54 protein-coding genes are annotated in these 56,808 nt (G+C 61.7%); 22 read left to right on the top strand and 32 right to left on the bottom strand.

Going from position 1 to position 56,808, the window contains the following annotated elements; genetic code table 11:
• On the bottom strand, positions 1–152 hold a 152-nt coding region (locus tag R1W01_RS17400; RefSeq protein ID WP_317275384.1), incomplete at its 3' end, for a GTP-binding protein.
• Positions 153–255: 103 nt separating this feature from the next.
• Positions 256–855 carry a hypothetical protein gene (locus R1W01_RS17395; RefSeq protein WP_243611571.1) on the bottom strand — a complete coding sequence of 200 codons (600 nt, stop codon included), beginning with the start codon at positions 853–855 and terminating at the stop codon, positions 256–258.
• Between the two features lie 147 nt (positions 856–1,002).
• Between R1W01_RS17395 and R1W01_RS17390 the strand changes: the two genes are divergently transcribed.
• Entirely contained in the window at positions 1,003–2,373 is a 1,371-nt protein-coding gene (locus R1W01_RS17390) for a cytochrome P450 (RefSeq protein ID WP_297755665.1), read from the top strand.
• Here the strand turns inward: R1W01_RS17390 and R1W01_RS17385 are convergent.
• The 3 genes from R1W01_RS17385 to R1W01_RS17375 form a co-directional block, all read right to left on the bottom strand.
• Positions 2,370–3,485 (bottom strand): M48 family metallopeptidase, encoded by a 1,116-nt coding sequence (locus tag R1W01_RS17385; protein WP_297755662.1) that lies wholly within the window; start codon positions 3,483–3,485, stop codon positions 2,370–2,372. The two genes, R1W01_RS17390 and R1W01_RS17385, sit on opposite strands and share 4 nt — an antisense overlap.
• A complete protein-coding gene (locus R1W01_RS17380) occupies positions 3,482–4,732 on the bottom strand; it encodes a DUF898 family protein (RefSeq protein ID WP_297755659.1) in 1,251 nt (416 codons plus the stop codon). Before R1W01_RS17380 ends, R1W01_RS17385 begins: the two co-directional genes overlap by 4 nt.
• A gap of 131 nt (positions 4,733–4,863) precedes the next feature.
• The gene (locus tag R1W01_RS17375) at positions 4,864–7,320 is read right to left on the bottom strand and encodes a DNA topoisomerase IV subunit A (protein WP_297755657.1); all 2,457 of its coding nucleotides are present in this window, start codon (positions 7,318–7,320) and stop codon (positions 4,864–4,866) included.
• A gap of 146 nt (positions 7,321–7,466) precedes the next feature.
• Here R1W01_RS17375 and R1W01_RS17370 point away from each other — a divergent pair, with 146 nt between their 5' ends.
• The 6 genes from R1W01_RS17370 (at position 7,467) to R1W01_RS17345 (ending at position 10,506) form a co-directional block, all read left to right on the top strand.
• Entirely contained in the window at positions 7,467–7,997 is a 531-nt protein-coding gene (locus tag R1W01_RS17370) for an SH3 domain-containing protein (RefSeq protein ID WP_317275382.1), read from the top strand.
• Positions 7,998–8,072: 75 nt separating this feature from the next.
• Entirely contained in the window at positions 8,073–8,342 is a 270-nt protein-coding gene (locus tag R1W01_RS17365; RefSeq protein WP_243611577.1) for a bacterioferritin-associated ferredoxin, read from the top strand.
• Entirely contained in the window at positions 8,317–8,802 is a 486-nt protein-coding gene (bfr, locus tag R1W01_RS17360) for a bacterioferritin (RefSeq protein ID WP_243611578.1), read from the top strand. The genes R1W01_RS17365 and bfr overlap by 26 nt, the downstream gene beginning before the upstream one ends.
• A gap of 11 nt (positions 8,803–8,813) precedes the next feature.
• Positions 8,814–9,647: an SDR family NAD(P)-dependent oxidoreductase gene (locus R1W01_RS17355; RefSeq protein WP_297755652.1), complete on the top strand. Its 834-nt coding sequence runs from the start codon at positions 8,814–8,816 to the stop codon at positions 9,645–9,647.
• Between the two features lie 65 nt (positions 9,648–9,712).
• A complete protein-coding gene (locus tag R1W01_RS17350) occupies positions 9,713–9,931 on the top strand; it encodes a twin transmembrane helix small protein (RefSeq protein WP_243611580.1) in 219 nt (72 codons plus the stop codon).
• Between the two features lie 2 nt (positions 9,932–9,933).
• Positions 9,934–10,506, top strand: a complete 573-nt coding sequence (locus R1W01_RS17345) for a cob(I)yrinic acid a,c-diamide adenosyltransferase (RefSeq protein WP_297755650.1) — start codon at positions 9,934–9,936, stop codon at positions 10,504–10,506.
• A gap of 19 nt (positions 10,507–10,525) precedes the next feature.
• Here R1W01_RS17345 and R1W01_RS17340 read toward each other — a convergent pair whose 3' ends face one another.
• Complete coding sequence (locus tag R1W01_RS17340) at positions 10,526–11,314, bottom strand: enoyl-CoA hydratase/isomerase family protein (protein ID WP_297755648.1); 789 nt, start codon at positions 11,312–11,314, stop codon at positions 10,526–10,528.
• Between the two features lie 284 nt (positions 11,315–11,598).
• Between R1W01_RS17340 and R1W01_RS17335 the strand changes: the two genes are divergently transcribed.
• Positions 11,599–12,357 carry an electron transfer flavoprotein subunit beta/FixA family protein gene (locus tag R1W01_RS17335; protein ID WP_243611583.1) on the top strand — a complete coding sequence of 253 codons (759 nt, stop codon included), beginning with the start codon at positions 11,599–11,601 and terminating at the stop codon, positions 12,355–12,357.
• A complete protein-coding gene (locus R1W01_RS17330) occupies positions 12,357–13,286 on the top strand; it encodes an electron transfer flavoprotein subunit alpha/FixB family protein (RefSeq protein ID WP_243611584.1) in 930 nt (309 codons plus the stop codon). Before R1W01_RS17335 ends, R1W01_RS17330 begins: the two co-directional genes overlap by 1 nt.
• 84 nt (positions 13,287–13,370) lie before the next feature.
• On the opposite strand, the gene R1W01_RS17325 is transcribed toward R1W01_RS17330, so the two are convergent.
• Positions 13,371–14,204, bottom strand: coding sequence for a DUF6473 family protein (locus R1W01_RS17325; protein WP_243611585.1), 834 nt, complete (start codon positions 14,202–14,204; stop codon positions 13,371–13,373).
• Between the two features lie 157 nt (positions 14,205–14,361).
• Here R1W01_RS17325 and R1W01_RS17320 point away from each other — a divergent pair, with 157 nt between their 5' ends.
• Positions 14,362–15,237 (top strand): 3-hydroxybutyryl-CoA dehydrogenase, encoded by an 876-nt coding sequence (locus R1W01_RS17320; RefSeq protein WP_297755645.1) that lies wholly within the window; start codon positions 14,362–14,364, stop codon positions 15,235–15,237.
• Between the two features lie 95 nt (positions 15,238–15,332).
• On the opposite strand, the gene R1W01_RS17315 is transcribed toward R1W01_RS17320, so the two are convergent.
• From R1W01_RS17315 to R1W01_RS17285, 7 genes are read right to left on the bottom strand one after another with little or no spacing between them, the layout of a single operon-like run.
• Positions 15,333–16,214: a lysophospholipid acyltransferase family protein gene (locus R1W01_RS17315; protein ID WP_243611587.1), complete on the bottom strand. Its 882-nt coding sequence runs from the start codon at positions 16,212–16,214 to the stop codon at positions 15,333–15,335.
• Between the two features lie 47 nt (positions 16,215–16,261).
• Entirely contained in the window at positions 16,262–16,540 is a 279-nt protein-coding gene (locus R1W01_RS17310; protein WP_243611588.1) for an HPr family phosphocarrier protein, read from the bottom strand.
• The gene (locus R1W01_RS17305) at positions 16,537–16,938 is read right to left on the bottom strand and encodes a PTS sugar transporter subunit IIA (protein ID WP_243611589.1); all 402 of its coding nucleotides are present in this window, start codon (positions 16,936–16,938) and stop codon (positions 16,537–16,539) included. Before R1W01_RS17305 ends, R1W01_RS17310 begins: the two co-directional genes overlap by 4 nt.
• Positions 16,935–17,864, bottom strand: coding sequence for an RNase adapter RapZ (rapZ, locus tag R1W01_RS17300; protein WP_243611590.1), 930 nt, complete (start codon positions 17,862–17,864; stop codon positions 16,935–16,937). Before rapZ ends, R1W01_RS17305 begins: the two co-directional genes overlap by 4 nt.
• A gap of 3 nt (positions 17,865–17,867) precedes the next feature.
• Positions 17,868–18,308 carry an HPr kinase/phosphorylase gene (locus R1W01_RS17295; protein ID WP_243611591.1) on the bottom strand — a complete coding sequence of 147 codons (441 nt, stop codon included), beginning with the start codon at positions 18,306–18,308 and terminating at the stop codon, positions 17,868–17,870.
• Positions 18,309–18,310: 2 nt separating this feature from the next.
• The gene (locus tag R1W01_RS17290; RefSeq protein ID WP_243611592.1) at positions 18,311–20,035 is read right to left on the bottom strand and encodes a sensor histidine kinase; all 1,725 of its coding nucleotides are present in this window, start codon (positions 20,033–20,035) and stop codon (positions 18,311–18,313) included.
• Positions 20,036–20,043: 8 nt separating this feature from the next.
• The gene (locus R1W01_RS17285; protein ID WP_243611593.1) at positions 20,044–20,745 is read right to left on the bottom strand and encodes a response regulator transcription factor; all 702 of its coding nucleotides are present in this window, start codon (positions 20,743–20,745) and stop codon (positions 20,044–20,046) included.
• Between the two features lie 365 nt (positions 20,746–21,110).
• On the opposite strand from R1W01_RS17285, the gene R1W01_RS17280 reads away from it, so the two are divergent.
• A complete protein-coding gene (locus R1W01_RS17280; RefSeq protein WP_243611594.1) occupies positions 21,111–22,709 on the top strand; it encodes a phosphoenolpyruvate carboxykinase in 1,599 nt (532 codons plus the stop codon).
• Positions 22,710–22,780: 71 nt separating this feature from the next.
• On the opposite strand, the gene R1W01_RS17275 is transcribed toward R1W01_RS17280, so the two are convergent.
• From R1W01_RS17275 to R1W01_RS17260, 4 genes are all read right to left on the bottom strand, one after another.
• The gene (locus tag R1W01_RS17275) at positions 22,781–24,166 is read right to left on the bottom strand and encodes a bifunctional enoyl-CoA hydratase/phosphate acetyltransferase (RefSeq protein WP_297755634.1); all 1,386 of its coding nucleotides are present in this window, start codon (positions 24,164–24,166) and stop codon (positions 22,781–22,783) included.
• Positions 24,167–24,176: 10 nt separating this feature from the next.
• A complete protein-coding gene (fabI, locus tag R1W01_RS17270; RefSeq protein WP_297755631.1) occupies positions 24,177–24,953 on the bottom strand; it encodes an enoyl-ACP reductase FabI in 777 nt (258 codons plus the stop codon).
• A gap of 3 nt (positions 24,954–24,956) precedes the next feature.
• Positions 24,957–26,723: a PHA/PHB synthase family protein gene (locus R1W01_RS17265; RefSeq protein ID WP_297755628.1), complete on the bottom strand. Its 1,767-nt coding sequence runs from the start codon at positions 26,721–26,723 to the stop codon at positions 24,957–24,959.
• Positions 26,724–26,959: 236 nt separating this feature from the next.
• Positions 26,960–27,346 (bottom strand): RidA family protein, encoded by a 387-nt coding sequence (locus R1W01_RS17260; protein ID WP_297755625.1) that lies wholly within the window; start codon positions 27,344–27,346, stop codon positions 26,960–26,962.
• A 206-nt stretch (positions 27,347–27,552) separates the two neighbouring features.
• On the opposite strand from R1W01_RS17260, the gene R1W01_RS17255 reads away from it, so the two are divergent.
• Together R1W01_RS17255 and R1W01_RS17250 are read left to right on the top strand one after the other, a co-directional pair.
• Positions 27,553–28,542, top strand: coding sequence for an efflux RND transporter periplasmic adaptor subunit (locus R1W01_RS17255; protein WP_297755622.1), 990 nt, complete (start codon positions 27,553–27,555; stop codon positions 28,540–28,542).
• Positions 28,535–31,750, top strand: coding sequence for an efflux RND transporter permease subunit (locus tag R1W01_RS17250; protein WP_317275381.1), 3,216 nt, complete (start codon positions 28,535–28,537; stop codon positions 31,748–31,750). The genes R1W01_RS17255 and R1W01_RS17250 overlap by 8 nt, the downstream gene beginning before the upstream one ends.
• A gap of 54 nt (positions 31,751–31,804) precedes the next feature.
• Here R1W01_RS17250 and R1W01_RS17245 read toward each other — a convergent pair whose 3' ends face one another.
• The 13 genes from R1W01_RS17245 to R1W01_RS17185 all read right to left on the bottom strand — a co-directional run bounded on the left by R1W01_RS17245 (position 31,805) and on the right by R1W01_RS17185 (position 45,742).
• Complete coding sequence (locus tag R1W01_RS17245; RefSeq protein WP_297755617.1) at positions 31,805–33,889, bottom strand: molybdopterin-dependent oxidoreductase; 2,085 nt, start codon at positions 33,887–33,889, stop codon at positions 31,805–31,807.
• 13 nt (positions 33,890–33,902) lie between these two features.
• Positions 33,903–35,009 (bottom strand): acyl-CoA dehydrogenase family protein, encoded by a 1,107-nt coding sequence (locus tag R1W01_RS17240; protein ID WP_297755614.1) that lies wholly within the window; start codon positions 35,007–35,009, stop codon positions 33,903–33,905.
• A 5-nt stretch (positions 35,010–35,014) separates the two neighbouring features.
• A complete protein-coding gene (locus R1W01_RS17235; RefSeq protein WP_317275383.1) occupies positions 35,015–35,764 on the bottom strand; it encodes an acyl-CoA dehydrogenase family protein in 750 nt (249 codons plus the stop codon).
• Positions 35,722–36,243, bottom strand: coding sequence for an acyl-CoA dehydrogenase family protein (locus tag R1W01_RS17230; RefSeq protein WP_317275380.1), 522 nt, complete (start codon positions 36,241–36,243; stop codon positions 35,722–35,724). Before R1W01_RS17230 ends, R1W01_RS17235 begins: the two co-directional genes overlap by 43 nt.
• Positions 36,244–36,303: 60 nt before the next feature.
• Entirely contained in the window at positions 36,304–37,467 is a 1,164-nt protein-coding gene (locus R1W01_RS17225; RefSeq protein ID WP_243611603.1) for an ABC transporter substrate-binding protein, read from the bottom strand.
• 40 nt (positions 37,468–37,507) lie between these two features.
• Positions 37,508–39,394 carry an AMP-dependent synthetase/ligase gene (locus R1W01_RS17220; RefSeq protein WP_243611604.1) on the bottom strand — a complete coding sequence of 629 codons (1,887 nt, stop codon included), beginning with the start codon at positions 39,392–39,394 and terminating at the stop codon, positions 37,508–37,510.
• Between the two features lie 2 nt (positions 39,395–39,396).
• The gene (locus R1W01_RS17215; protein WP_243611605.1) at positions 39,397–40,170 is read right to left on the bottom strand and encodes an ABC transporter ATP-binding protein; all 774 of its coding nucleotides are present in this window, start codon (positions 40,168–40,170) and stop codon (positions 39,397–39,399) included.
• Positions 40,167–40,931 carry an ABC transporter ATP-binding protein gene (locus R1W01_RS17210; RefSeq protein ID WP_297755604.1) on the bottom strand — a complete coding sequence of 255 codons (765 nt, stop codon included), beginning with the start codon at positions 40,929–40,931 and terminating at the stop codon, positions 40,167–40,169. Before R1W01_RS17210 ends, R1W01_RS17215 begins: the two co-directional genes overlap by 4 nt.
• Positions 40,928–42,025 (bottom strand): branched-chain amino acid ABC transporter permease, encoded by a 1,098-nt coding sequence (locus tag R1W01_RS17205; protein ID WP_243611607.1) that lies wholly within the window; start codon positions 42,023–42,025, stop codon positions 40,928–40,930. Before R1W01_RS17205 ends, R1W01_RS17210 begins: the two co-directional genes overlap by 4 nt.
• Positions 42,026–42,029: 4 nt before the next feature.
• Positions 42,030–42,905 (bottom strand): branched-chain amino acid ABC transporter permease, encoded by an 876-nt coding sequence (locus R1W01_RS17200; protein ID WP_243611608.1) that lies wholly within the window; start codon positions 42,903–42,905, stop codon positions 42,030–42,032.
• A gap of 78 nt (positions 42,906–42,983) precedes the next feature.
• Positions 42,984–44,018, bottom strand: coding sequence for an alcohol dehydrogenase catalytic domain-containing protein (locus tag R1W01_RS17195; RefSeq protein WP_297755600.1), 1,035 nt, complete (start codon positions 44,016–44,018; stop codon positions 42,984–42,986).
• A complete protein-coding gene (locus R1W01_RS17190; protein WP_243611610.1) occupies positions 44,011–44,691 on the bottom strand; it encodes a TetR/AcrR family transcriptional regulator in 681 nt (226 codons plus the stop codon). Before R1W01_RS17190 ends, R1W01_RS17195 begins: the two co-directional genes overlap by 8 nt.
• Positions 44,692–44,821: 130 nt before the next feature.
• Positions 44,822–45,742, bottom strand: coding sequence for a LysR family transcriptional regulator (locus R1W01_RS17185; protein ID WP_297755596.1), 921 nt, complete (start codon positions 45,740–45,742; stop codon positions 44,822–44,824).
• 101 nt (positions 45,743–45,843) lie between these two features.
• On the opposite strand from R1W01_RS17185, the gene R1W01_RS17180 reads away from it, so the two are divergent.
• From R1W01_RS17180 to R1W01_RS17155, 6 genes are all read left to right on the top strand, one after another.
• Positions 45,844–47,274, top strand: coding sequence for a form I ribulose bisphosphate carboxylase large subunit (locus R1W01_RS17180; RefSeq protein WP_243611612.1), 1,431 nt, complete (start codon positions 45,844–45,846; stop codon positions 47,272–47,274).
• A gap of 29 nt (positions 47,275–47,303) precedes the next feature.
• Complete coding sequence (locus R1W01_RS17175) at positions 47,304–47,660, top strand: ribulose bisphosphate carboxylase small subunit (protein ID WP_243611613.1); 357 nt, start codon at positions 47,304–47,306, stop codon at positions 47,658–47,660.
• Positions 47,661–47,739: 79 nt separating this feature from the next.
• On the top strand, positions 47,740–48,549 hold the full coding sequence (locus tag R1W01_RS17170) for a CbbQ/NirQ/NorQ/GpvN family protein (RefSeq protein ID WP_243611614.1): 810 nt from the start codon (positions 47,740–47,742) through the stop codon (positions 48,547–48,549).
• A gap of 17 nt (positions 48,550–48,566) precedes the next feature.
• A complete protein-coding gene (locus tag R1W01_RS17165) occupies positions 48,567–50,906 on the top strand; it encodes a nitric oxide reductase activation protein NorD (protein WP_297755591.1) in 2,340 nt (779 codons plus the stop codon).
• Between the two features lie 8 nt (positions 50,907–50,914).
• Positions 50,915–51,223, top strand: a complete 309-nt coding sequence (locus R1W01_RS17160) for a hypothetical protein (protein ID WP_297755588.1) — start codon at positions 50,915–50,917, stop codon at positions 51,221–51,223.
• A gap of 109 nt (positions 51,224–51,332) precedes the next feature.
• Entirely contained in the window at positions 51,333–52,127 is a 795-nt protein-coding gene (locus R1W01_RS17155; protein ID WP_297755585.1) for a DODA-type extradiol aromatic ring-opening family dioxygenase, read from the top strand.
• Positions 52,128–52,153: 26 nt separating this feature from the next.
• Here the strand turns inward: R1W01_RS17155 and smpB are convergent, their stop codons facing one another.
• The gene (gene smpB, locus R1W01_RS17150; protein ID WP_243611618.1) at positions 52,154–52,636 is read right to left on the bottom strand and encodes an SsrA-binding protein SmpB; all 483 of its coding nucleotides are present in this window, start codon (positions 52,634–52,636) and stop codon (positions 52,154–52,156) included.
• 387 nt (positions 52,637–53,023) lie between these two features.
• Here smpB and R1W01_RS17145 point away from each other — a divergent pair, with 387 nt between their 5' ends.
• The 3 genes from R1W01_RS17145 (at position 53,024) to R1W01_RS17135 (ending at position 56,589) form a co-directional block, all read left to right on the top strand.
• On the top strand, positions 53,024–54,424 hold the full coding sequence (locus R1W01_RS17145; protein WP_297755580.1) for an aspartate aminotransferase family protein: 1,401 nt from the start codon (positions 53,024–53,026) through the stop codon (positions 54,422–54,424).
• A gap of 64 nt (positions 54,425–54,488) precedes the next feature.
• Positions 54,489–55,070 (top strand): GNAT family N-acetyltransferase, encoded by a 582-nt coding sequence (locus R1W01_RS17140; RefSeq protein ID WP_297755577.1) that lies wholly within the window; start codon positions 54,489–54,491, stop codon positions 55,068–55,070.
• A gap of 58 nt (positions 55,071–55,128) precedes the next feature.
• On the top strand, positions 55,129–56,589 hold the full coding sequence (locus R1W01_RS17135) for a PLP-dependent aminotransferase family protein (RefSeq protein ID WP_297755574.1): 1,461 nt from the start codon (positions 55,129–55,131) through the stop codon (positions 56,587–56,589).
• Positions 56,590–56,808: the final 219 nt, after the last annotated feature.

Below are 56,808 nucleotides of genomic sequence, written 5' to 3'. Positions count from 1 at the left end.
TCTTCCGGCGCGCCGTCAATCTCGTCATAGGCTTTGAAGTCACCAAATTGCTTGGTGATCGCTGCCGTCAGGGTCGTCTTGCCGTGGTCAACGTGACCAATCGTGCCGATGTTGCAGTGCGGTTTACTGCGCTCAAACTTTTCCTTAGCCATCTCGAGGCGCCTTCCATGTGATGAGTGGGCACGCTGCCCGTATTTATCTACCGCGCGCGACATATTTGGTTGCGCGGGAAAAATCAAGCGTGACTTGACGCGATTACTGGCTGCCGTCCTGCTCTTTCTTCTTGTCCTTCCAACAGGCCGCGAGTTCTTCGGCACTCGGGGACTCTGTCATGCATGCGCGGTTCTCGTGGAGCCAGTCCTCGAGAGCCTTGGCTACGTTATGCGACAGGTTCGCCATCTGCTCTTCGGCAGTCATGGTCAGACCAGAGCCGACAATGCTCGCCCCGGTGAAGGTCTCAAGCACGGTGATCATTTTCGGCTCATCATGGAACTTGCCACCGGCGCGGTCATCCCATGCCGTAACCGTAATAATAAGCGCGGATTTCGGCGCGAGAAGAATCGGCACGCCCGGCTGGGCAAGCACATAGCCCGACACGTTCACACCAAGATGGACAAGTCGCGTCCCGTTGTAGCGGCCAAGACGCGCGTCAATTGCACCTTTGACCGAAGCGATCCACTCTTCCTTGCTCGCCTCGCGCGACAGCGGCCCCTTGGTCAGGTCCGGTGCGACGACAATATTATGGCCAAGTTTGAAATCGCCAAGATCGACCGGCGCTTCGGTCACCTCTTTTTGCGGCACGGCGCAGGCAGCGACGACAAGGAGGGTCGAAAGCAGGGCAAAGATTCGGAGCATCAGGCGTGTCCTTTTGATCAGGGTCACGAAGCGGCATATCCGAAACCTGCCAACCGCGCAATCTGGCGCGGTGATCTCAGCGGCCTCGCGCTTGGTTTGCCGCTTTCCCACTGGCGCACTATCATCCCGGAGACAGGAGGCTTTTCCATGAACGATCCCGCGTTCGATACCCTTGCACCATTGCCAGCACGCGCGCCGCTCGCGACCGAGCCATTGGGTCTATTGGGGTCGCTCCGCGCGGCACGGAGCAATCTCCTGAGCATTCTGCCGGAACTCGCCGTGCGGCAGCCTATGGTCTCGGGCCACACCGGTCTTCGCTGGCACATGATCATGGAGCCGAGGGCGATCCGGCGCGTGCTTCTTGAAGCCGTGGAGACCTACCCCAAGTCTCGCGCCACCAAGAACATTCTGCGGCCTGCCATCGGCGATAGCCTCTTTATCGCCGAGGATGCACATTGGCGCTGGCAACGCCGCGCCGCCGCGCCGGTTTTCTCGCATCGCAACGTGATGAACCTCGCCCCGGTCATGTCCGCCGCTGCGACCCGAAGCGCCGAACGCATCGCCAAAGCCGAGGGGCGCGCGGTCGATATGCTCGACGAGATGGTGCGCACGACCTTTGATGTCATCGCCGAAGTGACCTTTTCCGGCGAGGGCCAGTTTGATGCCCCCGCTGTGCATCGCGCCATCGACGCCTATATCGCGGCCGCGGGCAAAATCTCGCTCTTTGATATGCTCGGTCTGCCGGATTGGCTCCCACGGCCCTCGCGCTTTACCTCGGGCCCAGTGGTGAACGAGATGAAGCGCGTCGCCGATGAGGCCATTGAGGCACGCCGCATCCGTGGCGCAGGCGATGTGCCGGACTTGCTCGACCTGTTGCTTGCAGGGGAAGACCCCGAGACCAAGCGGCGCATGAACACATCGGAACTGCGCGACAATCTCCTGACCTTCATCGTCGCAGGACATGAAACCACGGCGCTGACGCTGGCCTGGTCCCTCTATCTTTGCGCCTTCGACACGGAGGTGCAGGACCGCGCAAGGGCCGAGGCGCAATCGGTGCTGTCGGGCGGGGCGGCAACCGGCGCAGATCTCGAACGCCTCCCGTTTATCCGCCGGATCGTCGATGAGGCGCTTCGGCTCTATCCGCCTGCTGGTATCCTGTCGCGCACGGCGCAGGCACCGGATACGCTCTGCGGTCGCGAGGTCAAACGCGGCGATACGGTGATGATCCCGATCTACGCCTTACACCGCCATCATATGCTCTGGGACGACCCGGATGCCTTTCGTCCGGATCGGTTCTCGGATCGCAAGGGGATCGACCGCTATGCCTACCTGCCCTTCGGCGACGGGCCGCGCATCTGTATCGGGGCGAGCTTCGCCATTCAGGAGGCGGTCATCATTCTTGCGACGCTGCTTGCGCGGTTCCGGTTCGATCTCGTCGCGACGCGCCCGCCCGAGCCTGTCATGATCCTGACGCTGCGCCCCAATGGCGGTGTCTGGCTTACAGCAGAGCCCGCCTAGCGCGCACAGATCCCCTTCAGCGCCACCCATTCCGCCTCGGAGAGGATAGGACGCGCGGCAAACCCTTTCGGCGTGGCCACCCGCGCGGCCTCGATCCGGTCGCCAAGTGCGGGATGACTTAGGAAATGGGCGGCAAGCCCCTCGGCATCTCCCGATTTTGCCCGAAACCTCTCGAACATCGCCCCGAGCGCGGAGGGGGCAACACCCGCCTTGGCCAGCACACTGTAGGCAAAGACATCTGCATCGCTCTCTGCGCCTTGGGAGTATTTCGCTTCGATCAACTGCTCGGCAAGGAACAGGACGAGCGCACCGCCAGCGAAATCGCCGAAAATCAGACCAAGAACCCCGATCGACCCGGCCGAGCGCAACGCGTGGCGCGTTGGATCGCGCGAGGCAACATGACCCATCTCATGCGCGAAGACGGCGGCGACTTCCTCAGCGGTTCCGGCCTCTTTCAGAAGACCGCGCATAAAGACGATATGCCCACCGGGCAGCGCGAAGGCATTGACCATCGGGTGATCGAGCACCGTCACCGTCAGGTCCACCGGGAGGTCCACCCCCGCCGCGAGCCGCTCTGTCATCGCGTCAAACGCGCGGACACCCTCGGGATCGCGACACACCCTCACGCCGATACTCGAATTCTCGTTCAGCGCGCCACGGATCTGGCCCAGCGTCGCATCGCCAAGCGCCTTTTCTCCCTCGGGCGGGATGAACCGCGCGAGTTGGTCTGCCATCGTCGGCACAAGCACGAACACAATGAGCGCGACCGAGGCCACAGCCGCCAGCGCCCAGCGCAGGATACGTCCTCTGTCAACTTGTTTCACAGGTCGATGGCGCGCCGGAAAGGACTCGGCAAGATCACGGTGGGCGGTGAACAAGCGCTGCATCGGGGCGGTGGCAGAACGCAGTACGAGCCCACCCTGCCCGGCCTGATCCGGCACGAGACGAACCTCGTCTAGTTTCCATGTCACGTCGATGCCTTCACCACGCAACAAGAGCAGCCCCGCGCCTTCGTCGAGGACGATACGCACCTCATGCGCGGCGGCGCTTTCGCCATCAAAGAAGACACCTTGGCGCGCCTCGCGAGGCACGGCTGGGATGATCCCGCTCATATTGCAGCCCCCACATCCAGAGCCTCGGCGAAGCCCTCCGCCTCTTCGAAGTCGTCCCGCGCGCGTTGACGAATATGCCCAAGACTGCCCGGATCAATGACGGTCAGGGTCTCAGAGAAATGCGCCCAGAGCGGCAAGGTGACAAACGCATGGGTCACGGCGGACCATGCGAGGAAGAAGGCAAAGTAGGACAGGATACCGATCAGGGTCAGCGTACCGCTGGCGAAGGTCTCGAGAACCATGCCGGTGCTGTTCTCAAGCCCGATCAGCGTGCCGAGCATGGCAACCGCCGCAAGGCCAAGCGGCACGAGGAAGAACGAGGCCACAAGCCCACCAAGGAGGTTGCCCCAGAGATAGATACCAAAGACACGCATCGGTCGCGGCTTCGAAAGAAACACGATATCGCCCGCGCGCTTTGCGTTGGTCAGAAGCTCGAACGACTTGGCGCGGTAATAGGCGAGACCAAAGGCAAACCACGGCAGACAGAACAGAGGCAGAAGAAACGCGGCCGGGATCGCGTAGAGCCCAATTCCGATGCTCAACCCACCGACGAGAAGCGCAAGCAGCATATGCCGCATGGCGGGCAAGAGCATGGTCCAGCGGCCTTCTTGCTCCAGCTTGCAGTCGCCATACCATGTCCGGTCTGTGCGGTACTTCTCGAGCCGGAATGTCATCAGAGGCCAGAGCAGCCCGCCCGAAATTAGCGTGAGAAACCAATAGAGTATGGCCCGCCAGGCATAGCCCCAGGCGCCGGGTTCGAGGCCAAAACGGATCCCGCGCCAACGGGTGCGGGCGAGCACATAGCGCCGGGCGCGGTAGCGGGCATAGAACCAGAGCGGCACAACGCCGACGAAGCTTAGGAGATAGGCGACGAAATTATCCTGAAAAAGCGAGTAGCTCAGGAACATCAGGGCAAGGTTCACCACCCCGATATAGAAGGCAAGGATCACCACGGCGAAGAGAAAACCGAGAAGCTTTTCAAGGGGATCGCCAAGGTATTCCGCCGGAACGCCACCAAAGCGGACCGAGGACCAATAGAACCTGCGCAGGCGGGTCTTCATCCAGAACCGGTAGATGCCGAGCGTCAGAACAGTGAAGATCCCGGTGCGCAGCGCGAGCGCGAAAACCCGCCCGCGATTGCCGACGAAATCGCCATCAAGGGGCGTCGGATCGGCACGTCGGTATTGCGTCGGTATCGCGTCTGTATCGCGGTGGTCCCATGGGCCGGACCCGGAAGGTTCAGTCAAACCAAAATCCCATCAATCGAAACTTACTCGGCCCCATTGTGACCAAGTCGCGGCCCGAGCGCGAGTCCCCTCTTCACTTTGATGAAAATACTCCGTCCCGAAGGGGCAAGAGGGGGCCGCGCCCCTCTCGCTTAGCGAAACTTGTAATTGCGCGGGAACCCATAGGGCGGTTTCTTGCCCACGCCAGCGCGCTTGCCGAGCCAATCGCTCAGGTCCGGTTCGTGCCGCGTCTTGCCGCCGCCCATCTCCCAGCTCAGGCCCTCGTCCCATGTAAAGGTCGTGATGTCCGAGAGCCCGCCGTCCAGTTCGAGCGTGCCCTGACGCCCGCGCGCCATGTTGTATTTCTGAAGCCGCACGCCCTTGCCACGCCCCATCTCGGGCAGTTCATCAACAGGGAAGACGAGGAACTTGCCGTTCTCCGACACCACGGCCACGTGATCGCCGGTCACAGGCAGGCAGATCTTGGCCTTCACATCGTCCTTGACGTTCAGCACCTGACGGCCGTTGCGGGTCTGGGCGATGACATCCTTCTCGGGCACGATAAACCCATCCCCCGCCGTCGACGCGACAAGCAGCTTGCGCTCGGGCTGATGGATGAAGATGTCGATGATCTCGGCCTCGTTGGGGATATCCACCATGAGACGCAGCGGCTCGCCCATACCGCGCCCACCGGGCAGGTTGGCGGCGCTCACCGTGTAAAAGCGTCCATTGGAAGCAAAGACCAAAAGCCGATCGGTCGTCTCGGCATGGAAGATGAACCGCGGCCCGTCGCCATCCTTGAACTTCAACTCGCGTCCAAGGTCGATATGGCCCGACATGGCCCGGATCCAGCCCATCTGAGAACAGACGACCGTGATCGGTTCCTTGTCGATCATTGCCTCAAGCGGCACCTCTTCGACCTCGCCCGCCTCGGCAAAGGCCGAACGGCGCGCGCCGTATTCGTGATCCTTCCCGAAGGTCTTCTTGGCCTCTTTGAGCTGTTCTGCGATGCGCGCCCATTGCAGCGCCTCGCTTTCGAGCAAATCTTCGAGACCGGCGCGTTCTTCCATGAGCGTATCGCGCTCTCGGATGAGGGCTTCTTCCTCGAGTCGGCGCAAGCTGCGCAGGCGCATATTGAGGATCGCCTCGGCCTGCACGTCCGAAAGGCCGTTCTCACGCCCGGCAAAGGATTTCGGAATGGCGCGGGTGCCATCGTCGCTTTCGACAAGAACGCCCGTGGCTTCGGCCTCTTCGTCGACGATCAGCGCCAGGCTCGACACATCCACACCGGCCAGCGGCGAGCGGTAGTCGCCCTCGTTCAAGGCGCGACTGATCGTGTCCTGATGCGGGCGCGACCAGTCTTCATACATGAGCGCCGATTTCGGATCATCGTCATAGCGGATGATGTCGATCACACGGTCGAGATTAAGGAAGGCCGTGATAAGCCCCTGCAACACCTCAAGCCGGTTGTCGATCTTGGCCATGCGGTGCCGCGACCGGCGAATAAGCACTTCGCGGCGGAAATCGAGGAAAGCGCGCAGCACTTCCTTCATCGAACAGACCTTGGGCGTGACCCCGTCGATCAGCACGTTCATGTTGAGCGAGAAGCGCACCTCGAGATCTGAGTTGCGGAACATCAGCCCCATGAGAACCTCAGGGTCCACGTTCTTGGAGCGCGGCTCGAGGATCATGCGGATGTCGTCGGCGCTTTCATCGCGGATGTCGGCGAGGATCGGGACTTTCTTGGTCTGGATCAACTCGGCAATCTTTTCGATGAGCCTTGATTTCTGCACCTGATAGGGAATCTCGGTGACCACGATCTGCCATTGGCCGCGACCAAGGTCTTCGATCTCCCATTTGCAGCGCAGACGGAACGAGCCGCGCCCGGTGCGATAGGCTTGGGCAATATTCTCGCGCGGCTCGACGATAACGCCGCCGGTCGGGAAATCCGGCCCCGGCACGAAATTGAGAAGCGTATCGTCGCGCGCGTCCGGTGTCTTGATGAGATGCAGGCAGGCGTCGCAAAGCTCGGCGATATTGTGCGGCGGAATATTCGTCGCCATGCCGACCGCGATCCCGCTCGAGCCATTGGCAAGCAGGTTCGGGAAGGTCGCCGGAAGCACTACGGGTTCGCTCAGCGTGCCATCGTAATTCTCGCGAAAATCGACAGCGTTCTCGTTCAGGCCCTGAAGCATCGCTTCGGCGACCGAGGTCAGGCGCGCTTCGGTATAGCGCGAGGCGGCCGGGTTATCGCCGTCGATATTGCCGAAGTTCCCCTGCCCGTCGACAAGCGGATAGCGGACGTTGAAATCCTGTGCGAGGCGGGCCATCGCGTCATAGATCGCGGCGTCGCCATGCGGGTGATAGTTGCCCATCACGTCGCCGGAGATCTTGGCCGATTTACGAAAGCCCCCGGTCGAGGTCAGCTTCAATTCGCGCATCGCATAGAGAATGCGGCGGTGCACGGGTTTAAGCCCGTCTCGCGCATCCGGAAGGGCGCGGTGCATGATCGTGGAAAGCGCATAGGTGAGATAGCGCTCGCCAATGGCACGGCGCAGCGGTTCACTCACTTCGGCAAGGGGCAGGTCGTCGTCGATCTGGTCGGTCATGCAAATCGGTGTAGCCGCAAGACGAGGGGCGCTCAAGCGAGCACGCGCATCGGGGGCGATTTTTTCGCACCGAGGGCGCTCTGTGATTTGCGGGAATCGGCTGACCTGCCGTAAAGTCGTGACGTGCCATCGTTGGGCGATTTGAAATGACGCGTTTTGTATTTTTGAGTTTCGCTTTTATCGGCTGGGCCTTTTATGAGGTCAGCGGCGGGCAAGATTTTGCGCCCGCCCCCCCTGAGCGGCTTGCCGTGCTTGAACGTGCTGAGGCACAGCCGGCCACGGCGCAACAAGAGGGCCCCCGCGACGAGACCGAGGTCGATATCAGCGCCGCGCTGGCGGCCGAATCCGCCCCTCTCCCCAAGCCAATCCCCGTGTCCATCGTCTCTGCGCCGGTGGCGACCCCGGATCAGGAACGGGTCGCGCTCATTCCGTCGCCGGAAGAGCTCGCTTCGGTGGTGGTCGTCGAAGAAACCCCGGCCGATATTCGCGAGGTCCGTGGCAGCCGGGTCAATATGCGCTCTGGCCCGGGCACACAGTTCAGCGTGCTTGGCACCCTGCGCCGGGGCGAGCGCGTCGAGGTTCTGCGCGAGCCGGGCAACGGTTGGGCCAAGCTCAAGGTCGAAGACACGGGGCGCATCGGTTGGATGGCCTCACGTCTGCTGCAATCGGTGGATTAGACCAAGTATTTTCGTCGGAATTGACAATCTGACTGTTTTTGTCGTATTCACGCCCGACTCGAACGGAGCGTGACCATGATCATCTGTAGCTGCGAAGGCATTCGGGACCGCGACATCCATGCCGCCATCGATTGGATGCGCGCCTCGGATCCGACCGCGATCATCACCCCCGGCAAGATCTACCACGCCCTCGGTAAGTCCCCGGACTGCGGCGGCTGCATGAAGCTTTTTGTTGCGTCCATGCGTGAGAACCCTAACTTGGAAGTACCTGCGGAACTGCGCGGGCTACGCAAAACCAACACAGCCAGGGAGACACGCTATGAAGGGCGAACAGAAAGTTATTGACCACCTGAACAAGGCCCTCCGGATGGAGCTCACTGCGGTGAGCCAGTACTGGCTGCACTTCCGGCTTCTCAAGGATTGGGGCTTTGGCAAACTCGCCGCGAAGATGCGCGAGGAAAGCATCGAAGAGATGGTCCACGCCGACAAACTCATCGACCGCATCATCTTTCTCGAAGGCCATCCGAACCTGCAATCTCTCGACCCGCTGCGAATCGGCGAGAACGTGCGCGAAGTGATCAAGTGCGATCTCGCTGGGGAACTGGAAGCGGTGGAATTCTATCGCAAGGCGCGCAAGGACTGTATGGAACTCGGCGACTACGTCTCAATGGAGGTTTTCCAAGAGCTTCTCACCGACGAAGAGGGCCATGTGGACTATCTCGAAACGCAGCTTGAGCTGATGGATAGCATCGGCGAACAGAACTATGGTCAACTCAACGCTGACAGCGCCGACGCAGAGGACTGATCCAACACACCATGCCCGGGAAATCCATTCTCATCACCGGATGCTCTTCGGGCATCGGCCTCGACGCCGCGCGCGGCCTACGGGCGCGTGGCTGGCGCGTTTTCGCGGCCTGCCGCCAAGAGGCGGATTGCGACCGCCTGCGCGACGAGGGCTTTGAAAGCCCCCGGATCGACTATGAAGACGCCGCGAGCGTGCGCGATGGGCTGGCCGAGGTTCTGGCTGCGACCGGCGGCACGCTGGATGCGCTTTACAACAATGGTGCCTATGCGATCCCCGGCGCGGTCGAAGACCTGCCGCGCGACGCTCTTGCCACGATCCTTCAGGCCAATCTCATTGGCTGGCACGATCTTACGATTCAGGTCATTCCGGTGATGCGCGCCCAAGGCCACGGGCGGATCGTCAACTGTTCCTCGGTCCTTGGCATGGTGCCGATGAAATGGCGCGGGGCCTATAACGCGACCAAGTTCGCGCTCGAGGGGCTAACCGATACGCTCCGCCTTGAGATGCGAGATGCCCCGATTGAGGTCTGCCTGATCGACCCCGGCCCCATCACCTCGGATTTCCGCAAGAACGCGGTGAAACAGTTCGAACGTTGGATCGACTGGGAAAACAGCGCGCGCGCCGATCAATACCGCGCCAGCCTGTTGAAACGGCTCTATTCCGCCTCTGACGCGCCGGACCGGTTCGAACTTGGCCCCGAGGCGGTGACCACGAAGCTCGTCCACGCGCTTGAATCGCCGCGCCCGAAGCCGCGCTACTATGTCACTACCCCGACCTACATGATGAATATCGCGCGCCGCGTCCTGCCGACGCGGATGCTCGATTGGGTGCTTGCCAAAGGCTGATCGACTGTTAAATCCGCAGGATCACCCCTATAACGCGGGTCCGTCCGCAGCTTTGGAGTTCAGACATGAATGAAACCGGTCTTGCCAGCGATCCCCTGTTCTGGGTCGTGGCCGTCGCTACCCTCGGTGTCCTTGTCATCCTGATGATCGGCATCGGCGGCTTTGCCAAGGGCGGCGATTTCAACCGCAAGCACGCCAACCGCATCATGCGCTATCGCATCGCGGCACAGTTCGTGGCCGTGCTTCTCATTCTTCTTTTCGTCTGGCTCCGCCGGGGAGGTTAATCATGGTTGTTCTGAACAAGATCTACACGCGCTCGGGCGACAAGGGCACCACGGCGCTTGGCAATGGCGATCGGGTCGCCAAACATGACGCGCGCGTCAACGCCTATGGCACCTCGGACGAATTGAACGCCACGGTCGGCATGGCGCGGCTTCACGCCGAGGGCGTCATGGACGAGCGTCTTGCTCTGATCCAGAACGACCTGTTCGACCTTGGCGCAGACCTGTGCCGTCCCGACATGGCCAAAGATGCCGAGTCCGAGTACCCACCGCTGCGCATGGTCGAGGAACAGGTGACCCGCCTTGAGGCCGAGATCGACGAGATGAACGCCGACCTCGCCCCGTTGCGCAGCTTCGTGCTGCCCGGCGGTTCGGCCCTTGCGGCACATCTCCACCTTTGCCGCACCGTGGCGCGCCGGGCCGAGCGCCTTGCCACCGCCCTTGCCGAAATCGAAGAGATCAACACCCATGCGGTCAAATACCTCAACCGCCTGAGCGATTGGTTTTTCGTCGCCTCCCGCGTCGCCAATAGCAACGGCGCCGATGACGTGCTTTGGGTGCCGGGCGCCAACCGCTAAACCGGTTCCGGGGCGCGGATCAGCGCCCCTTGAAGACCGGCTTGGTCTTGGTCAGGAACGCGGCGATGGCGGCCCCGGAATCCTCGGAATTGGCGCATTTATTCTGATATTCGCTCTCCATGAGCGCGGTTTGCGCGTGGCTCTGGGTATGGGCGGCGCGCAGGAGACGCTTGGAATAGGCAAGGCTGAGCGGCGCGCGCTCGGCCAATGACGCGGCCCAGTCTGCCGCGGCCTCCGCAAGCTCGGCCTCGGGCACAACGCGGTTCACCAGCCCCATCTCGAGGCAGTCCGCCGCTTTGATATGAGTCGCCTCGGCGATCGCCTCAAAGGCGCGCTTCGATCCCATGTGTTGCAAAAGGAGCCAGCTTAGCCCCCCGTCCGGCACCAGCGAAATATTGGAGAACGGTGCGAAACAGGTCGCGGTCTCCCCCATGATCGCAAGATCACAGCTCAGCGCCACCGAAAGCCCGATCCCCCCCGCGACCCCGTTGATCGCGGCGATATAGATCATGTCGCTCTGGGTGATGCCGTCGATGATCGGCTTGTAATCGCGCACCGAGATATCGAACATCCCGTGCTTGGTGCGAAACTCCGTCAGCTCCTTGAGATCGGTGCCCGAGCTGAAGGCCCGGCCAGTGCCGGTCAGGACGACAATGCGCACATCCGGGTCTGCCTCGGCCGCCTCCTGCGCAGCGCGAATGCCTGCGCGCGTCGCCCCGTCCATCGCGTTCATCGCATTCTCGCGGTCGATGCGGATCGTCGCGACATGCCCGTCCTTGGCATAGTCGACATTGTGAAACTCGGTCATGGTGCTGTCTCCTCCGTGGTTGCGCCTATGAAAAACCGGAAACGCGCCCGAGCAAACCCCCTGAGCGCCACGACGTTGGGGCATCTATTCCATGACATCTCCCAAGGCCGGAATGTCGAAACATTCTCGCAATGAATCTGGTGTGAAACCGGGAAACGCGACGTCGAATAGCCTCAACATGACGATTTTACGCTGTTTAACCGCGGCGCAAGATTATATCACGTGCCAGAGACGTTTTGGTCGAGTCGTTTCGCGGCTCACACAATTGAAGGAGAGTTACGCCCATGAAGGTACTTGTGCCTGTGAAGCGCGTGATTGACTATAACGTGAAAGTTCGCGTGAAAGCGGACGGTAGCGGAGTTGATCTCGCCAACGTGAAGATGTCGATGAACCCGTTCGACGAGATTGCCGTTGAAGAGGCGATCCGTCTCAAGGAAGCGGGCAAGGCGGACGAAGTGATCGCCGTTTCGATCGGCGTGAAGCAAGCGCAGGAAACGCTGCGCACGGCGCTGGCGATGGGTGCGGACCGCGCGATCCTCGTCGTGGCCGCCGATGATGTCCACCAGGACATCGAGCCGCTTGCCGTTGCCAAGATCCTCGCCAAGGTTGTCGAAGAAGAGCAGCCCGGCCTCGTGATCGCGGGTAAACAGGCGATCGACAACGACATGAACGCCACCGGCCAGATGCTTTCCGCCCTTCTCGGCTGGAGCCAGGCGACCTTTGCCTCCGAGCTCGACATCGACGGCGACAGCGCCAAGGTGACGCGCGAAGTTGACGGCGGGTTGCAGACCATCTCGGTCAAGATGCCCGCCATCGTGACCGCCGACCTGCGCCTCAACGAGCCGCGCTATGCGTCGCTTCCGAACATCATGAAGGCGAAGAAAAAGCCGCTCGACGAAAAGACCGCCGCCGATTACGGCGTCGACGTCACGCCGCGCCTCGAGATCGTCAAGACCTCCGAGCCGGCCGAACGCGCCGCAGGGATCACCGTCGGCTCGGTTGACGAGCTTGTTGCCAAACTCAAAGAAGCGGGGGCTGTGTAATGGCTGTTCTTCTTCTCGCAGAAGTCAATAACGGCGAGCTGGCGCTGGACGCCACCGCCAAAGCTGTCTCCGCCGCGAAAGCGCTTGGTGACGTGACCGTGCTCTGCGCCGGTGCCTCGGCAGCCGCCGCAGGCGACGCCGCCGCCAAGATCGACGGCGTGGCCAAGGTTCTCGTGGCCGAAGACGCCTCGCTCGGTCATCGCCTTGCCGAACCGACCGCGGCCCTGATGGTCTCGCTCGCTGGCGATTACGAGCACATCGTGGCCCCCGCGACCACCGACGCCAAGAACGTCATGCCGCGCGTGGCCGCCCTGCTCGACGTGATGGTGCTTTCGGATGTGACCGCCGTTGTTGACGGTGCGACCTTCGAGCGCCCGATCTACGCCGGTAACGCCATGCAAACCGTGAAGTCGAACGACGCCAAGAAGGTCATCACCTTCCGCACCTCGACCTTCGACGCGGCGGGTGAAGGCGGGTCTGCCTCGGTCGAAAGCATCTCTGCTGCTGACAACCCGGGCCTTTCCGAATGGGTCGAGGACAAGGTCGCCGAGAGCGATCGTCCGGAACTCACCTCCGCAGGCATCGTCGTTTCCGGCGGCCGTGGCGTGGGTTCGGAAGACGACTTCGCGCTGATCGAAAAGCTCGCCGACAAGCTTGGCGCGGCTGTGGGTGCATCGCGCGCCGCGGTCGACTCGGGCTATGCGCCGAACGATCTTCAGGTGGGTCAGACCGGTAAGGTCGTGGCGCCGGAACTCTACATCGCCGTGGGCATCTCGGGTGCGATCCAGCACCTTGCCGGCATGAAAGATTCCAAGATCATCGTCGCCATCAACAAGGACGAAGAAGCCCCGATCTTCCAGGTCGCCGACTTCGGCCTCGTCGCTGACCTCTTCGACGCCGTTCCGGAACTCACCGAGAAACTCGGCTAAGCCGAACGGTTCAGAAAATAGCAAAAGGCCCGCCTCAACAGGCGGGCCTTTTTCGTTGCCGGGTGGCGACGTCCTGGCCCCCTCTCAAACCCCGTGCGCCTTGATCCAGGCCGCGACGGCCGCGGCGGCGTCCGCATGGGCCGCCGGGCCAAAGAGGCGCTGCGCGACAGGCAGGTCCATCTCTCGGCAGATCATCCCCTCGGTGCCGCGCGCCAACGCCTCCTCGCTCACCACCGCCTCAACAACCCCCGCAACACGCGGGCGCAACTGCTCGATCATCGCGCGTTCGACAAAGAGCGGATCGCGGCCAAGCCCATACGGCGTCTCGGCGCCTGCCGGGGCATGATCGGCAAACCAAAGGAGCAGCACCTTCTCGGCCCCGATCCTTTCGATCAGTGTTTTCATCCGCGCCACCCAAGCCTGCTGCAACTCGGTGCGCAGCACGGCGTAGCGTTCCGGAGCGCGCGCCGCGAGGGCGCCAAGCATGTGGCGCGTGAAGTGGAACTCGGTAAAGTCGATTTCGCGGAACACCATCTTCATGACCTGCGAAGCCCCGGTAAAGCGGTCATTGCGGCGCGGATGCACCGTGTAGTACCGGTTCGACATGTTCTGTGCGCCCGGCAGCTGTACCACGGCAAGCCGCGCCCGCCGGGCCAGTTCGAGGATCGACGGCTCTGCAAGGAAGACATCGACCCCGGCATTCATCACCCCGAGATTGACGCAAGGCCCGCGCGTTGCCTTGGCCACCAGCGCGGGAAAGGGATCGGCCACGTATTTTCCATAGGTCTCGGTTCCACCAATGCAGACCACCGGATTTCCCGACAGGTCCGGTTTGGGACCGCGAAAGGCTATCCGCGATTCCCCGAGCCGATACGGCATGTAATCGAGGGCCGCGCCCCCGGTATTTTCATAGGACATAACACCCACCACAAATTTTCACCCGAGGTCGAGAATCGCAGGGACGGGTTGCCAAATCGCTAATGCGCGCGCTTGTCATAAATTTTAGCCGATCGCGGGCCTTGCAGCGCCCTCCTGCCCACGCGTAATGTCAATGCGAGGTCAGAAGGATTGAAGCATGGAAATCAAGACTATCGGTGTTGTCGGAGCCGGGCAGATGGGCAACGGGATCGCGCATGTTATGGCGCTCGCGGGCTATGACGTGAAGCTCAACGATATCAGCCAGGAGGCGCTCGACGCCGCTGTGGCGCGAATCGACAAGAACATGGAACGCCAAGTTTCGCGCGAGGCGATCAGCGCCGAGGAAAAGGCCACCGCCATGGCGCGCATCACAACCACGCTCGACCTGCCCGATCTCGGCAAGACCGACCTCGTGATCGAGGCGGCAACCGAGCGCGAGGAGATCAAGCACCAGATCTTTGACGCGCTGCTGCCGCATCTTGAACCGCACACAATCCTGACCTCGAACACCTCTTCGATCTCCATCACGCGCCTAGCAAGCCGCACTGACCGACCGGAGCGTTTCATGGGGTTCCACTTCATGAATCCTGTGCCGCTGATGAAGCTTGTGGAGTTGATCCGCGGCATCGCCACCGATGAGGACACCTACCAGGCCTGTCTCGCCATTGTTGAGAAGCTTGGCAAGACCGCGGCCAGTGCCGAGGATTTCCCGGCCTTCATCGTCAACCGCATCCTGATCCCGATGATCAACGAGGCGTGTTACACGCTTTATGAAGGGGTCGGAAACGTGGCGTCGATCGACAACGCGATGAAGCTTGGGGCGAACCATCCGATGGGGCCGCTCGAACTGGCCGATTTCATCGGGCTTGATACCTGTCTCGCGATCATGAACGTGCTACATGACGGTCTGGCCGATACGAAATACCGCCCCTGCCCGCTGCTGACGAAATATGTCGAGGCTGGCTGGCTTGGACGCAAGAGCGGGCGCGGATTTTACGACTATCGCGGCGAGATCCCGATGCCGACGCGCTAAGAGAGCAGTGGATCGGAGCGCGCCCAAGGGCGCGCGCAGGTCTTGCAGGCCCAATGGGGCCTGCGATTGAGAGTACTTTCACAAAGGAGAACGGATCAATCGGCGCTCTTGCCGAGAGCAAGCGTGTGGTCCCGCAGCCAAGCGATGAAACCGCGTGGATCGGTTTCGAGCCGCGCCATCTGGGTCTCGGTCAGCGGCGCGCCGACCACAGGGGCTTGTGGCTTGTTGCAGGAGCGCACGATCTCGTGGAGCAAGAGCCCCTGACGCAAGATCGGAGAGATCTTGCAGGCCCATTGATACCAGCGCGAGTTCGAGCCGGGGAAGAAAATCGGCACCACCTGCGCGCCGGAGCGGCGGATCATCTTGGCGGTGAAGAGGTTCCATTCCTGTTCGATCGCCGGGCCCATCCATGTCTCTGACGACATCACGACACCGGAGGGAAAGAGCGCCACGACGCCGCCCTGAGCGAGATGGGCCATGGCCTTGCCGCGCATCTCGACCATTTTGCGCTGCGCCTCGGGATCGTGGGGGAAAGGCACCGGGATCATGAAAGAGCTGGCCGATTCATCCAGACCGGTCAGGACCGAGCGGGTCAGAATGCGGTAATCCTCGCGCACGCGCCCAATCAGATCGGCAAAGATCATGCCATCGACCATGCCGTGCGGATGATTGGCGACGACGACCACCGGGCCGTCCTTGGGGATGCGGGCGATCTGGTCTTCCGGAGTGGTGAGCGGGATGCCCATGATATCGAGCGCCCCGCGCCAGAAATCCTGTCCGCGATACTCGGCGTTGCGGCGCTCGAACTTCTTGACCATACGCAACACCGTGATCTTGCCGGTGAGCCATTCGATGGCGCGGATCGCGGTCGAGGTCCAGAAGCTATCGAAACTATTGGCATAGGTGAGCGCGGCGCGGTCATAGGTTTCGACCGTGCTCTCGGCATCGACTTTGCGGCCGCCCACCGGTTGCGTCATCTTGTTCATCCCGTTTCGTTCCTGTCCGGCCGTTCCGTTCAACCGGCTCAGTTCCCCTCGCCGAACTTGTCCACGACCAGCGCCTCGATGGCGGCGGCCAGAGGTTCGGCGTCGGGGCCGGATGTCTCGACATCAATGGTCGAGCCCTTGGCAGCGGCCAGCATCAAGAGCCCCATGATACTATCCCCCGAGGCGCTCATACCATCCTTGGACACCTCTGCCGACGCGTCGAAGCCTTCGACCACCTCGACCAATTTCGCCGAGGCACGGGCGTGCAGCCCCTTCTGGTTCACGATCTTAAGCGAACGCGTAACGGTCGTACTCATAGGGTTCTGTCCATATTTATATTTTGGCTGTCGATGTATTTGCGCCCTGCCTCAAGCGACGCGCGCACGGCCTCGACCACGGGGAGGTTGCGGCTCTTGGCGAGTTTGATGAGCATCGGCAGGTTGGCGCCAAACATCATGCGCCGATTGTCCGGCGCGCAGGCCGGAAGGCTTAGGTTCGAGGGCGACCCGCCAAACATATCGGTAACGATGACCACGCCATCGCCCATATCGACGGAATCGGCGGCGGCGCAGATCTCGGTCTGTTTCGCGCTGCGGTCATGTTCGTTCTCGATCGTGATGGCGAGGATGCCCGGCTGGTTGCCGACCACATGCTCGACCGCCGCGAGGTACTCCCGCGCCAGCCCGCCATGTGCCACGATCACGATCCCAATCACGCTTGCCCATCCTTTGCGTTGCCCCCGGATCGGTCCTCCGACGCCAAGGCGGCGCGGCGGTCCAATTCGCGGTGCCTAATTGACACCTGCCAGCCCTGTTGCGCAAGGGCCGCTGCCAATCTTTCGGCGGTAAATACGGACCGATGTTGACCACCGGTACAGCCAAAGCCGATCGAGACATGCGACCGGCCCTCTGCAAGATAGGCCGGGAGAAGCATATCGACCATATCGGTCAGCTTGGAGAAGAAGGCCGCAAAGCGCTCATCCGCCTCCACATAGGCGGCAACGCCGTCGTCGAGCCCGTTCTTCGTGCGCAGCGACGGTTCCCAATAGGGGTTGCGTAGAAAGCGGCAATCGAACACCAGATCGACCCCGGTTGGCAGGCCACGCTTATAGCTAAAGGACTGAACCGTAAGGCCAAGTCGCGGCCCGGTCTTGGATGCGAACCAGCGGTCGATCTCGGCCCGGAGTGCATGCGGCGAGAGCTCTGACGTGTCGATAAGGACATCGGCGCGCGCGCGGATCGGTTTGAGGAGATCAATTTCTTGCGATATGCCCTCGAGCGGGCTCTCGCCAGGGGCGAGCGGGTGGCGACGGCGAGTCTCGGAGTAGCGCCGCTGCAGCACGTCAGGCTGGCAATCGAGGTAGAGCAGTTCCGGTGCGACGCCATCGGTTTCCGCGAGCAGGTCCAGCGCCTCGATCAGCGCGATTTGCGAGAAGTCCCGGTTCCGCACATCCAAGCCAAGTGCCATCGGTCGCTCAAGCACCGGCCCCGAGAACAACCGCTCGAGAAGTCCGAAAGGCAGGTTGTCGATGGTTTCATACCCGGCATCTTCCAACGCCTTGATCGCCGTGGATCGTCCGGCACCAGAGGGGCCGGTGACGAGCACGAGACGCTGAAGCGCGGAGCCGGAAGCGGGGGACATCAATCAAGCCTTTCTGCCATGTGCGAGCAGGTGAATCACTGCTGCCGGGAAATGATCCGCATCGACACGGTAAAGCAAGGGACGGGTTTGGCCGAGCAGGTCGGTGTTGCGTTTTGGCGGCAAACGGTCCTGTTCGAGGTGGTCCAGATCAACCACAAGCCGCACCGGCGCCTGTTCGAGCGCCTCTGCGGCGAGCACGCCGACAAAGCGCGCCTCGATCATGCCGCGGATCGCAGGCGGACAGCGGGCGATCACCTCATCGCCGGTGCGCGTCAATTCGGTGCGATCATCCGCGACAAGTGTGGCCCCAAGCGCCATGAGGCGCAATGCGAGGGCGGATTTACCGCGCCCCGAAGCACCACGGATCAGAACCGCCCGCCCTTCATGGGCGACGCAAGACGCATGGACGGTTTCGGATACGCCGGTCTTGGAAGTGCGCGCCAAGATCAGATCGGCAGGCCGACGACGAAGCGCGCGCCAAGCGGCTCCGAGGTTACGTCGGCATCGGTCGGGCGGATGTTCTCGGCCCAGATCACCCCGCCATGTGCCTCGACGATCTGCTTGGAGATGGCGAGGCCGAGGCCGGAGTTATTGCCGAAGTCATCCTCGGGACGTTGCGAATAGAACCGGTTGAAAATCTTGTTGAGCGCCTGATCCGGGATACCGGGCCCGGTATCCTCGACCACGACAAGCACACGGTTCTCCCGCCGACGCGCCCAGACGCGAATGGCGTCACCATCTTCACAGAAGCTGATTGCGTTGGTGATCAGGTTGACGAACACCTGCGCGAGCCGCGCCTCAAGACCGTGAATGACAATCGCCTGATCCGGAAGGTCGGTGATAAAGTCGATACCCTTGTTGCGCGCATCCTCGCCAAGATACTGGGTCAGGTTGCCCATCATGGTGAGCAGGTTGAATTCTTCCTGCTCTTCTTTGACCAGTTCGGAATCGAGCCGCGAAGCATTGGAGATATCGCTCACAAGGCGATCGAGGCGGCGCACATCATGATCGATCACGTCAAGGAGCTTGGCGCGATACTCTTCTTTCTTGACCATGCGGAGCGAGCCGACAGCGGAGCGCAGCGAGGCAAGCGGGTTCTTGATCTCATGCGCCACGTCGGCGGCGAATTGTTCGTTGCTATCGATGCGTTCATAGAGCGCCGATACCATGCCGCGCAGCGCCCCGGATAGGCGACCGATCTCGTCGGGGCGCGCGGTCAGGTCGGGGATACGCACCCGCCCGGCATTGACGGCGCGGCTATCATTGTCGCGGTCGCGGCCGATCTCGGCAGCGGCGGCCAGATCGGAAAGCGGGTTAGAGATGGTCGAAGCAAGCACCATCGAGAGGCCGATCGAAACCACCGTCGCAATCAGGAACATCTGCAACACGCGCTCGCGCTCGGAGCGAACCATATCGTCAAGTTCACCTGCCGCGCTGGTCAGGACGACGATGCCGACATTGCCCGTGCTCTGGCCAAAGGGGACGGCGACGGCGAAGAGCGTGCTCCCTTCCGGGCCATCCAGCGTGGTGAGAACTTCGCCTTGCCCGCTGACACTTCCAGCGAGGGCAGTGGCTTGGTCGACAACGCTCGACGCGTTGCGGTTAACGGTATCGGCCTCGCCCGCGACATGGCCCCAAATCCAGTTGATCGCGCTGGTGAATGGCGTGCCTTTTGGGCGTTCCGCAAGCTTGTCGGCCTCGTCAGACAGTTCCGTCCCGGTCGCCGTGCTGATCAGGTTCTCGGAGGTGTCATAGACATAAAGATAGGTGCCTTTGCGCATGCGCAGCTTCTCGAGCGTGCGCTCAACGTTCACACCGTCGCCCGTGACAAGGTTGACCGGCGCGCCTTCCGGCATCTGAGCCTCGAAGGCCCCCGCGATCAGGCGTGCTTCGGAAAGCAATCCGGCGGCGCGCTGAACGGCAAGGCTATCGCGGGCGGAATTGAGATAGAGGATCCCGGCCACAAGAATACAGAGCGCGATCAGGTTGAAGGTAATGATCTTGCGAGTCAGCGGGGATTTGGACAGCGGAAGCAGGCGGCGACGTTCCCGCCTGCCGCGCATTTCCGTTTCCATACTGTCTTCCGGCGCGACCCAATCATCACCAAGAACAACGTCACCGTCGCGTCCCTGGGACATATCGCGCAGATCTATCCGTTCGGCCAAGGCCATCTCACCGGTTACTCTTCGTTGTACCTATAGCCAATGCCATAGAGCGTCTCAATCGCAGAAAATTCCGCGTCGACCATGCGCATCTTCTTGCGCAAGCGCTTGATGTGGCTGTCGATCGTGCGGTCATCGACATAGACCTGATCGTCATAGGCCACATCCATGAGCTGATCCCGGCTCTTGACGAAACCGGGGCGCTGCGCGAGCGCCTGAAGCAGGAGGAATTCCGTGACCGTCAGCGTCACATCCTGCCCTTTCCACGTCACAGCGTGGCGCAGCGGATCCATCGTCAGTTCGCCACGTTCCATCGTCTTGGTGTCTTCGGTATCGCCCACGATATTGCCGTCGACCGCATCCTGCCGACGCAGGAGCGCCCGGATGCGTTCCACGAGAAGGCGTTGCGAGAATGGTTTCTTGACGTAATCGTCGGCCCCCATGCGCAGGCCAAGAACCTCGTCAATCTCATCGTCCTTCGAGGTCAGGAAGATGACCGGCATGCTGGTCTTCTGGCGCAGGCGCTGCAACAGGTCCATGCCGTCCATACGGGGCATCTTGATGTCAAGAACCGCCATGTCCGGCAGTTTCTTGTTGAAGGCGTCAAGCGCCTGTTGCCCGTCATTATATGTTTCGACCTCGAACCCTTCCGCCTCGAGGGTCATGGCTACGGATGTCAGGATATTCCTGTCATCATCGACCAAAGCGATCTTCGACATTGGCTGAAATCCTTATTCTGCTCTGATTTTTATGCCTGATTTTTTCAGACAGTATGCGCTTTTCCTGCAATTCAGATCAATCCAAAAGTGCGAATCAGGCACCGCACCGCATCAATTACAGCCGGAATTCTTTGACCAATGGCTAAAATGACTCACCTTCGTCGGCGAAAATCGACCAATGCGGCAGGTGGTGGCGCTAACGTGCAAGTGGTTGCGCTAACTGCGTTAAACCGACCTGTTCAACTATCAAATCGTCATGTTATGAGCGCCCATCTAGGGCTTGGACCGGACGCAATGCGCCGGCCTTTGTGCCTTTGATGAATGACAACCGCCGCCTCTCAGGGGTCGGCTACAGGAGTTAGAACATGACATTTGGACGGGTGAACCCGCAATTCCGCCTCGAAGATCAAGGGATCGAAGGGCTGGGTAATGTCTTTTATAACCTCATGGAGCCCGCTCTGATCGAAGCGGCCCTGAAAAACGGCGAAGGCAGCCTCGGCAATGGCGGCGCCTTTCTCGTTTCGACCGGCAAGTTCACCGGCCGTTCCCCGAAGGACAAGCACGTCGTCAAAACCGATAGCGTGGCCGACACCATCTGGTGGGAGAACAACGCCGAGATGACGCCGGAAGGGTTCGACAACCTCTATGCCGACATGATCGCGCATATGAAGGACAAGGACTACCACGTGCAGGATCTCGTCGGCGGCGCCGACCCCAAGCACGCGATCAACGTGCGCATGGTGACCGAACTGGCATGGCACGGCCTTTTCATCCGCCACATGCTGCGCCGTCCCGACCGTGACGCGCTGAACGATTTCGTGGCGGATTTCACCGTCATCAACTGCCCCTCGTTCCAAGCCAACCCCGAGCGTCACAACTGCCGTTCAGAAACCGTGATCGCGCTCAACTTTGATCGTAAGATGATCCTGATCGGTGGCACCGAATACGCAGGCGAGAACAAGAAATCGGTCTTCACCCTGCTGAACTACCTGCTGCCCGAAAAAGGCATCATGCCGATGCACTGCTCGGCCAACCACGCCAAGGACAACCCCGTGGACGCGGCCGTGTTCTTCGGCCTCTCGGGCACCGGCAAAACCACCCTGTCCGCCGACCCGGATCGCGTTCTGATCGGCGACGACGAACATGGCTGGTCCGACAACGGCACCTTCAACTTCGAGGGCGGCTGCTACGCCAAGACCATCAACCTCAACCCCGAGGCCGAGCCGGAAATCTACGCCACCACCGGCAAGTTCGGCACCGTGATCGAGAACATGGTTTTTGACGAAGAGACCAAGGAACTCGATTTCGAGGATGACAGCCTGACCGCCAACATGCGCTGCGCCTACCCGCTGCATTACATCTCGAACGCGTCGGAAACCGCCGTCGGCGGCCACCCAAAGAACATCATCATGCTAACCTGTGATGCGTTCGGCGTTCTGCCTCCGATTGCCCGCCTCACCCCGGCGCAGGCGATGTATCACTTCCTCTCTGGCTTTACCTCCAAGGTCGCCGGAACCGAGCGCGGCGTGACCGAGCCCGAACCCACCTTCTCGACCTGCTTCGGCGCGCCCTTCATGCCGCGTCGTCCCGAGGTCTATGGCAACCTGCTGCGCGAAAAGATCGCGACCCATGGCGCGACCTGCTGGCTCGTCAACACCGGTTGGACCGGCGGCGCCTACGGCACCGGTTCGCGTATGCCGATCCGCGCGACCCGCGCCCTGCTGACCGCCGCCCTCGACGGTAGCCTGAGCGAAGTGGAATTCCGCAAGGATCCGAACTTCGGCTTCGAAGTGCCGGTGGACGTGCCGGGCGTGGCCGAAGTGCTGCTCGACCCGCGCCGCACCTGGGATGACGGCGAAGCCTATGACCGTCAGGCCGCGAAACTGGTGCAGATGTTCTCGGACAACTTCGAGCAATACCTGCCCTATATCGACGCCGACGTGAAAGCCGCCGCCATCGGCTAAGTCTCTGGGACAGTGAACGAAATAAAGCCTCGGCCAATCGGTCGGGGCTTTTTCGCTTTGCATCGACTGCGTCAAACGCCGATCTGCGCCGCCTGATGCCGCCGCAGAAGCGCTGCAAGCGCGACCGACCCAACCTTGGCCCGCAGGCTGTCGGCGCGGCCATTGGCGATGATCGGCACACGCGCGCCAAGGATCACCCCCGCGGCCTCGGCCCCGGCAAGATGCACGAGCTGTTTGGCGATGACATTCCCCGCCTCAAGCCCCGGCGCCATGAGCACATCCGCCTGCCCCGCTACGCCCGGCTTGCCCGGAAACTGCGCCGCGATGCGGGCCGAGATCGCCGTATCAAACCCCATCGGACCGTCGAGCGTCCCGCCTGTGATCTGCCCCCGCTGCGCCATCTTGCAAAGCGCGGCGGCATCAATCGTGGCCGCGATATCCGGCGTGACCTCCTCCAGCGCCGACAGGAGCGCCACTTTCGGATCTGCCACGCCAAGCGCATGAGCAAGCTCAATCGCGTTCTGAAGGATATCCGCCTTGGTCTCGAGATCGGGCTTTGTATTGATAAGCCCGTCGGTGACGATCAACGGCTTGTCATAGCCCGGCACATCAAGCGCGAAGGCGTGGCTCATGACCCGCGCCGTCGCCAATGCCGGGCGCACGCCGCGCACTAGGGGCCGCAATCGCGCAGAGCCCTCGTCAAGTGCATCGACCTGCCCCGCGCCGACCATCTCAACCGCGCGGGCAATCGCCGCCTGCGCCGATCCGGCCTCGTGGACCATCACACCGGAAAGATCGACACCGATCTCTTCCGCCAGATCACGAATATCGCCCTCTGGCCCGATCAACACTGCCTCGCTCAACCCCATGCGTGCCGCTTCCATCGCGCCTTCCAACGCGCGCGGCGTCACCGGCATCACCGAGGCCACCCGGATCACTGGCGCGGCCTTGGCGGCCTGAAGCAGGGTCTCGTAGGCGCGGCCATGATGATGCAGATGCACATCCGGCAGGTGCGCCCGCGGGCGGCGGATCTTGTGATCCGGCGCGATGACCTCGGCCTCGCCCTTGATGACCGCCTTGCCCGCATCATTGAGGCATAGGCACTCAAGGGTCACATGCCCTTTTTCGCCCTTCTCGCGCACCGTCACCCGCACAGTGATCCGATCGCCAAGCCCGACCGGACGGCGAAAGCTCAGAGATTGATTGAGGTAGATCGTCCCCGGCCCCGGCAGTTCCGTGCCAAGCACTGCCGAAATAAGCGCCCCGCCCCACATACCATGCGCGATGACCTTGTGGAAAACCTCGTCGCGCGCGAACTCCGCATCAAGATGCGCGGGGTTCACATCGCCCGACATGATGGCGAAAAGGTCGATATCCGCCGCGGTTAGGGTGCGCACCATCTCGGCGCTATCACCCACCGCGATCTCGTCATAGGTGCGGTTCTCGATATATTGCATGGCCCGCCCCTCAGGACATCACGTGGTAGCCGCCATCGACATACATGACGTTGCCCGTCATGGCCGAGGACTGCTCTGACAAGAGGCAGAGCGCCGCCTGCCCAACCTCGCGGATCGTCACGAGACGGCGCAGCGGCGCACGGGTTTCGGCATTGTGGGTGAGGTCGTCGAAATGGTCGATCCCCGACGCCGCCCGCGTCATGAGCGGCCCCGGCGAAATCGCGTTGACCCGGATGCCCTCCGGCCCCAACTCCGCCGCCATGTAGCGCGTGAGGCTCTCAAGTGCGGCCTTCACTGGTCCCATGACGTTGTAATGATCGACAACCTTCTCGGCGCCATAATAGCTCACCGTGAGGAGGCTTCCCCCGTCGCGCATCAACGGCTCGGCAAGCCGCGCCATACGGGCGAAGGAATGCACCGAGATATCCATCGCAAGGGTGAACCCCTCGCGCGAACTATCCGTCACCCGCCCATGAAGGTCGTCCTTGGGACAGAACGCGATGGAGTGCAGCAGAAAGTCCAGCCCTCCCCATTCCGTTGCGATCTTGTCGAACGCCGACTCCATCTGCGCATCGTCTGTCACATCAAGCGGCAAGAGCATCTCCGCCCCGACCGCCTCGGCCACGGGCTCCACGAATCCCTTGGCCTTGTCCGACAGATAGCTAAGCGCGAGCGTCGCACCTGCTTCCGAGAGCACCTCGGCACAGCCTGCGGCAATGGAATGGTGATTGGCAACGCCGACGATCAAGCCGCGTTTGCCTGCGAGAGGTCCGGTTTTCGGGGTCATGGCTTACTCCATCAGGATGTAGGTGCCGGGCGCATCGCAAAGCGCTTTGCCCATTTTCGGCGGCTTGACCGCATCGCCGGACCGGTCGTCCAGCCATTTGGTCCATGCAGGCCACCACGAGCCCTCCTCCCGATCCGCAACCTCCTGCCAGTGATCCGGCGAGAGATAGCGGTCCTTGTCGTTTGATGTGTGCACCATGTAGTGACGGCGCGGGTGGCCGGGTTCCGACACCACACCCGCGTTATGCCCACCATTGGTCAGCACAAAGGTCACATCCGAGCGCGTCAGCGCCTCGATCTTGAACGCCGATTTCCACGGCGCAACATGGTCTGTTTCGGTCCCCACCGCAAAGATCGGCACCGTGATATCGCCGGGGAACACCGGTTCGTCTCCGACCATGAACTTGCCATCGGCAAACTGGTTCTCAAGGAACAGCTTGCGCAGGTATTCCGAATGCATCCGGTAGGGCATCCGCGTCGTATCCGCGTTCCACGACATCAGGTCGTTATAGCGCGGCTTCTCTCCCATGAGGTATTCATGCTGGATGCGCGACCAAACAAGGTCGGCCGAGCGCAAAAGCTGAAACGCGCCCGACATTTGTGTCGCGTCGAGATAACCCTTCTTCCACATCATGTCCTCGAGGAAGGCCACCTGGCTTTCATTTATGAAAAGCATCAACTCGCCCGCCTCGGTGAAATCGACCTGCGCCGCGAAAAGCGTCATCGACGCCAGCCGCTCATCCCCATCGCGCGCCATCGTTGCCGCCGCCACCGACAGGAGCGTGCCGCCAAGGCAATAGCCCGCGCTATGGATTTTCTGCGCCCCGGTGATCTTTTCGATCTCATCAAGCGCCGCCATCGGCCCTTGAAGGCGGTAGTCGTCAAAGCCAAGCTCTGCGTCGTCGGCATCCGGGTTGCGCCATGAGATCATGAACACGGTATAGCCCTGCTCGGTCAGGTATTTGACCATCGAGTTATGCGCGCTGAGGTCGAGGATATAGTATTTCATGATCCACGCCGGCACGATCAACACCGGCTCCGGGCGCACCTTGGCGGTCGTCGGTTCATACTGGATCAATTCGATGAGATGATTGCGATAGACGACCTTGCCGGGCGTCACGGCAAGCGTCTTGCCAACGGCATAGTCCGACTCCGCCCCGAACCGTTCATGGAGCATCGTGTGTTGTAGATCGTCGAGGTAATTGCGCATCCCCGCGACGATATTCGTGCCGTTGCTCTCGACCGTCTTCTCGATGATCTCGGGGTTGGTGACCGGGAAATTCGCAGGCGAAAGCGCGTCGAGCACTTGTCGTGCGGCGAATCTTACGGCCTTTTCATCCGCCTCGCTCACACCGCGCACATTGCTTGTCGCCTCTTCCCACCATTCCTGCGCCAGGAGAAAGGCCTCCTTATAGGCCGAGAAGGGTTTCGCCTCCCAATCGGGATGGCGGAACCTGCGATCCTTGCGTTGCTCTGCGGAACAGCGCCCCGTGCTGCCCCCCATGGCACAACGCGTCAGGTATTGCGCAAATTCGGTCTGTTTCTCAAAGGCGGAATACGCCAACTCGGCCTGCTTGCCGGGCGACGCCGCAAGGTGCAGCGCCCAATCCATGTAAACAAGCCCAAGCGCCGCCGGGGAAAGGCCGCCGGTCAACTCGCTGAACATCGCGTGCGTGGCGGTGTCCACAGTGCTTGCAACCTCGGCGACACTATCCTTGGCGCGGGGTTTTTCGGGTCTATCGGGGCGGTCGAAATGGGGGTGGCCTGTCATCTGTCGTTCCAATCCTGGTTTCAGCGACGCGACTCCCCCGATCTGCCCCTCCTGACAGACCCCGCATCTCGCAGCTACGCCGCCCAAAAGACGGCGACATTGACCTATCTCAAGCCTGCAACATACGGGCGGCGCTTGTCCGTAAATTTTTTCTGCGCGCGCGAAAAACGCCCAGAAACAAGGCAGCAGATGCCGGATTTTTATGGCTCTTTTATGAATGCATATGCAGCATGCGTTTATGTCGCAGCAGCAATGGCCTCGATCTCGACCACGAATTCAGGCCGGGTAAAGCCGCTCACGATGACAAGCGTCGAGGCGGGCAAGACGGCAAGCCCCGCCGTGAACCGATCCCGCGCCGCCATGTAGCCCGCCATATGCGCGCGATCCGTCACATAGGCATTGAGACGCAGGATATCGCCGCGCCCAAGCCCTGCTTCGGCAAGGATCGCGTCGATATTGGCGAAACAGAGATCGGCCTGCGCCTCGGCCCCCTCCGGCACATGGCCCTCCGCATCGACCGCAAGCTGCCCGCTCGTCACGACAAGCCGGGACGCCTCGGTCGCGATACCGTGGCTATAGGCGGCAAAGGGCTTGGCTATGCTGTCAGGGGTCAGGGCTTTCATGCGGCTCTCCTTTCGGGCAACGCGGCCCATCATGCCAGAGCCCTGCGCGCACGAGAAGGCGAAATGCGACGCCAGAGAATTCCATTCACAGGAGCGCACGCGGGGCATAGTCTCTTCCTCATTCGAGCGATGCAAAACGAGCCCTTGCATCATATTCGTTTTTTTGCATATAAATGCGAAACCCGGTGTTCGAGGAGTTCTCCACCATGCGACAACCGATTCTTGGTCCGATGATTGGCCTCTGCCTCGTCCTGACCTCGTTTTCCCAAACCGCCGCCGCAGAAACCGCAAGGGCGGTGACGCTCACGGAATGGAAGTCCGTCTTCGGACGCGTCGAAGCCCGCGATATGATCCCCGCGCGCTCGCGCATTGGCGGTGTCGTGGTCGAGATCACGGTCGAAGAAGGCGACGGTGTTGCCAAGGATGCGGTGATCGCCACGATCCGCGACGAAAAACTCGCCCTGCAACTCGACGCCGTGCAGGCCCAGATCGACGCCCTTGGCTCACAGCTCGACAATGCCCGCGCCGAACTCAAACGCGGCGAAGACCTCCTTGAACGCGGCGTGACCACGGCCCAGCGCCTCGACGCGCTCCGAACCCAAGTCGAGGTGCTCGAGAACCAGATCGACGCCACCCGCGCCGAAAAAAGCGTCGTCGAACAACAGGCCGCAGAGGGCGCGGTCCTTGCTCCACTGGCCGGCAAGGTGCTCGACGTGCCGCTCACCTCCGGCACCGTCATCATGCCCGGCGAGGTGGTGGCCCAGATCGGCGGTGGCGGCTTCTTCCTGCGCCTCGCCGTACCGGAACGCCATGCTGCCCACCTTGCGGAAGGGGCCGAGATCATGGTCGGCGAGAACGGGGCCGAGACCACAGGCCGCCTCGCCAAGGTCTATCCCAATATCGAAAACGGCCGCGTCATCGCCGATGTCGAAATCCCCAACCTCAATAGCGATTTCGTCAATGCCCGCGTCCTCGTCCGCCTCCCCATCGGCACACGCGAGGCCGTGGTGGTGCCCGAATCCGCGCTCACCACGCGCATGGGACTGGATTTCGTCACTGTCGCAGGGCCGGACGGCACCCCGGTGCGCCGCACGGTCGTGCCCGGCGCGCGTTCGATGCAGGACGGTGTGGCGGTCGTGGAAATCCTGAGCGGCCTGTCGGGCGGCGAAACGCTGGTGGACCCGACCGATGACTGACGACACCACGCCCCCCCAAGAGAAACGCGGCCCGCTCGGCATCGCCGGGGCGCTCACCCGCGCCTTCATCAAGTCGCCCCTGACACCGCTGATGATCCTCGCGGCGCTGGCCGTGGGCCTTGTTGCGCTCATAAGCCTCCCGCGCGAGGAAGAGCCGCAAATCTCGGTCCCCCTCGTCGATATCCACATCCAAGCGCCGGGGCTTCGGGCCGAAGATGCGATCAAGCTTGTAACCGAACCGATGGAAACCATCGTCAAGGGCATCAACGAGGTCGAGCACGTCTATTCCTCGACCCGCGATGACTACGCGATGGTCACTGCGCGCTTTCTCGTCGGCACCTCCGCCGACGCCGCGATTCTGCGCGTGCATGAGAAAATCCGCGCCAACAAAGACCGCATCCCGGTCGGCATCGACGCCCCCCTCATTGTCGGGCGTGGCATCGACGATGTGGCCATCGTCTCGCTGACCCTGACACCCGAAGACACGGGCGGCGACATGACCGCCAACGACCTCACCCGCATCGCCCGCGAGCTTCAGGTCGAGGTCGCCAAGATCGAAAACGTCGGCCTGACCTATATCGTTGGCGACAGTCCCGAGGCGATCCGCATCGCCCCCGATCCCGAACGCCTCGCCCTTTTCGGCATCACCCTGCAACAACTCGCCGGTAAGGTCGAAGGCGCCAACCGCGCCATGCCCGCGGGCCTTGTGCGTGATGGCGGCGACCAGATCGCGCTTGTCGCGGGCGAAACCCTCTCGGCCCCGTCCGAGATTGCCAATCTCCTGCTGACAGCGCGCGACGGTCGTCCCGTCTATGTGCGCGACGTGGCCGATGTCTCCTATATCCCCGACACCTCCCAAAGCATCGTCGCCAACCTCACCCGTGCGGGCGACACGACGACAGCAACCCCTGCCGTTACCCTCGCCATCGCCAAGCGCGCAGGCGCCAATGCCGTGGTCGTGGCCGAGGAAATCCTGCACCGCGTCCATAGCCTCGAACACAACCTGATCCCCGATAGCGTTCATATCGACGTGACCCGCGACTATGGCGAGACCGCCAACGAGAAAGCCAACGAGCTTCTGTTTCACCTTGGCCTTGCGACGGTCTCTATCGTGGCGCTCGTTCTCTTTGCCATTGGCTGGCGCGAGAGCATCGTGGTCGCCGTGGTGATCCCGGTGACCATCCTCCTGACGCTCTTTGCCGCCTGGATCATGGGCTACACCCTCAACCGCGTCTCTCTCTTCGCGCTGATCTTCTCGATCGGTATCCTCGTCGATGACGCCATCGTGGTGATCGAGAACATCGCCCGTCACTGGGGCATGAAAGGCAAAGGCAGCCGCGCCGAAAAGGCGATCCGCGCCGTGGCCGAGGTCGGCAACCCGACCATCGTCGCAACGCTGACCGTGGTTGCCGCCCTCCTGCCGATGCTCTTCGTCTCCGGCCTCATGGGGCCCTACATGTCACCGATCCCGGCCAATGCTTCCGCGGCGATGATCTTCTCCTTCTTCGTCGCAGTCATCATCACACCTTGGCTCATGCTCAAGATCGCGGGCAACGCCCCCCTGCACGATCATGGCGATGGTCATGGGGGCCGCCTTGGCCGTCTCTACCGCGTCGTCGCCGTGCCGCTCCTCAAGACCAAGGTGCGTAGCGGGCTCTTCATCCTCGCCGCCTTCATCCTGAGCTTCGGCTCCATGGCGGCCTTTTATACCAAGGACGTGACGGTCAAACTCCTGCCCTTTGACAACAAGTCCGAGCTGGCCGTGGTCATTGACCTGCCCGAAGGCGCGGCGGTTGAAGACACCGACGCTGTGGCCCGCGCCGTCGCCTCCGAAGTGCTCAAGATGCCCGAGGTGATCTCGGCCCAGACCTATGCCGGCACCGCCGCGCCGTTCAATTTCAACGGCCTCGTGCGTCACTATTATCTGCGCGAAGAGCCACAACTTGGCGACGTGCAGATCAACCTCGCCGCAAAACACCACCGCGACCGCACCAGCCACGAGATCGCGCTGGAGATACGCGAGCGGATCATGGCGCTCGACGTGCCGCCCGGCACCTCTCTCAAGACGGTCGAGCCGCCCCCCGGCCCGCCGGTCATCGCCACGCTTCTGGCCGAGGTCTATGGCCCCGATGGCGAGACCCGCCGCGCCGCCGCCGCGAAAATCCGCGAAGCCTTCGAAAGCGTGCCCTTCGTGGTCGATGTCGACGATAGCTTCGGGGAACAGGCCCGCAAGCTGCGCGTCTCTCTCGACACCGACCAGATGGAATTCTTCGGTGTGCAGGAAGCGGATGTCTTCTCGACCATCGGAATCCTGAACGGTGGCGCGACCGTCGGCTATTCGCACCGCGAAGACGGCCGCCGCCCGATCCCCATCGTGGTCGAGCGCGACAAGGCCGACCGCGTGGTAGACGAACGCTTCCTCTCGACCCCGATCCCCGCCAATGTCCTTCCCGGCGCGCGCGGCGTGGTCGAGCTTGGCGACGTGGTTCATATCGAGGAAGAGCGCGCCTCCTACCCGGTCTTCCGGCACAATGGCCGCCCAGCCGAAATGGTCACCGCCGAGTTGGCCGGGGATTTCGAAGCACCGCTCTACGGGATGCTCGCCGTGGCAGAGGCGCTCGACGCGATGGACTGGCCCGAAGGTCGCAAGCCGGTGATTGCCCTCAATGGCCAGCCCGAGGATGAAACCCACGTCACCCTCCTTTGGGACGGCGAATGGGAGGTCACATGGGTGACCTTCCGCGACATGGGCGCGGCCTTTGCCGTCGCCCTTCTCGGCATCTACATCCTCGTCGTGGCGCAGTTCGGCTCGTTCCGCCTGCCGCTCGTGGTGCTGACGCCGGTGCCGCTGACCTTCCTCGGCATCATCGGTGGTCACTGGCTCTTTGAAGCGCCCTTCTCGGCCACCTCCATGATCGGCTTTATCGCGCTTGCCGGCATCATTGTGCGCAACTCGATCCTTCTCGTGGACTTTATCCGCCACGAAGGCCGCGACGAGACCCCGCTTGTGGAGACGCTCATCGCCGCCGGGTCGATCCGCTTCAAGCCGATCTTGCTCACAGCCATTGCCGCCATGATCGGCGCGGTGGTGATCCTCGCAGACCCGATCTTTCAGGGTCTCGCGATTTCGCTTTTGTTTGGTTTGCTAAGTTCGACGCTTCTCACCGTCCTGGTGATCCCGGCGATCTACCGCGTCTTCAAGACCTGACACCGCCACACAACGGGACAGGGGGGCCAGTCCCCCCTGCCCTCAGCGCACCGCCTACGCGGGAGTAAGCGCAACCGGCACACCATTGAACGCGGCATTGCCGCTTAGGGGGTCGATCCGCGTATCATCTGTCAGATCGTTGATCGAGACCGAGCCGACGCCCGCTGCTTCGCGTATCTTGCCGTTCTTCTGGCCCCAGCCCTGCGGGATCGACACCACCCCCGGCGCCATCTCGTCGCTGATCTCGACCGGCATGGTGACGCTTCCAACCCGGCTCGCAACCCGCGCCTCGCCGCCCTCTTCAAGGCCAATCCGCGCCGCATCTTCGGGATGCACCTGAACCGTCACCCGATTGCGCCCCTTCACCAGCCGCGCGCTATTCTGGGTCCAGCTATTGTGGCTGCGCACCAACCGCCGCCCGATCATCTGGAGCGGGAACTCCCGGTTCTCCTCCGGTGCAAAGGCCAAGAGCCGCGGCAGATCATCAAGATAGACCTGCGGCGCGAGGTGAAGCTTTCCGTCCGGCGTCTCAAGCCGCGCTTCAAGGTTTGGGACCAGCGGCCCAAGATCCAACGCCGTGCCGCTCTCGAGCATCGCCGTGAGGGTCACCTGATCGCCATGAAACCCGCGCGGCAAGAGCCCCTCAAGCATCTGGTGCGGCGAAGGCATCGGCGCATTGGTCCCGGCAATCCGCGCCGCCAGCGTCGCGATGATCTCCCATTCCTGCGGATTGCCATGCGGCGGTTCGAAAAGCGCCTCGGCAAACCCCGCCGTATTGCGCACGGCAAAGCTGTGGAACACCATGTCATACATGATTTCCTCAAGCGCGACCGTTCCCGGCAGGATCAGGTCCGCATGGCGCGTGGTGTCGTTCACATGAATGTCGATCGACAGCATGAAATCGAGGGTCTCCATCGCCGCCTCGATCCGCCGCCCGTTCGGCGCGGTGAGGACCGGGTTGCCCGCAATGGTGACAAGCGCCTTGATCTGCCCGGCGCCGGGGGTCTCCATCTCCTCGGCCATGACCGAAACCGGGTATTCCCCGTTGTAGAGCGGCTGCCCAGACACGCGCGAGCGTCGCTCCGGGTAGCTGCGCACCTTGCCCTTGCGCGAAGTCATACCGACATAATCAAGCGCAGGCGTGGTGAACATCGCACCCCCCGGCGCATCGAAATTCCCGGTAAGAATGTTGAGCGCGTTATTGGCCCATTGGCACAAGCCGCCGAAACTCTGCGTCGAGGCCCCCATCCGCGCATAGCACACCGCCGAAGGCGCGCTCGCAAAGTCCCGCGCGAGACCCTTGATGACCTCTTCCGCGATTCCCGTGCGTTGCGCGGCCAGAGCCGCAGTGAAAGGCTGCACCGCTTCGCTTAGCGTTTCGATCCCCGTCACAGGCAGCGCCGCAGGCCGCTCGAGCCCTTGCGCAAACACCTCGTGGATCAAGGCGAGCAGAAGGAACGCATCCGTCTCGGGGCGGATGAAATGATGTTCGCCCGCCTTGACCGCCGTTTCCGTGCGGCGCGGATCAATGACGACAACCCGTCCGCCCCGCGCCTTGATCTCGTCCATGCGCTTGCCAAACCCCGGCGCCGTCATCATCGAGCCGTTCGACACGATCGGATTGCCACCAAGGATGAGCATGAACTCCGTTCGCTCCACATCCGGCACCGGGATCAGCATCGGATGCCCGAGCATGTGGATCGACGCGACATGATGCGGGATCTGGTCCGCCGTGGCCGAAGAATAACGGTTCCCTGTTCCCAACGCCCGCACAAGGCCGGGGATATTCATCAGGTTGGCGAACTTATGCGCATTGGGATTGCCGAGATAGACGCCAACCCCGTCTTTGCCATGCGCTTCCTGAACCATACGCAACCGTTCGGCGGCATAGTCATAGGCCTCGTCCCAGCCGATCTCGACAAACGCGCCATCCACCTTCTTCAAGGGCTTGGTGATCCGGTCGGGATCTGTGCGAAAGTCTTGAAGCGCGACCGCCTTGGGACAGATATGGCCCCGCGACAGGGGATCCTCCGGGTCTGGTTTGATCGACAGGACGTTCTCCCCGTCATGCTGAATCACAAGGCCGCACATGGCCTCGCAGATATTGCACCCCCGGCGATGCTCCTGAACCTCTCCCATGGTCGTCTCCCCCTTAGATTCCGGCCTCCCGCAAGAGCCAATCCGCGTGACAGGCGCTATCGCCCAGATACTCGATGCTGGCCCGCGCCTTCTTCATGAATAACCCGATGTCGAGCGCGTCGGTCATGCCGATCCCGCCATGCATCTGCACCGCTTCGCGCACGGCAAGCGAGGCGGTCTTATTCGCCTTCGCCTTGGCCACCCGCGACAGGGTCTCGGCCTCGTCGCTGCCTTCATCAATCGCCGTAAGCGCCGCAGCAACGGCAGCTTCGGTCGTCTGAATGCGCGTGTAGAGATCGGCAGCGCGATGCTGCAACGCCTGAAAACTCGCGATGGTGATGCCGAACTGCTTGCGCTCCTTGAGATAGGCCACCGTGCGCTCCGAGGCTTCCTTGGCGACGCCACAGAGTTCCGCAGCCGCAACCGCCCGCCCTGTGCGCAGCGCCGATGCCATCGCCGCCTCAGCGCCCTCGCCGCTGGCAATCCGCGCCGCACCGTCAAGCTGCACGCCGTCAAATGTGAGATCGGCGGCATTGCGGCTATCGACCGTGGCAAAGGCCCGCGTCGTCACGCCGTCTTGCGATGGATCGACAAGGAAAAGCCCAAGCCCCTCCTCCGTCATCGCCGGCACGATGACACGATCCGCGCCCACCGCGTCCGATACGAACCGCTTTGCCCCACTAAGGACAAACCCGTTCCCCGACGCCTCGGCCCGCGTGGTGATCGGCCCGGCCTCATGCTTGCCATGTTCATCCGCCGCAAAGGCCACGACCGCCTCGCCCGAAGCGATCTTCGCCGCCCAATCGCCTTCGCCCGCCGCACAGAGCGCCGCCGCCGAAAGGACACCTGACGACAGAAACGGCGACGCGGTCAGCCGTCGGCCCATTTCCTCGGCCACAAGCCCCGCCGCCATCGCGCCCATGTCGACGCCCCCGGCTTCTTCGCCCACAAGCATCCCGAACCAACCCATCCCGGCCATCTCGCCCATGAGCGCCTTGTCATATCCAAGCGCCGCGCCTTCATCGCGCAACGCGCGCAGGGCCGATACCGGGGCTTTCTCCTCGAGGAACCCCGCCGCCATATCGCGGACCATGGTCTGTTCTTCTGTCAAAAGCTGCATCGTGCTTACCCCAGTTCCAGAACCGCTTTGGAGAGGATCGACAGCATCACTTCGGACGTGCCCCCCTCGATCGAATTCGCCTTGGACCGAAGCCAGAGCGAGGCCTTCTCATTGCTTTGCGCATCCGCGAAATCCCATTCGAGCGCATCGAACCCGCCAGATTCCATATTGATCTCTTGGCGCAGCTTGTTGAGCTCGGTGCCGGTATATTTGAGCGTCGCGGATTCAACCCCGATCTGGTTCCCGGCCCGCGACCACGCCTTGGCGCGCTCCAACTCGACCTTGAAGGCCATCTCGTCGACAAGGAACTCTCCGATCTTTGCCCGCAGCAACGGATCGGCCAGCCGCCCCTCACCATCAAGCCCCACTGCCGCACGCGCCGCATCGACAACGCTCTCCGACCGGAACAACGCCGAGTCGGTCGAGCCGATCATCTCGCGCTCATGGGTCAGGAGGTATTTCGCGATGGTCCAGCCCTTGCCGCGCTCTCCGACGATCTGCTCTTTCGGGACTTTCACCCCGTCAAAGAACGTCTCGCAGAAGGGCGACGCGCCCGAGATCAACTTGATCGGTTTCGTGGAAACCCCTTCGCTCGCCATATCGAACAAAAGGAAGGAAATGCCCTTATGCTTCGGCGCGTCCGGCTCGGTGCGCACGAGACAGAAAATCCAATCCGCCTTGTCGGCATATGAGGTCCAGATCTTCTGACCCGTCACCTCAAAATACGCACCCGTATCGACGCCCTTGGTCTGCACACCAGCAAGGTCCGATCCCGCGCCGGGTTCGGAATAGCCCTGACACCAGCGGATTTCGCCGCGCGCGATCTGTGGCAGGTANAATAGCCCTGACACCAGCGGATTTCGCCGCGCGCGATCTGTGGCAGGTAGTGGCGTTTCTGCTCTTCCGATCCGAACTGAAGCAATGCCGGGCCAAGCATCCAGATGCCAAAGCTCTGCAACGGGGGGCGTGCGTTGATCCGGCGCATCTCCTCGCGCAGAACCCGGTCGTCATCTCCCGAGAGGCCACCGCCGCCATAGGCTTCGGGCCATGTCGGCACCGTCCAGCCGCGCGCCGCCATTCGCTCAAGCCAGATACGCTGTGCATCGCTCTGAAAAACCCAGTTGCGCCCGCCCCAGCAAACATCCGCCTCGCTCATCGGCTGGCGCATTTCCTGCGGGCAATTCTCCTCCAGCCACGCCCGTGTAGAGGCGCGAAATTCTTGCAAATCGCTCATGATGTCACCTGATAGAAAGTCAAAGGGCGCCCGCACCGGCAGGCGCCCTTCCATTGGTCCTTACTTCGCTTCGTGGACCTTTTTCCAAGCACCGTTCTCGACGATGTTGACATAGACCGAGTCCGCGCCCTGGTGGTCGTCGGGGCCGTAGGTCATGTAGTTGCCCACAAGCTCGTCTTCGAACTCAAGCGTCTCCATCGCGGCGATAAAGCTCTCCTGCGTGAGGTCCGGGCCAGCCGCTTCGAGCGCCTTCACGGTCAGGTCTGCCGCCGCATAGCCGAGCATCGAGAAGCCAACCGGATCTTCGCCGGTCGCGGCTTTGTATTCCTCGATAAAGGCTTTCGGCGCCGGCTCATCCGCGCGCGCCCAAAGGTCCTGCCAGCTTGCCGCCGCATAGAACCCTTCGGTCACGCCGCCGGGCACCTTGGCCACAACGGTGAGGAAGCTCGCCGAGGTGCCGAGGAACTTCATGTCCGAAAGGCCCATCTTCTTGGCGGTGCCAACGATGGTGATCGCCTGACGCACACCCACGGCCATCGACACGACATCACAACCCGCGTCTTTGAGCTTGGAAAGCGAGCCAACGAAATCAGTCTCGTCCGGCTTGTGCGTGGTCTCTGCGGCAAAGGTCACACCCGCCGCTTCTGCACCGGCCTTGGTCCCGGCAAGGATTTCCTCGCCAAAGTCAGTCGGCAGGTACATCGAACAGATCTCTTCCGCGCCGAACTCATTGGCAAGATACTGCACGCCGACAATCGCCTGATCGTAGTAGGACGAGAAGGACGTAAACTTGTTCTTCATCGGGTCCTGAAGCATCTGACGCGCTGCCGAGAGCGGGCCGATGTTCGGAATGCCCTTCGGATCGAGAAGCTTGAACCCGGCAAGGTTCATCGGCGTCCCGAGGCTGAGCAGCATCGCAAAGACCTTGTCGCGGTTCAGAAGCTTGTTATAGCCCTGCATCGCGCGCGGCATCTGGTACCCGTTGTCCTCCACAACGAACCGGATCTTGCGGCCATGAACGCCACCCGCGGCGTTGATCTTGTCGAAATAGACATTCGCGCCCTTCACGGCGGGCACGCCCACCGCGGCGAAGATCCCCGAAAGGTCATTCACCGAGCCGATGACGATCTCGTCATCCGTAACGCCTTGGGCTTGCGCCGAGGCCATGGTCGCGGCGGCGGTCAGACCCGCAGCGAGCGACAGTTTCTTTACCAAATTTTTCATGGTTCTCCTCCCGTTGGTAAATAATAGTTCGCGTGTCGTCCTAGTACATCTCCTCGATCAGATGAGCGTGCGCCTTCTCAACGTAGCTGCGCTTGAGCTTCATCGTCGCGGTGAGCTCTTCATCTTCCGCCGTCAACAAAACGTCGATGAGACGGAAGTCCTTGATCTGCTCGACGCGGGCAAACTCCTTGTTCACCGCATCGACCTCTCCCTTGATAAGGTCCTTGACCTCCTTCGCCGCACAGAGCGACGCGAAATTCGAGAACGGCACCTTATTGTCCTGAGCGTATTTCTCGACGTTCTCCTGATCAATCATAATGAGCGCCGTGAGATATTTTCTCCGATCCCCGATGATGACCGCATCCGAGATATAATGCGAGAACTTCAACCGGCTCTCGATCTCCGCCGGGGTGATGTTCTTGCCGCCCGCGGTGATGATGATGTCCTTGAGACGGCCGGTGATGGTCACGTATCCATCCTCGTCCATCCGTCCGACATCGCCCGTGCGCAGCCAACCATCGGCGGTAAAGGTCTCCGCCGTCTTCTCGTTGTTGCGCCAATAGCCCTGGAAGTTGTTGAGACCCTTGGTCTGAATCTCACCATCCTCGGCGATCCGCACCTGATAGCCCGGCACAGGTGTGCCGATGGTGCCGATCCGGTTGTCGCCGCGCGTGTTGATCGTGGCAAGGCCCGAGGTCTCGGTCATGCCATAGCCCTCGACAAGCGGCACACCGATCGCCCAGAACCACTTGAGCAGTTCCGGTGAGATTGGCGCCGCACCCGTGCCCCCCCGGCGCATCCGGTCAAGCCCAAGCATCCGCCGCAGATTGCGCAGCACAAGCCGATCCCAGATCTTGAACTGTGCCGTGACCATCGCGGGGGCGGGTTTGTTGTCGACAAGGTATTCCGCCCGTTTCATCCCGGCCTTGATCGCCTGATGATAGGCCCAGCGCCCAAGCGGCGTTGCCTCCTGCGCAAGGATAAGCACCTGCGAATAGATCTTTTCCCAGACGCGCGGCACCGCCGTGAACGTGTTGGGAGACACTTCTTGCAGGTTGTTAAAGACGGTCTCCGGGCTTTCCGCGAAGTTGACGACCGCCTTACCCGCCAGCGGGAAATAGATCGACACATCCCGCTCAAGGATATGGCAGAGCGGCAGGAAACAAAGCTGGCTATCGGTCTCGAGGCACTGCAACCGCCGCGCCCCGGCTTCGATGGCGGCGACGATATTCTCATTCGAGATCATCGCGCCCTTGGGCATGCCCGTCGTCCCCGAAGTATAGACGAGGATCGCCGTATCCTGCGGCTCGGCCTTTTCGATCTCGGCCTCGAACACACCCGGCTCTTCCGCCGCCGCCTTGCGCCCGATCTCATATAGATCGTCAATCATCATACAGCGATGATGCTCAAGATCATGCAGCCCCTCGTCCTCGAGAATGATGACATTGAGAAGCCCCGGCACCTCGTCTTCGATCTGAAGATACTTGTCGAGTTGCTCTTCGTCCTCGACGATCAGGAACCGGCTGTCGCTGTTGTTGACGAGGTAGGACAGCTGTTTCGCGGAATCCGTTGTATAGATCCCCGACGCGACACCACCGACCGCTTGGATGCCCATGTCGAAATAGGCCCATTCCTTGCGATCCTCCGACAGGATCGACACCGCCTCGCCGCGCTTGAGACCAAGCTTGCGCAGCGCCATGCCGATCCACATCGCGTGGTTCCAATAGTCGGTCCACGTAAAGGGTTTCCAGATCCCGAGATCCTTCTCTCGATGCGCCGTGCGATCCTTGAGTGTCTCACAGCGATACCGGAAGAGTTGCGGGATGGTGATGCAGCCATCGACATGCACCGGACGTTGCCCCGCTTCGGCGTTGAACCGGACCCCGTTGATGATGGTCTGTTCGATATTCGTGCTCGTATCCAACATGCTTACCTCCACGTCTTTCTGCGCTTCCAACGGCGCTGTTCGCGCGGGCCTTCTTCCTGAACACCAAGATAGAAGTTCTGGATGTCCTCGGACTTGAGCAGTTCTTCTGCCGTGCCGTCCATCACGATCCGGCCAACCTCCATCACATAGCCATCATGCGCGAGGTTGAGCGCCGCACTGGCGTTCTGCTCGACAAGCATCATGGTCATATGCCGCTCTTCATTGAGCCGCTTCAGGATCTCGAAAATCTCCTGCACAAGCAGCGGCGACAGGCCAAGCGACGGCTCATCGAGAAGCATCACCTTCGGCCGCCCCATGAGGCCGCGCCCGATGGCAAGCATCTGTTGCTGGCCGCCCGAAAGCGTCCCGGCCTCCTGATTGCGGCGCTCTTTGAGGATCGGGAAATAGCTAAAGACCATTTCACGGTCTTCCTCGATCCCGGCCTTGTCATGGCGCGTATAGGCCCCAAGGCTCAGGTTTTCATCCACGGTCAAAAGAGGAAAGACCTCGCGCCCTTCCGGCACATGCACGACCCCATCATGGACGATCTTGTGCGGCTCCTGGCCCTGAATTTCGCGGCCTTCGAAAATGACTTTCCCCTTCTCGGGGTCCATCACGCCAGAAACCGTTTTCATCAACGTGGTCTTACCCGCGCCATTCGCCCCGAGGATCGACACAATGCGCCCCGGATGCACGTCAAGCGACACGCCCCGGATTGCCATGATCGGTCCGTAAAAGCTCTCGACATTGCGGATTTTAAGGATCGGTTCGCTCATGACGCTTTCCCCAGATATGCTTCGATCACGGCCGGGTCGGATTGGACTTCCGACGGCGTGCCAAGCGCAAGCCGCGCTCCATCCGCCATGGCAAGCACGCGGTCCGACACCCCGGACACCAGCCCCATGTCATGTTCCACCATCAGAACGGTGATCCCCATCTGCCGACGAATATCGTCAATCCACCAGCGCATATCCGTCGTCTCCTCGACCGACAGGCCCGAGGCCGGTTCGTCGAGCAAGAGAAGCTTCGGATCGGTCGCCAGCGCACGCGCCACCTCGACCACCTTGCGCACACCATAGGGCAGGCCCGCGATCCGCTTTTCGCGGTAGGCCTGAAGGTCAAGAAAGTCGATGACCTCTTCGACGAAATGGCGGTTCTGCAATTCCTGCTTGCGCACCGACGGCGTAAAGAACAACTCGGTAAGGAAGTTGCTACCGCGGTGGCGATGCCGTCCAACGAGCAGGTTCTCCAGTACCGTCGCATGTTCGAACAGCTCGATATTCTGAAACGTCCGCGCCACGCCAAAGTTCGCCACGCTCGAAGCCTTTTCCTTGAGCAGGTCGTGGCCATCGAAACGGATCTTTCCATTCACCGGCGTATAGAACCGCGAGATCAGGTTGAAGACCGTCGATTTCCCCGCCCCGTTCGGCCCGACGATGGCAAAGACCTCGCCTTGCTCGACCGAGAAGCTCAGGTTGTCGACCGCTGTGAGACCGCCGAATTTCAGCGTCACGTTTTCCAGTTCAAGAAGGCTCATCTCAGACGCTCCGTCTTCAGGTAGGATTTCTGGCGCTTGAACATGTCCTTGCGGTAGAACGGGAAAAGCTCAAACCACGTCCGGATCTTGAGCCAGCGCCCGTAGATGCCCATCGGCTCGAACAGGATGAACACGATCAGGATCACGCCAAAGATGCCGAACTCGAGGCCGGGGATGGCGACATTGCTGCCCCCGAAAAGCGCCCCGACCCATTCCTTGGAGATCGACAGGAACTGCGGCAGGAAGCCGATGACAATGGCACCAAAGAACGCGCCATGGATCGACCCAAGCCCGCCAATCACGATCATCATCAAGAGTTGGATCGAAATGACGACGCTAAAGGTCTCGTTGTTGAACGCCCCGGCGAAAAGCCCCATGAGCGCCCCGGCCAGCCCGGTGATCGCACAGGAGACCCCGAAGGAAATCGCCTTGCTCCGCGACACGTCGATGCCCATCGCCTGCGCCGACACTTCCGAGTCGCGCACCGCGATAAAGCTCCGCCCCAAAGGTGCGCGCAGCAGATTGATATATCCAAGCGTGACAAGGATCGTGACCCCAAGCGTCAGGTAATAGAACGCGGTCGGCGTGCCCCAACGGTCGATCATGAACCCAAAGACATTGACCGGCGGCGCAAACTTGCCGCCAACGCCACCTGTCCAGTGATCGGTCAGAACGATGATGTCATCGACAAGGATCGACATCGCCAGCGTCGCAATCGCAAGGTAGATGCCGTGCAGCCGGAGCGCCGGGATGGCGACGATCATGCCAACGATCCCGGTGATGATCCCGGCCAGCGGAAAGGCGAGCATGAACGGCACGCCTGCTTCCATGAGGATGATATTGGCATAACATCCCATCGCAAGGAACGCTGCATGGCCAAGGCTCGCCTGCCCGGTGTGCCCGGTCAGAACCATGAGGCCAAGACCCGCCAGCGCCCAGATCAGCACGTTGGTCAACTCCCCAAGGAAGAACACATCGATCAGGAACGGCGCCGCCACGGCAAGCGCGATCAGGATAAGATAGAGCGAGAGCTGATAGCCGTCTTTCCACGGACGCAGGTCTTGCATGTAGTCGGTTTTGAAAATGATCCGCATCGCTTTACACCTTCTTCACGCGCACTTGGCTAAACAGGCCGTGGGGACGGAAGATCAGCACCGCCAGCAGAAGCGCATAGGGCGCGATCTGGCTATAGCCCGCCGCGATGTAGCGCGCCGCGAACGGTTCGATCACACCGACGATAAGCCCGCCTGCAAGGGCGCCCGGAAGGCTCCCGAACCCGCCGATGACGGCGGCGGCAAAGGCCTTGATCCCAAGAAGCCCGGTATTCGGGTCCACCGCGCCCTTCGCGGCAAAGAGAATACCCGCGATACAAGCGACACCGCCCGCAAGCGCCCAGATAAAGCCCTGCACCCGCTTGACCGGCACCCCCATGTAATAGGCGGCAAGCTGGTTCTGCGACGCGCCCTGCATCGCAAGGCCAAGCTTGGTGCGGTTGAAGAACTCATAGAGACCCCAGGTCAGCAGGATCGTCACCACGATGACCGCCACGTCCTCCATCCCAAGGACCAGCCCGCCAAAGGCGACCTCCTTGCCCGCGAACGGGTTCTGAAGCGATTGCGGCTCATGGCCCCAGATGACGCCGGCTACGAACCGGATCACAAAGCCAAGCGCGATGGTCAGGATGACGACCGCCGTCTGGCTCTCGCCGAACATGAGCCGGATAACAAAGCGATCAAGCAGGTAGCCGAGGATCGCCATGATGACGATCGAGATCGGCACCGCGACCCAGAAGGGCAATCCCATATATCCCGCGTTGGTCAGGCCAATGGTCACAAAGGCCCCGAGCATCATGAAATCGCCCTGGGCGAAGTTCACAGACTCGGTCGCCTTGTAGATCAGAACGAAGCCAAGAGCGATCAGGCCATAGACACAGCCATTCGCCAGCCCGCTAATCAAGAGCTGTAGAGTATCCAATTTTTTCCTCCCTGCGCCGGGTTCTCCCGGCTGCAAATCATGTTGGCCGACCCCTCCCCGAGTCGGTGCCTTCATGGGTTATGGTGAGATCATCACCTTTCCGTCCGTATTTTTCAAAGCTTCTGCGAGTTGTGACACTACGTCACGAAGCCCAAGGCGGCTTGAAACGTCGGTATGCCAACGCCCATCGACAAACCGCGCCTGCACCTCGCCGATCACCCGCATCTGATCTTGCGGCGGGGTCGAGCGCATCCACGAGGTAAGCCAGAAGCCCTCGATCCGCTTGCCCATGAAGATGAGTTGCCCCATCTGCGTGAGCTTGGGCAGTTCCGCATCGAGCTTGCCATAGCTGATCCAACGCGCGCCATTCGGCATCGCGACAAAGATCTGCTCCGAAAGCTGATCCGACACCGCATCAAGGAACACCCGCGGCTTGAGCGCCTTGCTTGCCGCTGCGAATTTTTGGGCGACCTCCGGATCGGTGGTCACGAAAACCTCTTCCGCACCCTTGTCTTTCAGGATCGCCACCGCCTCTTCACGGCGCACAAAGGCAATCGGCTTGAGCCCCAAATCCCGACCAAGCGAGACCATCAGCTTGCCAAGTTGGCTCGACGCCGCCGAAACGACAAAGCTCTCGCCCGCCTGTTTCGCGATATCGACCATCGCCATCGCCGTCATCGGATTGACGATCTGCGCCGCGCCGTCCTCGTCCCGCAAATCCGGGCGCAGCGGCACACAGTTGATCGCATCCGTGAGCGCGTAGTCCGCCCAGGCCCCCGAGCCGCCCATTGCCACGACGAACGCAACGCGTTGACCGACAAGGCCCTCTGCGCCTTCGCCTGCTGCCACGACATCACCGCAGCCTTCAAATCCCGCCGGAGCGCCCTTCACGCGGGGCTGGCCGTATTCGCCTTTGATGAAATGCAAATCCGACGGGTTCACCGAGGACATACGCACACGTATGGTCACTTGCCCCTTGCCCGGTGTCGGCACCGGGATCTCCGCCAGTTCGAGATACTTGGACGCATCGTCGATCTGCGGCCCCTCGGACGTGCCGGAATAGCCATCACCGATTTGCAGGACGGCGGTCATGGTCTTTGGCAAGTCAGACATGGGCGGGTTCTTTCAATCTGTGCAGGGCCTTGGTTTTCTCTGGCGTCCAGTCAACGCCAAGTCCTTGCATGGCAAATAGGGTGATTTCATCGGCGATCCGGGAGTATTTTTCCGGGCCGTCGCCGTCGCGGTAGACGTACCAGAAGACAGGCCCGTTCACCGCGGCAAAGAAGCTGCGCGATACCACAGGCAGGTCCCCGACCCGAAGCGCCCCGTCCTCATCGGCAAGCCGCAGAACCTCGAGATACCGCGCCTCGAACGCATCGCGTTGTTCAAGGTGGCGCTTCATCGCCTTGCGTTGAAACTCGGTCGTTGCGCCATAGCGGCGCTGGCGCAACCCGTCGAGCAGCACCTGCATATAGGCGCTGTGCTCCATCATCGCATAGGTCTGACCATGCGCCATGAGCGCAAGCCGCTCGACCGCGCTGGCCTTGGCTTCATAGCCGGGTCGGATGGCTTCAAAGGAATGTTCCATCCCCCGGTCGCGCACCGCATTGAACAGGTCCATCTTCGAGGGGAAATAGTGATAGATACGCCCCTTGGTCGACCCAAGGTAGCGCGCCACCGCGTCAATGGATGTAGAGGCAAACCCCTGCTGGCAGAAACACTCTGCCGCCGCCGTGAGAATCTCCTCATAGCGGTCAGGTTTCTTGCCCTGATCGGCGACCGACACCACTGCACTCCTCCCCTCGCAGTCGTTGACGTTGGATCGAGGCAAACATACTACCGGGTATGCTGTCAAATGCGCACAGCTTCATGACGCCACGTCATTCGCTTTCTGCACCTGCAGAAAACACCGCGACTCAGGCGCGGATTTCCTTCTCTAAGTCACTGTCTTGCAAGAGATATTCAAGAAAGGTGCGCGCCGCACCGGTCAATCGCTTTTCTTTGCGATGCGCGACGTACCAACGCCGGTGCAATGGGAAACCGTCCACGTCGAGCACCGCGATCTCCCCCGATGCCAACTCAAGCCGCATCGCATGCATCGACAGAAAGGCGATTCCCAGTCCGGAAATCACCCCCTGTTTGATCGCCTCGCTGTCGTCGAACTCCATATGCGTCCCAAGGCTGAGACCCTCTGCCTGAAAGGTCCGCTCGACCGCCTTGCGCGTCCCCGATCCGCGTTCCCGGCGGATGACATTCTCTTCCGCGATCCGGCCCAACGGGATGCCCCGCTCCCCGACAAGCGGATGATGCGGCCAGGCGACGGGCACGATGATGTTCTCGCGGAATGGTTCGGCGATGACGGCGTGCTCTTCCGGCGGCTGCCCCATAATATAAAGATCGTCGCGATTGCCTTCCATACGCTCAAGTATGGTTTCGCGGTTGGTGATCTGAAGCCTTGGCTCGACCTTGGGGTAGGCGCGTTTGAAGCGGCCAAGAAGCTGCGGCAGAAAATAGCGCGCCGTCGACACCACGGCGACCGACACCGGCCCCGCCACTTCGCTCTGCATATCCGAAAGCGCCGCCTCCATATCCGCAAGCCGCGCCAACACGTCGCGCGCCGTCGCCGCGACCTCCTCGCCGGCATGAGTCAGGTGCAACGCCTTTCCGACCTGTTCGGTCAACGCCATGCCGACCTTCTCTTCAAGCGCCTTGACCTGCATCGACACCGTGGGCTGCGTGAGGTGAACCTCCTCCGCCGCCCGCGTGATCGACCCGCGCCGCGCCACCGCCTCGAACAGGCGCAATTGCTGAACCGTGGGGGGAATGATCCTATTCATAGAATTTACTCTATGCATTATATCAAAACAATCTAGTGTTATTTATTTTGGCACCTCCCTAAGACTCGATCCCGAAGCGCGACCATTGGGAGGAGCCTGAGATGCCCAAAGACCAAGTGAAGACGTACAACGCCGGTGTGAAAGACTACCGCGAAACCTACTGGATGCCGGAGTATACCCCGCTCGCCACCGACTTCCTCGCCTGTTTCAAGGTGATTCCACAGGACGGTGTGCCACGCGAGGAAGCTGCCGCCGCCGTGGCCGCCGAAAGCTCGACCGGCACTTGGACGACGGTTTGGACCGACCTGCTGACCGATCTCGACTACTACAAGGGCCGCGCCTACGCGATCGAGGACGTGCCCGGCAATGACGAAGCTTTCTACGCCTTCATCGCCTATCCCATCGACCTTTTCGAAGAAGGTTCCGTCGTCAACATCCTGACATCGCTCGTCGGCAACGTCTTTGGCTTCAAGGCGGTGCGCGCCCTGCGCCTCGAGGACGTGCGCGTGCCCATCGCCTATGTCAAAACCTGTGGCGGTCCCCCGAACGGCATCCAGGTTGAGCGCGACAAGCTCAACAAGTATGGCCGCCCGATGCTCGGCTGCACGATCAAGCCGAAACTCGGCCTGTCGGCCAAGAACTATGGCCGCGCCGTCTACGAGGTGCTGCGCGGTGGTCTCGACTTTGCCAAGGACGACGAGAACGTCAACTCGCAGCCCTTCATGCGCTGGCGTGACCGCTATGACTACGTGATGGAAGCGATCCAGAAGGCCGAGGCCGAAACCGGCGAGAAGAAAGGCTCTTACCTGAACGTCACCGCGCCGACCCCGGAAGAAATGTACAAACGCGCCGAATACGCCAAGGAGCTTGGCGCGCCGATCATCATGCATGACTACCTGACCGCGGGCTTCACCGCCAACACCGGGCTGGCCAACTGGTGCCGCGAAAACGGGATGCTGCTGCACATCCACCGCGCCATGCACGCCGTGATCGACCGCAATCCCAACCACGGCATCCACTTCCGCGTGCTGACCAAGATGCTGCGCCTCTCGGGTGGCGATCACCTGCACTCCGGCACCGTTGTGGGCAAGCTCGAAGGCGACCGCGAGGCGACGCTGGGCTGGATCGACACGATGCGCGACAGTTTCGTCAAGGAGGACCGCTCGCGCGGGATCATGTTCGATCAGGACTGGGGTTCCATGCCGGGCGTTTTCCCGGTCGCCTCGGGCGGCATCCACGTCTGGCACATGCCCGCCCTCGTCTCGATCTTCGGCGACGACTCGGTGCTGCAATTCGGCGGTGGCACGCTTGGCCACCCGTGGGGCAACGCAGCCGGGGCGGCGGCCAACCGTGTCGCGCTCGAGGCCTGTGTGCAGGCCCGCAACGAGGGCCGCGAGCTCGAGAAGGAAGGCAAGGACATCCTGACCACCGCCGCCAAATCCTCGCCCGAACTCGCGACCGCGATGGAAACCTGGAAAGAGATCAAGTTCGAGTTCGACACCGTCGACAAGCTCGACGTGCAGCACCGCTGATCTGATCCGAGACAAGAAAGGAATATCCCATGTCTGACATGCAGGACTACAACTCGTCGCTTTCCGACGTCACAAGCCGCAAGTTCGAAACCTTCTCCTACCTGCCGGAGATGACCACCGAGCAGACCCGCAAACAGGTCGAATACATCGTCTCCAAGGGCTGGAACCCGGCCATTGAGCACACCGAACCAGAGAACGCCGCGGGAAGCTACTGGTACATGTGGAAGCTGCCGATGTTCGGCGAGACGGATGTCGACCGCATCCTCGGCGAGGCCGACGCCTGCCACAAGGCCCACCCCAACAACCACGTGCGCCTTGTCGGGTATGACAACTACACCCAATCCAAGGGTGCCGAGATGGTCATCTATCGCGGCAAGCCCGTCTGATAGGACCATTGTCGCCGCGGCCTGCCTCCATTCGGGCCGCGGCATCTTTCTCACGCCACGCCCAGACCGGGAGATCCCCATGACCGCGCATGACATCAATCAGTTCAAAGTCGCCACGGAACCCTTCTACCGCGTGAGCACCGGCGAAGACGCGCTTTACGAGGCCGCCTATGCCCGCCGTATGCCTGTCATGCTCAAGGGGCCAACGGGCTGCGGCAAATCCCGTTTCGTGGAATACATGGCCTGGAAACTTGGCCGCCCCCTCATCACCGTCGCCTGCAACGAGGACATGACCGCCTCCGACCTCGTGGGCCGCTTCCTTCTCGATAAGGACGGCACCAAATGGCAGGACGGCCCACTGACGACCGCCGCCCGCATCGGCGCAATCTGCTACCTCGATGAGATCGTCGAAGCGCGCCAGGATACGACCGTCGTCATCCATCCGCTGACAGATCACCGCCGCCAACTTCCCCTTGATAAAAAGGGCGAAATCATCGACGCCCACCCCGATTTTCAACTCGTGATCTCTTACAACCCCGGCTACCAGTCGTTGATGAAAGACCTCAAACAGTCGACCAAGCAACGTTTCGCCGCGCTCGATTTCGACTACCCGGAGGCCGGGATCGAGGCCGAGATCGTCGCCCGTGAAACCGGTGTCGATCCCGAGACGGCGGACAAGCTGGTGCAGGTCGCGCACCGCACCCGCAACCTCAAAGGCCACGGCCTTGACGAGGGCATCTCGACCCGCCTTCTCGTCTATGCGGGTCAGATGATCGCCGAAGGCGTCGACCCGACCGCCGCCTGTCTGATGACCCTCGTGACGCCGCTCACGGATGATCCCGACATGCGGCAAACGCTTCAGGCCGCCGTGGAAACCTTCTTCGTCTAACCACGGAGACAGGACCAATGACCGTCACCCTCGAAGACTACCGCGACTGTTTCGCCAAGGCGCCGCCCGAAATCTTCGACACGCTCGAGGCGACATTTCACGACGCCGCCCGCGTTATGTCTCCGCAAGGCTTGGCCGACTACATGGAAGGGGCCAAGGGTCTGTGCAAACTCGGGCGCGGCCATGATCTCGTTCTGGCTTGGCTCGAGAACATGCCCGCCGTCGTCAAAGAGTGCGGCGAGGACGTGATCCGCGATTGCCTCGGCGCGGCGATGAAACTCTCCTCCATGACCTCCGGCGAGGTCATCGCCCTCCTCTTCGCGTCGCTGCCAACCGCCGCCCGCCGCCTTGGCGACGCCGACCTCCTACGCGGCTACCTGAGCCTCATCCATCAACTTTCCGCCAAATCCGCCCGCGGTTTGCGCCCCATGCTTGGCGTGATCGACGAGTTGCTCACCAAGCTGACCCTCTCCGGCCTGCGCCGCTGGGCCACCTACGGCGCCGAGGCCTATCGCCGTGACCTGCCCCGGCTGGCCGAGTATTTCGCTCTAAAAAGCCCCGATTCCCGCAAAGTGCTGCAACAGGAACGCCGGGGCACGCTCTTCATCGACACCCAACGCAAACTGAACTTCTACCTCCGCGCGCTTTGGGGCCGGGATTTCTTCCTCCGTCCGACAGCGGCCGATCATGAAGGCTTCCGCCCCTATATCGACGCGCATGTCATGCACCTGCCCGACGCCGTGGACGACATGGATGGGCTGACCGGTGTCGAGCTCTACCGCGCCATGGCCGCGCATCAGGCGGCGCATCTCCACTACACCACCGCGCCGCTCTCTGCCGAACAGCTTTCGCAGGCGCAGATGGTCTTTATCGGCCTCATCGAGGACGCCCGCATCGAATACCTCGCCGGGCGCGATTTCCCGGGCCTTGCCAAGCTCTGGGGCCGCCTCCTTGCGCTGGACTATGAGACCGCCCCCGAACACCCGACCGTGCAGGCGCTCGAACGCTTTGCCCGCCGTCTCAACGATCCGACCCATGCCACAGGCGACACCGATCTCGACGCGCTGGCGGACCGCTTCCATGCCGTGATCGATAGCCGCGCCCACGACAACAAGCTTTCTTGGGACATCGGCATGGAATTGTTCCATGTCTTCGCCGCCCGGCGCGATGTCCCTTCGCTGCGCATCCTGCAATCGCTGCGCATTCCCTATCGCGACGACAACCGCCTGATATGGGACTACGAAGAGATCGACTGGAACACCGCAGGCAGCCACACCCCCGCCGCACAACGCCAGACCCGCAAATACGTCTCGGTTATGGAAATGGCGCACGAGGTCGATGCCGAACTCGCCGGGGACGACGCGCAGGAAATCTGGGTCTGCAAGGATGAATTCCGCCCCTACGAAGACGCAGGCGAGGCCACCACCTCCTTCAACGAGATGTGGGGCAAGGAACCGATCTCTCCCCCCTACCATTACCATGAATGGGACCACCAGGTGCAGCTCTTCCGCCCCGACTGGGCCACGGTCTATGAACGCCGCGCGACCAAGGGTGACCCGACCACAGTCGATGATATCCTCCTGACCCACAAACCCATCGCAAGCCGCATCCGCCAGATCATCGACATGCTCTCCCCCGCCGGGGTCCAACGCGTGCGCGGCATGGAGGATGGCGACGAGATCGACATCAACGCCGCCGTCGACGCCATGATCGCCATCCGCATGGGCGCCCAGCCCGACACCCGCATCACCATGCGCAATATCATCAATTCCCGCGATCTTGCCGTGACCGTCCTGCTCGACCTGTCGGAAAGCACCAACGACACGATGGACGGCTCCGACAAAACAGTGCTCGACCTGACGCGCGAAGCGGCGGCGCTGGTCGCGCTCGCCATCGAGGGCATCGGCGATCCCTTCGCCGTGCATGGCTTTGCCTCTGATGGACGCCACGACGTGCAGTACTACAAGTTCAAGGATTTCGCCCAATCCTTCGACGCCGAGGCCAAGGCCCGGCTCGATGGCATGAAAGGCGGGCTTTCAACCCGCATGGGCGCCGCCCTGCGCCATGCCGGGGCGGGTCTCCTGAAACAGCCCGAACGCCGCAAGCTCATCCTCTTGGTGACCGACGGCGCCCCCGCCGACATCGACGAACGCGACCCGCAACACCTGCGCCATGATACGCGCAAGGCGGTCGAGGAACTCGCCGCCAAAGGGGTGCAGAGCTACTGCCTGACGCTCGACCCACACGCCGACACCTACGTCAAACGCATCTTTGGCGAAAACAACTATACGATCGTCGATCACGTCGCCCGCCTGCCCGAAAAGCTCCCGACCCTCTTTGCCACCCTGACACGCTAGGACACGCCATGCTCAAACCGAAAACCTATGTTGGCCTCGACAACGATCTCAACGGCGGCATGACCGATACAGGCAAGATCATCCGAGACGCCCGCGCCTTCGGCCTCATCCCCGAAAGCGAAACCTGCGCGGGCTGGCTCCCGCATCAGATCGAAGCCATCTGGGAGCGCGCCAATGCCGAGTGGGAAAAATACGGCTTTCGCGTCTCCGCCATGCCGGAAAATCTGCGCACCAAATACATGCGCATCCAATCACAAGCCATGGCCCAAGCCCGCACCGCCGGTTGGACCGGTGCGCAGGAACTCGACGACGACTGAGTGGACCTGAACAAGTCTGCACAGGTCTTGTGCAAGGGCGGGCCTTTTGCGCACACTCGCACAGGTCTAGTTTGATCGCATCAACAACAGATGCGATCGGACCAAACCCATGTCCCTCATGCCCACCTTCTTTATCTCGCACGGCGGCGGCCCATGGCCGTGGCTTCCGGCCTGGCGGTCGGAATTCGCGCCCCTCGAGGACTCGCTGCGCGCCATGCCCGGCCAACTCCCGGAAAAACCCAAGGCCGTGCTTTCGATCTCCGGTCATTGGGAGGCCGACGCCTTTACCGTCATGTCCGCCGCCAAGCCTCCGATGGAATACGACTATCACGGCTTCCCGCCCGAAACCTACGAGATCACCTACCCCGCTCCCGGCGCGCCCGACATTGCCGCCAAGACGGCGGAATTGATCTCTGCCGCCGGCCTCCCCGCGCGCCTCGACGACACACAAGGCTTTGACCACGGCACCTTTGTGCCGCTCCACGTCATGTATCCGGACGCAGATGTGCCGCTGTTTCAGGTTTCGCTGCAATCGGGCTATGACCCGGCGGCGCATGTGGCGCTTGGCCGTGCCCTCGCGCCTCTGCGTGAACAGGGCGTGCTCATCATCGGCTCGGGGCTAAGCTATCACAACCTGCGCTTGATGAACCCGACGGCACGTGTGCCTTCCGAAGCCTTCGACGCATGGCTGACCGAGACCCTCGCCCTCGACCCAGAGGCCCGTACCAAGGCGCTTCTCGATTGGGAAAGCGCGCCCTACGCCCGAACCTGCCACGAAAAAGAGGATCACTTCGCGCCGATCTTCGCCGCCCTCGGCGCGGCCGAAGCGGGCAAGGCAACGCGCATCTACCACCAAGAGAATATCTTTGGCGGCGTCACCGCCTCGGGCTATCGCTTCGATTGAACAAGAAAGGGTAGGGCCGCTTGGCCCTACTCGCCGTGCCGCAACAGGCGCTGTTTCTGACGGCCCCAGTCGCGTTTCGCCTCGGTGGCGCGCTTGTCGTGGTTCTTCTTACCCTTGGCGATGCCGATCTTAAGCTTCACCAGACCCTTGTGATTGAAATACATGACCAGCGGCACAAGGGTCATCCCCTTGCGCTGGGTCTCGGTCCACAGGTTGCCAAGTTCCTTGCGACTCACCAGAAGCTTGCGGCGCTGCCGCTCCTGATGGCTGAACATCGCACGATCATAAGGCGCGATATAGGAATTCACGAGCCAGAGCTCCCCATCCTCGACCGCCGCATAGCTCTCGGCGATATTGGCGCTGTTCTCGCGTAGGGATTTCACCTCAGACCCCGAGAGTACGATGCCGCACTCGATATCGTCCTCGATCGCATAATCGAAGCGGGCGCGCCGGTTCTCGGCGATGACCTTGTAATTCGGGTCAGAGTTCTTTGCAGGTTTCTTGGCCATGATCGGGCCTGATTATCGCGCCTTGGGCCCCGAGTCCATCGCTTGGATTTCTCTCAGGCCCAAACCGGAATCTTCAAGAAATTCCGGGCCGATTTCTTCAAAAGAAGTCGCGCCACCGCACGCCCCCTTTACCCCGGCCCTGCGCCCCGGCGCACAGACGCAATACCGACGTGATACCGACGCGATACCGACATTGGTTTTCCGCCCCCGCAGACCGTTTGGATTTGTCACGCTCCAGACCGGCGAGTCCTCGCTTTGGACATATCTCTCGCAGAACTCTGGACCTATTGATTCCCGCAGTTTTCATATGAGGATGAACCAAACCCCGCCGGACCCGTCCGGCTTGTTTTCATTGATCCACCAGTTCGGCAAGAAGCGAGGTGCCCCATGGATGGCAAACTGAACAGCAATGATCTCGAAAAGGTCGTCTCCGCCGACAAGGCCCATGTCTGGCACCACCTGATCCAGCACAAACCCTTTGAGACCAATGATCCCCGGATCATCATCGAAGGCAAGGGGATGCGCGTTTGGGATCAGAACGGCAAGGAATATATCGACGCCGTCTCTGGCGCGGTCTGGACCGTCAACGTCGGCTATGGCCGTGAAAGCATCGCCAAGGCGGTTCAGGATCAGTTGATGAAAATGTGCTATTTCGCGCAGGCCGCGGGCTCGATCCCCGGTGCGCTCTTTGCCGAGAAACTGATCGAGAAGATGCCCGGCATGAGCCGCGTTTACTATACGAATTCCGGCTCCGAGGCGAACGAGAAAGCCTTCAAGATGGTGCGCCAAATCGCGCATAAAAAATATGGTGGCAAGAAAACCAAAATCCTCTTCCGAGACCGCGATTACCACGGCGGCACCCTCGCCACCATGTCCGCCGGCGGCCAAGACGAACGCGTCCTGCAATACGGCCCTCTGGCCCCTGGTTTCGTGCGTGTGCCGCATTGCATGGAGTACCGCAAGCACGAGCTTGGCCTCGAGCATTTGTCGGGCCGCGACTTCGGCATTGCTGCGGCGAACCTCATCGAAGAGGTGATCCTGCGCGAAGGCCCCGAGACCGTTGGCGCGCTTTGCCTCGAACCCGTCACCGCCGGTGGCGGCGTCATCACGCCCCCCGAAGGCTATTGGGAGCGGGTGCAGGAGATCTGCACCAAGTATGACATCCTCCTTCATATCGATGAGGTGGTCTGCGGCATCGGGCGTACCGGGACCGAATGGTTCGGCTACCAACACTTTGGAGTCAAACCGGATTTCGTGACCATGGCCAAGGGCGTCGCCTCGGGCTATGCGGCAATTGCCTGTATGGTCACGACGGAAGAAGTCTTCGAGATGTTCAAGTCGGACCCCACTGACAAGCTCGACCATTTCCGCGATATCTCGACCTTCGGTGGCTGCGCGAGCGGCCCAGCAGCGGCGCTTGAAAACATGCGCATCATCGAGGATGAGGGCCTTCTTGAGAACTGCACCGAGATGGGCCATCGCCTGACCGCGAACCTCACCGCCCTGATGGACAAACATGCCGTGATCGGGGACGTGCGCGGGCTCGGTCTTTTCCAAGGCGTCGAATTGGTCAAGGACCGCGAGACCAAGGAGCCGGTTTCCGAAGCCGAGGTTGCAGCGGTGGTGGCCGAATGTGGCGCGCTTGGCGTCATAATCGGCGCGCTGAACCGCTCGGTCCCCGAGCGCAACAACGTGCTGTGCTTCTCGCCCGCCCTGATCGCGACCCCGGCGGATATCGACGCCATCACCGATGCGGTGGACAAAGCCCTCGCAAAGGTCTTCGGCTAGAGCTACGCCCCCCAGACGACAAGGCCGGGGCACGTCCCCGGCCTTTTTCTTGAAAGGACACACCATGTGGCCCACGCCCGTCACGCTTGAAGGACAACACGTGACCCTCGCGCCGCTCTCGTCTGCCCACGCAACCGACCTTGCCGAAGCCGCCGCCGACGGTGACCTGCATCGGCTCTGGTATACCAAGGTGCCACCGCCCGAGGGCATACCGGCCGAGATCGACCGCCGCCTCGCCGCGCAAGAGGCCGGAACCCTGCTGCCCTTTGCCGTGCTGCTGCCGGATGGCAAGGCCGTCGGCATGACGACCTATATGAATATCGACGCCGCCAATCGCCGGGTGGAAATCGGCTCGACTTGGTATCGTCAATCGGTGCAACGCGGCCCCCTCAATAGCGAGGCCAAGCTCCTCTTGCTCGGACACGCCTTCGACGGGCTCGACTGTATTGCCGTCGAATTCCGCACCCATTTCATGAACCAACAATCCCGCCGCGCCATCGAACGGCTTGGCGCAAAGCTCGACGGGATTCTGCGCAATCATATGGTCATGGACAACGGCACCCTGCGTGACACGGCCGTCTATTCGATCTTACCGCATGAATGGCCAGCAGTGCGCGCAAATCTGGAACACAAACTGGCGCGCTAGGGGGCGCGCCAATCATACCAGATTGCACCCGGGATAAGTCCAGCCTATCTTCGCCCGCATGGCCATTCCCGTCGATACGTTCTTTCTCGCACCGCACTCACAAGGCACGCTCCAGGCCCAGATCCAGGAGATGATCGCCGAGGCGATCCTCTCGGGACGCTTGCGCAAGGGCGAGCGCCTGCCCTCAACCCGCAAACTCGCGACCCATCTCGGGGTGAGCCGGATCACGGTCACGCTTGCCTATACCGAACTGCTCTCCAACGACTACCTGACTTCGCAAGGGCGCTCGGGCTATTTCGTCTCGCAAAATGCCCCGGTGCCGCCGGTCTATACACCGACGCCGCGCGGCGAGGATCTTGTCGATTGGAACCGCATCACCGGACGGCGCTTTACCGAGGGCGACACCCCCGAAAAGCCGCATGATTGGGCAAGCTTCCGCTATCCCTTCATCTATGGCCAGACCGACCCAACCCTGTTCGACCACGCCAATTGGCGACTCTGCGCCCTGCGTGCGCTCGGACAAAAGGACTTCACTGCCCTGACCACGGACTATTACGACAGGGACGATCCCCGCCTTGTCGAATTCATCGCCCGCAACACCCTGCCCCGACGCGGGATCAAGGCCCATCCAGACGAAATTCTGATCACCCTCGGTGCCCAAAACGCGCTCTGGCTCGCAACACAGGTTCTCCTGACTCAGCGTCGCACAGCCACCATCGAAAACCCCTGCTATCCCGCGCTGCGCGATATCCTGACCCAATCGCGCTGCCATGTGGTGCCGGTCGATGTAGATCGCGATGGCCTGCCGCCCGGTGCGATCCCGGATCAGACCGATGTGATCTTCACCACCCCGAGCCACCAATGCCCGACAAGTGCCACCATGCCCATGGCACGGCGTCAGGAACTTCTGCAGAAAGCCCGCGAGATTGACGCGGTGATCGTCGAGGACGACTACGAATTCGAGATGTCCTTCCTCAACACGCCCTCACCCGCGCTCAAATCGCTTGATGGCGACGGCCGCGTGATCCATGTCGGCAGCTTTTCCAAATCGCTCTTCCCGGGGCTGCGCCTTGGCTATCTCGTGGGCTCTGCCCCGTTCATCCGCGAGGCCCGGGCCTTGCGGGCCAGCGTCCTGCGCCACCCACCCGGCCATATCCAGCGCACCACTGCCTATTTCCTCTCCCTCGGTCATTACAACGCGCTGATCCGGCGCATTCGCAACGTCCTGCGCGACCGGCGCGCCGTCATGCAAGAGGCCATCGAAGCCAACGGCCTGACCATCGCGGGCAAGGGGGTGCATGGCGGATCCTCTTTCTGGATGCAGGTGCCCGATGGCATCGACACCGACAACCTCGCAAAGGCGCTTGCCGAGAAGGATGTGCTGATCGAACCCGGCCACTCCTTCTTTCGCCGGGATCAACGCGAGACACGGTTCTACCGGCTCGCCTATTCCTCGATTCCTTCGGAACGCATCCCCGAAGGTGTGGCGCGCATCGCCGAAACCATCGCCGAACTTTGATCTGGTCTCACGCGGGGGGCATAACTGGCCCTATTCGCCTTCTTGGGCAGACCGTAGGTATTTGCCAACAGATCAACAAGCCACCCCCCGCGACAGGACACCTCTGAGATGAAGATGACGACCGAAGAAGCTTTTGTGAAGACGTTGCAGATGCATGGAATTGAGCATGCGTTTGGGATTATCGGGTCGGCGTTCATGCCGATTTCGGATTTGTTTCCG

Origin of the sequence: Shimia sp. FJ5 (assembly GCF_032918335.1) — a bacterium.
GTDB lineage: Bacteria > Pseudomonadota > Alphaproteobacteria > Rhodobacterales > Rhodobacteraceae > Shimia > Shimia aestuarii_A.
This window is presented reverse-complemented; position numbering and strand designations above follow the sequence as displayed.

Bases quoted from the DNA above. Each gene is read 5' to 3' on its own strand.
- R1W01_RS17395 (WP_243611571.1), bottom strand. From the start codon at position 855: ATGCTCCGAATCTTTGCCCTGCTTTCGACCCTCCTTGTCGTCGCTGCC.
- R1W01_RS17390 (WP_297755665.1), top strand. From the start codon at position 1,003: ATGAACGATCCCGCGTTCGATACCCTTGCACCATTGCCAGCACGCGCG.
- R1W01_RS17385 (WP_297755662.1), bottom strand. From the start codon at position 3,485: ATGAGCGGGATCATCCCAGCCGTGCCTCGCGAGGCGCGCCAAGGTGTC.
- R1W01_RS17375 (WP_297755657.1), bottom strand. From the start codon at position 7,320: ATGACCGACCAGATCGACGACGACCTGCCCCTTGCCGAAGTGAGTGAA.
- R1W01_RS17370 (WP_317275382.1), top strand. From the start codon at position 7,467: ATGACGCGTTTTGTATTTTTGAGTTTCGCTTTTATCGGCTGGGCCTTT.
- R1W01_RS17365 (WP_243611577.1), top strand. From the start codon at position 8,073: ATGATCATCTGTAGCTGCGAAGGCATTCGGGACCGCGACATCCATGCC.
- bfr (WP_243611578.1), top strand. From the start codon at position 8,317: ATGAAGGGCGAACAGAAAGTTATTGACCACCTGAACAAGGCCCTCCGG.
- R1W01_RS17355 (WP_297755652.1), top strand. From the start codon at position 8,814: ATGCCCGGGAAATCCATTCTCATCACCGGATGCTCTTCGGGCATCGGC.
- R1W01_RS17350 (WP_243611580.1), top strand. From the start codon at position 9,713: ATGAATGAAACCGGTCTTGCCAGCGATCCCCTGTTCTGGGTCGTGGCC.
- R1W01_RS17345 (WP_297755650.1), top strand. From the start codon at position 9,934: ATGGTTGTTCTGAACAAGATCTACACGCGCTCGGGCGACAAGGGCACC.
- R1W01_RS17340 (WP_297755648.1), bottom strand. From the start codon at position 11,314: ATGACCGAGTTTCACAATGTCGACTATGCCAAGGACGGGCATGTCGCG.
- R1W01_RS17335 (WP_243611583.1), top strand. From the start codon at position 11,599: ATGAAGGTACTTGTGCCTGTGAAGCGCGTGATTGACTATAACGTGAAA.
- R1W01_RS17330 (WP_243611584.1), top strand. From the start codon at position 12,357: ATGGCTGTTCTTCTTCTCGCAGAAGTCAATAACGGCGAGCTGGCGCTG.
- R1W01_RS17325 (WP_243611585.1), bottom strand. From the start codon at position 14,204: ATGTCCTATGAAAATACCGGGGGCGCGGCCCTCGATTACATGCCGTAT.
- R1W01_RS17320 (WP_297755645.1), top strand. From the start codon at position 14,362: ATGGAAATCAAGACTATCGGTGTTGTCGGAGCCGGGCAGATGGGCAAC.
- R1W01_RS17315 (WP_243611587.1), bottom strand. From the start codon at position 16,214: ATGACGCAACCGGTGGGCGGCCGCAAAGTCGATGCCGAGAGCACGGTC.
- R1W01_RS17310 (WP_243611588.1), bottom strand. From the start codon at position 16,540: ATGAGTACGACCGTTACGCGTTCGCTTAAGATCGTGAACCAGAAGGGG.
- rapZ (WP_243611590.1), bottom strand. From the start codon at position 17,864: ATGTCCCCCGCTTCCGGCTCCGCGCTTCAGCGTCTCGTGCTCGTCACC.
- R1W01_RS17290 (WP_243611592.1), bottom strand. From the start codon at position 20,035: ATGGCCTTGGCCGAACGGATAGATCTGCGCGATATGTCCCAGGGACGC.
- R1W01_RS17285 (WP_243611593.1), bottom strand. From the start codon at position 20,745: ATGTCGAAGATCGCTTTGGTCGATGATGACAGGAATATCCTGACATCC.
- R1W01_RS17280 (WP_243611594.1), top strand. From the start codon at position 21,111: ATGACATTTGGACGGGTGAACCCGCAATTCCGCCTCGAAGATCAAGGG.
- R1W01_RS17275 (WP_297755634.1), bottom strand. From the start codon at position 24,166: ATGCAATATATCGAGAACCGCACCTATGACGAGATCGCGGTGGGTGAT.
- fabI (WP_297755631.1), bottom strand. From the start codon at position 24,953: ATGACCCCGAAAACCGGACCTCTCGCAGGCAAACGCGGCTTGATCGTC.
- R1W01_RS17265 (WP_297755628.1), bottom strand. From the start codon at position 26,723: ATGACAGGCCACCCCCATTTCGACCGCCCCGATAGACCCGAAAAACCC.
- R1W01_RS17260 (WP_297755625.1), bottom strand. From the start codon at position 27,346: ATGAAAGCCCTGACCCCTGACAGCATAGCCAAGCCCTTTGCCGCCTAT.
- R1W01_RS17255 (WP_297755622.1), top strand. From the start codon at position 27,553: ATGCGACAACCGATTCTTGGTCCGATGATTGGCCTCTGCCTCGTCCTG.
- R1W01_RS17250 (WP_317275381.1), top strand. From the start codon at position 28,535: ATGACTGACGACACCACGCCCCCCCAAGAGAAACGCGGCCCGCTCGGC.
- R1W01_RS17245 (WP_297755617.1), bottom strand. From the start codon at position 33,889: ATGGGAGAGGTTCAGGAGCATCGCCGGGGGTGCAATATCTGCGAGGCC.
- R1W01_RS17240 (WP_297755614.1), bottom strand. From the start codon at position 35,009: ATGCAGCTTTTGACAGAAGAACAGACCATGGTCCGCGATATGGCGGCG.
- R1W01_RS17225 (WP_243611603.1), bottom strand. From the start codon at position 37,467: ATGAAAAATTTGGTAAAGAAACTGTCGCTCGCTGCGGGTCTGACCGCC.
- R1W01_RS17220 (WP_243611604.1), bottom strand. From the start codon at position 39,394: ATGTTGGATACGAGCACGAATATCGAACAGACCATCATCAACGGGGTC.
- R1W01_RS17215 (WP_243611605.1), bottom strand. From the start codon at position 40,170: ATGAGCGAACCGATCCTTAAAATCCGCAATGTCGAGAGCTTTTACGGA.
- R1W01_RS17210 (WP_297755604.1), bottom strand. From the start codon at position 40,931: ATGAGCCTTCTTGAACTGGAAAACGTGACGCTGAAATTCGGCGGTCTC.
- R1W01_RS17205 (WP_243611607.1), bottom strand. From the start codon at position 42,025: ATGCGGATCATTTTCAAAACCGACTACATGCAAGACCTGCGTCCGTGG.
- R1W01_RS17195 (WP_297755600.1), bottom strand. From the start codon at position 44,018: ATGTCTGACTTGCCAAAGACCATGACCGCCGTCCTGCAAATCGGTGAT.
- R1W01_RS17185 (WP_297755596.1), bottom strand. From the start codon at position 45,742: ATGAATAGGATCATTCCCCCCACGGTTCAGCAATTGCGCCTGTTCGAG.
- R1W01_RS17180 (WP_243611612.1), top strand. From the start codon at position 45,844: ATGCCCAAAGACCAAGTGAAGACGTACAACGCCGGTGTGAAAGACTAC.
- R1W01_RS17175 (WP_243611613.1), top strand. From the start codon at position 47,304: ATGTCTGACATGCAGGACTACAACTCGTCGCTTTCCGACGTCACAAGC.
- R1W01_RS17170 (WP_243611614.1), top strand. From the start codon at position 47,740: ATGACCGCGCATGACATCAATCAGTTCAAAGTCGCCACGGAACCCTTC.
- R1W01_RS17165 (WP_297755591.1), top strand. From the start codon at position 48,567: ATGACCGTCACCCTCGAAGACTACCGCGACTGTTTCGCCAAGGCGCCG.
- R1W01_RS17160 (WP_297755588.1), top strand. From the start codon at position 50,915: ATGCTCAAACCGAAAACCTATGTTGGCCTCGACAACGATCTCAACGGC.
- R1W01_RS17155 (WP_297755585.1), top strand. From the start codon at position 51,333: ATGTCCCTCATGCCCACCTTCTTTATCTCGCACGGCGGCGGCCCATGG.
- smpB (WP_243611618.1), bottom strand. From the start codon at position 52,636: ATGGCCAAGAAACCTGCAAAGAACTCTGACCCGAATTACAAGGTCATC.
- R1W01_RS17145 (WP_297755580.1), top strand. From the start codon at position 53,024: ATGGATGGCAAACTGAACAGCAATGATCTCGAAAAGGTCGTCTCCGCC.
- R1W01_RS17140 (WP_297755577.1), top strand. From the start codon at position 54,489: ATGTGGCCCACGCCCGTCACGCTTGAAGGACAACACGTGACCCTCGCG.
- R1W01_RS17135 (WP_297755574.1), top strand. From the start codon at position 55,129: ATGGCCATTCCCGTCGATACGTTCTTTCTCGCACCGCACTCACAAGGC.